This is a genomic window from Neobacillus cucumis, assembly GCF_023715505.1.
The window spans coordinates 1-57,671 of record NZ_JAMBOH010000028.1 but is presented as its reverse complement, the minus strand read 5'-3'; the positions used below and the strand labels follow the sequence as shown (position 1 = coordinate 57,671).

The 57,671-nt window shown below is 38.6% G+C and carries 51 protein-coding genes and 2 pseudogenes (1 of these 53 running past the window's edge); 45 read left to right on the top strand and 8 right to left on the bottom strand.

Translation table 11 applies throughout. The features are described 5' to 3' along the window. Positions 1 to 579, top strand: a pseudogene (locus M3226_RS25575) (cyclase family protein); it begins 192 nt to the left of the window's first position. Between the two features lie 46 nt (positions 580 to 625). Here the strand turns inward: M3226_RS25575 and M3226_RS25570 are convergent. Continuing rightward, positions 626 to 928, bottom strand: a complete 303-nt coding sequence (locus M3226_RS25570) for an EthD family reductase (protein ID WP_251571503.1) — start codon at positions 926 to 928, stop codon at positions 626 to 628. A 199-nt stretch (positions 929 to 1,127) separates the two neighbouring features. On the opposite strand from M3226_RS25570, the gene M3226_RS32350 reads away from it, so the two are divergent. From M3226_RS32350 to M3226_RS25555, 4 genes are all read left to right on the top strand, one after another. Next, positions 1,128 to 1,253 (top strand): hypothetical protein, encoded by a 126-nt coding sequence (locus tag M3226_RS32350; protein WP_285857994.1) that lies wholly within the window; start codon positions 1,128 to 1,130, stop codon positions 1,251 to 1,253. A gap of 214 nt (positions 1,254 to 1,467) precedes the next feature. Then, on the top strand, positions 1,468 to 2,229 hold the full coding sequence (locus tag M3226_RS25565) for an immune inhibitor A domain-containing protein (RefSeq protein ID WP_251571501.1): 762 nt from the start codon (positions 1,468 to 1,470) through the stop codon (positions 2,227 to 2,229). A gap of 86 nt (positions 2,230 to 2,315) precedes the next feature. After that, the gene (locus tag M3226_RS25560) at positions 2,316 to 2,786 is read left to right on the top strand and encodes a hypothetical protein (RefSeq protein WP_251571499.1); all 471 of its coding nucleotides are present in this window, start codon (positions 2,316 to 2,318) and stop codon (positions 2,784 to 2,786) included. Positions 2,787 to 2,930: 144 nt separating this feature from the next. Beyond that, positions 2,931 to 3,821, top strand: a complete 891-nt coding sequence (locus M3226_RS25555; RefSeq protein WP_251571497.1) for an NAD(P)-dependent oxidoreductase — start codon at positions 2,931 to 2,933, stop codon at positions 3,819 to 3,821. A 291-nt stretch (positions 3,822 to 4,112) separates the two neighbouring features. Here M3226_RS25555 and M3226_RS25550 read toward each other — a convergent pair whose 3' ends face one another. Beyond that, the gene (locus M3226_RS25550; RefSeq protein ID WP_251571495.1) at positions 4,113 to 4,673 is read right to left on the bottom strand and encodes a hypothetical protein; all 561 of its coding nucleotides are present in this window, start codon (positions 4,671 to 4,673) and stop codon (positions 4,113 to 4,115) included. A gap of 178 nt (positions 4,674 to 4,851) precedes the next feature. Between M3226_RS25550 and M3226_RS25545 the strand changes: the two are divergent. After that, a pseudogene (locus M3226_RS25545) lies at positions 4,852 to 5,301 on the top strand (2-dehydropantoate 2-reductase N-terminal domain-containing protein); the annotation flags it as partial. 569 nt (positions 5,302 to 5,870) lie between these two features. On the opposite strand, the gene M3226_RS25540 reads toward M3226_RS25545, so the two are convergent. Continuing rightward, positions 5,871 to 6,311: a hypothetical protein gene (locus M3226_RS25540; protein ID WP_308211989.1), complete on the bottom strand. Its 441-nt coding sequence runs from the start codon at positions 6,309 to 6,311 to the stop codon at positions 5,871 to 5,873. 354 nt (positions 6,312 to 6,665) lie between these two features. Here M3226_RS25540 and M3226_RS25535 point away from each other — a divergent pair, with 354 nt between their 5' ends. Next, positions 6,666 to 7,334: a hypothetical protein gene (locus tag M3226_RS25535; protein ID WP_251571494.1), complete on the top strand. Its 669-nt coding sequence runs from the start codon at positions 6,666 to 6,668 to the stop codon at positions 7,332 to 7,334. A 166-nt stretch (positions 7,335 to 7,500) separates the two neighbouring features. Here M3226_RS25535 and M3226_RS25530 read toward each other — a convergent pair whose 3' ends face one another. Next, on the bottom strand, positions 7,501 to 7,929 hold the full coding sequence (locus M3226_RS25530) for a hypothetical protein (RefSeq protein ID WP_251571492.1): 429 nt from the start codon (positions 7,927 to 7,929) through the stop codon (positions 7,501 to 7,503). Positions 7,930 to 8,282: 353 nt separating this feature from the next. Here M3226_RS25530 and M3226_RS25525 point away from each other — a divergent pair, with 353 nt between their 5' ends. From M3226_RS25525 to M3226_RS25450, 16 genes are all read left to right on the top strand, one after another. Next, a complete protein-coding gene (locus M3226_RS25525) occupies positions 8,283 to 9,488 on the top strand; it encodes an ROK family transcriptional regulator (protein ID WP_251571490.1) in 1,206 nt (401 codons plus the stop codon). 178 nt (positions 9,489 to 9,666) lie between these two features. Further along, positions 9,667 to 10,932, top strand: a complete 1,266-nt coding sequence (locus tag M3226_RS25520; RefSeq protein ID WP_251571488.1) for an ABC transporter substrate-binding protein — start codon at positions 9,667 to 9,669, stop codon at positions 10,930 to 10,932. Positions 10,933 to 10,998: 66 nt separating this feature from the next. After that, entirely contained in the window at positions 10,999 to 11,952 is a 954-nt protein-coding gene (locus M3226_RS25515) for a carbohydrate ABC transporter permease (RefSeq protein WP_251571486.1), read from the top strand. Positions 11,953 to 12,023: 71 nt separating this feature from the next. After that, positions 12,024 to 12,785, top strand: a complete 762-nt coding sequence (locus M3226_RS25510; RefSeq protein ID WP_251571523.1) for a carbohydrate ABC transporter permease — start codon at positions 12,024 to 12,026, stop codon at positions 12,783 to 12,785. Positions 12,786 to 12,820: 35 nt separating this feature from the next. Then, the gene (locus M3226_RS25505; RefSeq protein WP_251571484.1) at positions 12,821 to 13,798 is read left to right on the top strand and encodes an ROK family protein; all 978 of its coding nucleotides are present in this window, start codon (positions 12,821 to 12,823) and stop codon (positions 13,796 to 13,798) included. Positions 13,799 to 13,843: 45 nt separating this feature from the next. Next, on the top strand, positions 13,844 to 14,863 hold the full coding sequence (locus M3226_RS25500) for a Gfo/Idh/MocA family protein (protein WP_251571482.1): 1,020 nt from the start codon (positions 13,844 to 13,846) through the stop codon (positions 14,861 to 14,863). Next, a complete protein-coding gene (locus M3226_RS25495) occupies positions 14,860 to 15,831 on the top strand; it encodes a Gfo/Idh/MocA family protein (RefSeq protein ID WP_251571480.1) in 972 nt (323 codons plus the stop codon). Before M3226_RS25500 ends, M3226_RS25495 begins: the two co-directional genes overlap by 4 nt. A gap of 205 nt (positions 15,832 to 16,036) precedes the next feature. Beyond that, positions 16,037 to 16,879 (top strand): sugar phosphate isomerase/epimerase family protein, encoded by an 843-nt coding sequence (locus tag M3226_RS25490; RefSeq protein WP_251571477.1) that lies wholly within the window; start codon positions 16,037 to 16,039, stop codon positions 16,877 to 16,879. 11 nt (positions 16,880 to 16,890) lie between these two features. Then, entirely contained in the window at positions 16,891 to 17,883 is a 993-nt protein-coding gene (locus M3226_RS25485; protein ID WP_251571475.1) for a Gfo/Idh/MocA family protein, read from the top strand. A gap of 45 nt (positions 17,884 to 17,928) precedes the next feature. Next, positions 17,929 to 18,936, top strand: a complete 1,008-nt coding sequence (locus M3226_RS25480) for a Gfo/Idh/MocA family protein (protein WP_251571473.1) — start codon at positions 17,929 to 17,931, stop codon at positions 18,934 to 18,936. Further along, positions 18,937 to 19,920 (top strand): Gfo/Idh/MocA family protein, encoded by a 984-nt coding sequence (locus M3226_RS25475; RefSeq protein WP_251571471.1) that lies wholly within the window; start codon positions 18,937 to 18,939, stop codon positions 19,918 to 19,920. A gap of 129 nt (positions 19,921 to 20,049) precedes the next feature. After that, a complete protein-coding gene (locus tag M3226_RS25470) occupies positions 20,050 to 20,997 on the top strand; it encodes a carbohydrate ABC transporter permease (RefSeq protein WP_251571469.1) in 948 nt (315 codons plus the stop codon). An 11-nt stretch (positions 20,998 to 21,008) separates the two neighbouring features. Then, positions 21,009 to 21,890 carry a carbohydrate ABC transporter permease gene (locus M3226_RS25465; protein ID WP_251571467.1) on the top strand — a complete coding sequence of 294 codons (882 nt, stop codon included), beginning with the start codon at positions 21,009 to 21,011 and terminating at the stop codon, positions 21,888 to 21,890. Positions 21,891 to 21,949: 59 nt separating this feature from the next. Beyond that, positions 21,950 to 23,323, top strand: a complete 1,374-nt coding sequence (locus tag M3226_RS25460; protein WP_251571465.1) for an extracellular solute-binding protein — start codon at positions 21,950 to 21,952, stop codon at positions 23,321 to 23,323. A gap of 120 nt (positions 23,324 to 23,443) precedes the next feature. Continuing rightward, positions 23,444 to 24,307: a sugar phosphate isomerase/epimerase family protein gene (locus M3226_RS25455; RefSeq protein ID WP_251571463.1), complete on the top strand. Its 864-nt coding sequence runs from the start codon at positions 23,444 to 23,446 to the stop codon at positions 24,305 to 24,307. 19 nt (positions 24,308 to 24,326) lie between these two features. Further along, a complete protein-coding gene (locus M3226_RS25450) occupies positions 24,327 to 25,388 on the top strand; it encodes a Gfo/Idh/MocA family protein (protein ID WP_251571461.1) in 1,062 nt (353 codons plus the stop codon). A gap of 95 nt (positions 25,389 to 25,483) precedes the next feature. On the opposite strand, the gene M3226_RS25445 is transcribed toward M3226_RS25450, so the two are convergent. Then, positions 25,484 to 26,041 (bottom strand): NUDIX domain-containing protein, encoded by a 558-nt coding sequence (locus M3226_RS25445; protein ID WP_251571460.1) that lies wholly within the window; start codon positions 26,039 to 26,041, stop codon positions 25,484 to 25,486. A gap of 210 nt (positions 26,042 to 26,251) precedes the next feature. Here M3226_RS25445 and M3226_RS25440 point away from each other — a divergent pair, with 210 nt between their 5' ends. From M3226_RS25440 to M3226_RS25420, 5 genes are all read left to right on the top strand, one after another. After that, complete coding sequence (locus M3226_RS25440) at positions 26,252 to 27,451, top strand: MFS transporter (protein ID WP_251571458.1); 1,200 nt, start codon at positions 26,252 to 26,254, stop codon at positions 27,449 to 27,451. A gap of 78 nt (positions 27,452 to 27,529) precedes the next feature. Then, positions 27,530 to 27,697: a hypothetical protein gene (locus tag M3226_RS25435; RefSeq protein ID WP_251571456.1), complete on the top strand. Its 168-nt coding sequence runs from the start codon at positions 27,530 to 27,532 to the stop codon at positions 27,695 to 27,697. A 366-nt stretch (positions 27,698 to 28,063) separates the two neighbouring features. Then, a complete protein-coding gene (locus M3226_RS25430; protein ID WP_251571454.1) occupies positions 28,064 to 30,721 on the top strand; it encodes an SGNH/GDSL hydrolase family protein in 2,658 nt (885 codons plus the stop codon). Between the two features lie 436 nt (positions 30,722 to 31,157). Continuing rightward, positions 31,158 to 32,285 carry a lipase/acyltransferase domain-containing protein gene (locus M3226_RS25425; protein WP_251571452.1) on the top strand — a complete coding sequence of 376 codons (1,128 nt, stop codon included), beginning with the start codon at positions 31,158 to 31,160 and terminating at the stop codon, positions 32,283 to 32,285. 509 nt (positions 32,286 to 32,794) lie between these two features. Further along, positions 32,795 to 33,664, top strand: a complete 870-nt coding sequence (locus M3226_RS25420; RefSeq protein ID WP_251571449.1) for a 50S ribosomal protein L11 methyltransferase — start codon at positions 32,795 to 32,797, stop codon at positions 33,662 to 33,664. 104 nt (positions 33,665 to 33,768) lie between these two features. On the opposite strand, the gene M3226_RS25415 is transcribed toward M3226_RS25420, so the two are convergent. Next, entirely contained in the window at positions 33,769 to 34,638 is an 870-nt protein-coding gene (locus M3226_RS25415) for an SPOR domain-containing protein (protein ID WP_251571447.1), read from the bottom strand. A gap of 298 nt (positions 34,639 to 34,936) precedes the next feature. Between M3226_RS25415 and M3226_RS25410 the strand changes: the two genes are divergently transcribed. From M3226_RS25410 to M3226_RS25385, 6 genes are all read left to right on the top strand, one after another. After that, complete coding sequence (locus tag M3226_RS25410; RefSeq protein ID WP_251571445.1) at positions 34,937 to 35,881, top strand: ABC transporter ATP-binding protein; 945 nt, start codon at positions 34,937 to 34,939, stop codon at positions 35,879 to 35,881. Beyond that, positions 35,878 to 36,822 carry an ABC transporter permease gene (locus tag M3226_RS25405; RefSeq protein ID WP_251571443.1) on the top strand — a complete coding sequence of 315 codons (945 nt, stop codon included), beginning with the start codon at positions 35,878 to 35,880 and terminating at the stop codon, positions 36,820 to 36,822. Before M3226_RS25410 ends, M3226_RS25405 begins: the two co-directional genes overlap by 4 nt. A gap of 251 nt (positions 36,823 to 37,073) precedes the next feature. Continuing rightward, the gene (locus M3226_RS25400) at positions 37,074 to 37,958 is read left to right on the top strand and encodes an AAA domain-containing protein (RefSeq protein WP_251571441.1); all 885 of its coding nucleotides are present in this window, start codon (positions 37,074 to 37,076) and stop codon (positions 37,956 to 37,958) included. 293 nt (positions 37,959 to 38,251) lie between these two features. Beyond that, complete coding sequence (locus M3226_RS25395) at positions 38,252 to 39,859, top strand: AAA domain-containing protein (protein WP_251571440.1); 1,608 nt, start codon at positions 38,252 to 38,254, stop codon at positions 39,857 to 39,859. Between the two features lie 173 nt (positions 39,860 to 40,032). Next, entirely contained in the window at positions 40,033 to 40,773 is a 741-nt protein-coding gene (locus tag M3226_RS25390; RefSeq protein WP_251571438.1) for a DUF2161 domain-containing phosphodiesterase, read from the top strand. A gap of 91 nt (positions 40,774 to 40,864) precedes the next feature. Then, positions 40,865 to 41,071 (top strand): PfkB family carbohydrate kinase, encoded by a 207-nt coding sequence (locus M3226_RS25385; RefSeq protein ID WP_251571436.1) that lies wholly within the window; start codon positions 40,865 to 40,867, stop codon positions 41,069 to 41,071. Between the two features lie 180 nt (positions 41,072 to 41,251). On the opposite strand, the gene M3226_RS25380 is transcribed toward M3226_RS25385, so the two are convergent. Continuing rightward, positions 41,252 to 41,563 carry a hypothetical protein gene (locus tag M3226_RS25380; protein ID WP_251571434.1) on the bottom strand — a complete coding sequence of 104 codons (312 nt, stop codon included), beginning with the start codon at positions 41,561 to 41,563 and terminating at the stop codon, positions 41,252 to 41,254. A 150-nt stretch (positions 41,564 to 41,713) separates the two neighbouring features. On the opposite strand from M3226_RS25380, the gene fdhF reads away from it, so the two are divergent. The 10 genes from fdhF to M3226_RS25330 all read left to right on the top strand — a co-directional run bounded on the left by fdhF (position 41,714) and on the right by M3226_RS25330 (position 56,302). After that, on the top strand, positions 41,714 to 44,632 hold the full coding sequence (gene fdhF, locus M3226_RS25375) for a formate dehydrogenase subunit alpha (protein WP_251571520.1): 2,919 nt from the start codon (positions 41,714 to 41,716) through the stop codon (positions 44,630 to 44,632). After that, a complete protein-coding gene (locus M3226_RS25370) occupies positions 44,625 to 45,167 on the top strand; it encodes a DUF1641 domain-containing protein (RefSeq protein ID WP_251571432.1) in 543 nt (180 codons plus the stop codon). The genes fdhF and M3226_RS25370 overlap by 8 nt, the downstream gene beginning before the upstream one ends. Positions 45,168 to 45,283: 116 nt before the next feature. Continuing rightward, entirely contained in the window at positions 45,284 to 46,078 is a 795-nt protein-coding gene (gene fdhD, locus M3226_RS25365; protein ID WP_251571430.1) for a formate dehydrogenase accessory sulfurtransferase FdhD, read from the top strand. 810 nt (positions 46,079 to 46,888) lie between these two features. Continuing rightward, the gene (locus M3226_RS25360; protein WP_251571428.1) at positions 46,889 to 49,642 is read left to right on the top strand and encodes a response regulator; all 2,754 of its coding nucleotides are present in this window, start codon (positions 46,889 to 46,891) and stop codon (positions 49,640 to 49,642) included. A gap of 38 nt (positions 49,643 to 49,680) precedes the next feature. Next, entirely contained in the window at positions 49,681 to 50,481 is an 801-nt protein-coding gene (locus M3226_RS25355; RefSeq protein ID WP_251571426.1) for a CheR family methyltransferase, read from the top strand. 13 nt (positions 50,482 to 50,494) lie between these two features. Next, positions 50,495 to 52,519: a PAS domain S-box protein gene (locus M3226_RS25350; RefSeq protein WP_445165003.1), complete on the top strand. Its 2,025-nt coding sequence runs from the start codon at positions 50,495 to 50,497 to the stop codon at positions 52,517 to 52,519. After that, positions 52,516 to 53,460: a sugar ABC transporter substrate-binding protein gene (locus M3226_RS25345; RefSeq protein WP_251571423.1), complete on the top strand. Its 945-nt coding sequence runs from the start codon at positions 52,516 to 52,518 to the stop codon at positions 53,458 to 53,460. The genes M3226_RS25350 and M3226_RS25345 overlap by 4 nt, the downstream gene beginning before the upstream one ends. A 164-nt stretch (positions 53,461 to 53,624) precedes the next feature. Next, positions 53,625 to 54,164 (top strand): CBO0543 family protein, encoded by a 540-nt coding sequence (locus M3226_RS25340; RefSeq protein WP_251571421.1) that lies wholly within the window; start codon positions 53,625 to 53,627, stop codon positions 54,162 to 54,164. Between the two features lie 324 nt (positions 54,165 to 54,488). Beyond that, complete coding sequence (locus tag M3226_RS25335; protein WP_251571419.1) at positions 54,489 to 54,863, top strand: FixH family protein; 375 nt, start codon at positions 54,489 to 54,491, stop codon at positions 54,861 to 54,863. Between the two features lie 200 nt (positions 54,864 to 55,063). Then, on the top strand, positions 55,064 to 56,302 hold the full coding sequence (locus M3226_RS25330) for a Bcr/CflA family multidrug efflux MFS transporter (protein ID WP_374110690.1): 1,239 nt from the start codon (positions 55,064 to 55,066) through the stop codon (positions 56,300 to 56,302). 128 nt (positions 56,303 to 56,430) lie between these two features. Here the strand turns inward: M3226_RS25330 and M3226_RS25325 are convergent, their stop codons facing one another. Next, the gene (locus M3226_RS25325) at positions 56,431 to 56,604 is read right to left on the bottom strand and encodes a hypothetical protein (RefSeq protein ID WP_251571416.1); all 174 of its coding nucleotides are present in this window, start codon (positions 56,602 to 56,604) and stop codon (positions 56,431 to 56,433) included. Positions 56,605 to 56,852: 248 nt separating this feature from the next. Here M3226_RS25325 and M3226_RS25320 point away from each other — a divergent pair, with 248 nt between their 5' ends. Then, positions 56,853 to 57,506, top strand: coding sequence for a vWA domain-containing protein (locus tag M3226_RS25320; protein ID WP_251571415.1), 654 nt, complete (start codon positions 56,853 to 56,855; stop codon positions 57,504 to 57,506). Positions 57,507 to 57,671 lie beyond the last annotated feature (165 nt).

Below are 57,671 nucleotides of genomic sequence, written 5' to 3'. Positions count from 1 at the left end.
ACTCATACCGGAACGCATGTAGACGCACCTTGGCACTATGCGGCACATACAGCGGGACAACCTTCCAGAACCATTGATGAACTCCCTCTAGAATGGTTCTATGGTCATGGAGTGCTATTTGATTTTAGCGATAAGCCCTCCGGATATGAGATTGAGGTAGAAGACTTTTAAAAACAACTAGAGGAAATGGAGTATCAACTACAGCCATTTGGTATTATCCTGGTAAGAACAGATGCTGATAAAAAGTATTATCAGGACAATTATGCGGCTGTTCATGCAGGTGTTTCGGCGGAAGCGACAAGATGGCTGATTCACAAGGGAATTAAGGTGATGGGAACGGACGGCTGGGGATGGGATATTCCCTTGTATAAACAAGCAGAGGATTATAAAAGGAACCCACGAGAAGGTGTTCTTTGGGCCGCGCATTATGTTGGAAAAGAATCGGAGTATTGTCAAATTGAAAAACTAGCAAACTTAGAATTGCTTCCAAAAAGAACTGGTTTTACTGTTGCGGTTTTTCCTATTAAAATCAAAGGTGCCAGTGCTGGTTGGGCTAGGCCTGTGGCGATTTTTGTGTAAAGAGGAAAGGCGGGGAAAATCCCTGCCTTTTCATTTACTATGATGTTCAATCCGTAATCACAATAACAGGCGGTTTCGGCAGAAACTCTGACAAGTTTTGAACGTCGCCTCGAACTTTACATCCAATATCGGAAGCCAGAGATTCTTGAAGAAGCTCTATATTTTCGTATTCAAGTTCAGTAACTATATATAAGTTTTCCATGGTGTAATTAGTTCCCACCACTTTTTGAATTGATAATTTTTTCAGGTGAGGAAGTTTTTCACCCATTGGAATATGTACCCCAAAATAATATTTGTCAAATTCTTCTTGATTACTAGGCGTGCTGATGATCGCATGAACCTTCGCCAAAAAGACCCACTCCTTCCGTCAGGATGTTTCTATTCAACTTATGCGGCGAACTATGGTATCATCAACTTTTTGTTTCGACAGAACTTCTTTTCATTCCTCAAAACCTCTCATTTTTTTTCAAAGGGAAATTTAGCTTCCCTAAGGAATTAATAGTACGTATTTCATTTTTTTAGCGGGGAGTTGGCAGGGTGAAAAAGAGATGGAAAATGAGCTTAATGGGCGGAATGGCTTAGCATTAATATTATCTGCTGCTGCAACTAATTCCGTTCCAAACGTTCAAGCCAAAAAGGAGAATGCGTCTATTCAATTTAATACGGCTTATTAGGGTGTTAAGCTGCCAGAAGAAGTGATTGCGGCCGCAAAAAAGAAGGGGATTGATGTAACCACACATCTTCCTGCACACTTGGTGAAGGGACCTCATGCACTTAATCCAAAAACGTCAGTAGGGACTCAATCGATATCTCCTGAACAAAAAGTCATTGCCCTTTCTTTAAAGTCCTGATGAAGTGCCGTCAAAAGTATCCTATGAGCACATGCCCTTGGCTCAGTTAAACAATTTGTTGTTTGGAACGGAGTATAACCCTTATGAAATGAAACAATTTGAAAAATACGCCACATACAATGGCGTATCTGCACCAACGAATCGTACCCTGAAAAATTACTCTCAAGAAGCCTCATATGGAAAAGTTAATGTTTCAGGGGAAGTTATCGAAGTTCAAATGCCACATCCATACAGCTATTATAAAATTGGTCAGGAAGTCGGGGTGGTTTCAAACGATTATGGCGACTACACAATGGCATTATTGGTGAATGATGCAGTTAAGGCAGCAGACGCCCAAGTAGATTTCTCACAATTTGCTGTAAATGGGGAAGTGCCAAATATTTTCCTCATTCACCCTGGAACCGGGGCGGAATGTAATTTAGACCCGAGCCGCGATGCCGCCTATTATAACGAATATGCGAACACGGGTATGGAACCTGCTAATTGGGATTACGAAGCACATAAAATTACCGTTGATGGAGTGAAAGTCAACAGCTACACCATTGAGCCGGAGGTCGGTGGAGACTTAACAGGTTATTTAGGAGCGGTAAGCGGACCATATCCTCCACAAGTTGGAGTGTACGCACATGAATTTGGTCATGTTCTTGGTCTCCCAGATCTGTATGATTATGGCTATGATTCCGAAGCGATGGGTGCCTACACGATTATGGCTTCCGGCAGTTGGACCCGTTATCCAAACGCGGCACCATATTCCGGTAATTCAAGGTTCATTTTGATGCCTGGTCAAAAGTTTTTCTAGGTATAGAGGGGGTTGATACTCTAACCACGGGACAAAAAACTTACACATTAAACCCTACTTCGAGTGCAAAAGGGACAGTAAAACTTGTGGTGCCAGGTTCGAAGGGAAGTGAATATTTCTTACTTGAGAATCGCCAGCAGCAACCAGGTACGTTTGATTTAGTGCTTTCTCGTTATGGAAGTCATGGATTAGCCATTTATCATGTCGATGAAAACGTATTGTCACGAAATTTCTGGAGTCCAAATGAAGCTCAAAACTGGTTCCAATCCCGCAAACAGCAGGTTATTCCGGATCCTTCGACAGGTGAAACTCATTATGGGGTTGCCGTTATTCAAGCCGATAACCAATGGGATTTGGAAAGAAATCGCAACAGTGGGGACCCTGGTGATTTATTCACGACAGGTAAAGTATTCACCCCAACCTCCACATCAAACTCTGGATCCTATTATTTTTCGAACGGTACAGGTGCAGCCACCAATTACACAGGCATTTTTGTGAAAAATATAAAAGAATATGCGGATGGATCTATTACTTTTACAGCTGGATTTGAGAAATAAGAGTGGTTTGAATGATAAACCGGAAGTCTAATTTGGCTTCTGGTTATTTATTGTGAAAGAAATTTAACTTTCCTAAAGGATATTATGATGTGTCAGTTGAACTTTAAAGGGGACTTATTTATTTACTAAAGGAGTGTCAGATTAATGAAAATTGGTTTTATCGGTTTAGGAACGATGGGGCTTCCAATGGCAAAGAATTTGCTGAAAAATGGTTATGAACTAACGGTTTATAATCGTACCAAAGAGAAAATGGATCTTCTCAAAGAAGAAGGGGCCATCCTTGCTGCTTCTCCTAAGGAAGTTGCCTTAAAAAGTGATATTGTATTCACGATGCTTACGGCCGATGCGGCCGTAGAGGAAGTAGTACTTGGTGAAAATGGTATCGTTTACGGTGCCCATCCAGGATTGATTGTGATCGATTCCAGTACTATCTCACCATCAACAAGCAAAAAATTGGCCAAGGAACTTCGAGAGCGTGAAGTGGAAATGCTTGATGCTCCGGTTACAGGTAGTGAACCGCAAGCCATTGAGGGAATTCTTACCTTTATGGTAGGCGGCAATAAGGAGATTTTTGAAAAATGTATGCCTTTGTTTTTAGCGACAGGACAAGGTGCTTATTATATGGGTGAAAATGGGAAGGGATCCTATACGAAGTTAGCTAATAATATCATGTCTGCCATTAATCTAATCTCGTTCACAGAAGCGGTTACAATGGCAACAAAAGCTGGCATTGACCCGGAAATCTTTGTTAAGGTCGTCAATGGCGGAGGAGCTAGAAGCGGCCAAGTCGACAACAAGGCACCCAAGATTTTAAACCGCGATTTTACACCACACTTTATGACGAAATTAATACATAAAGACCTTGGTTTAGCAGCGGATGTAGCAAAAGAGTTAGAAGTTTCAGCTCCTGTCCTCGCCATAGTTAAAGAAATCTTTCAAATGGCTAAAGCAAAAGGATATGGTTCAGAAGATATGAGTGCCGTCATTAAATGCTATGAAGAGTGGGCAGGGGTTACAGTTGAAAAAGTAAAATAAATTTTCGTATCCCAGGCGATCAAGGATTGCTTGGGATTTTTAAAATTAGTGCTGGACAAAAAACTGACTTGTGGTCTTTGTTTATTTTTGGTAATACTAGTTTTCTCCTGTTCATTCTCTTGCCTTTGTTATAATGAGTAGTGCCTCCAAGATTCCGTTATGAGGTGCAAAATGATTTATAGAACCGTAAATAACACATCAAATAGGAATTAAATAGGATAACAAAACGGCAGCGAAATCGCTGCCGTTTTAACATTTTTTAGTAAGAACCGATAAAGTACCAATTCTTGCCTATCTTATCAATTTCTTTAAAGTCTCCATCAAACCCTTTTTAGAAGGTTTTCGGTCATTCGCCGTATATACGAACCCAGAAAAATTATCTAATATCCCACGGTAGGTAAAGAAAAGGATATTGTAATTCTTGCCCGATTTTTCAACCACAATATCCCCACCACCACTGGAAAGATGGGTGTACTCCTTAGGCAGATGAATTAGCGAAGAATTGTATGAAACATTAGGTTTTAGTTCTCCATTCTTAACCATGTTAGCTACTTGTTCTCTTTCAGATTTGTTCCATTTAAAATTTAAATTCAGTATGATTTGATTGAATGGAATGAAAATTAGTAATAGGATTGTGAACACTTGGATGACTAATGGCTTCCAATTCTTATTTTTAAACAAAGTTATGATTGCTCGAATTGTAATGAAAATAAAAAATCCAAACACTATTAAGAGAACAGGCAACATCAGAAATTCTGTTATCATATCAATTATTTTCCACTGAAAAAACATATACAGAATGACAATAACACTGCTGATAATAGCTAATTGTAACAATTTGATACTTTTCATTTCTTCACCAACTCCTGCTTAAGCTCATCTTCTTTGATTATATCTTGCGGTTGATACAATGGATAGACCGCTTTAAAAGCATGGCTATCAAACGTAAAGTTTATTACTCTTAAAAGAAGTAAGTGTTTGACAAATAAAGATTCAAATTATTAAGTTGAATAAGTAGTAAAGTATCATAATTGTTTTATTTAGAAAGGGAGAGTTCTATACGCGTATTTTAGTACTAGGGGCTGGAGGAGTCGGCGGTTATTTTGGCGACCGTTTGGTAGAGAATGGAAAGGACGTTAGCTTTCTCGTATGTAGTAGACGGAAACAACAGCTTGAGAAAAAAGGATTAGTCATCCGTAGCGTAAACGGAGATTTCTCTTTTACACTTAAACTAATAACAAAAACGGATGCTGCAACTCCATTTGATGTCGTCTTATTTTCAACAAAAGCTTATCACTTAGAAGAAGCAATAAACGATTTGAAACCATTTATAGGCGAGAAAACGGTTATTATACCACTATTAAATGGTATAGTTCATCTATCTTCATTAAAACAGGCATTTGGTAATGATAAGGTTATAGGAGGTTTGTGCTTTATTGAAACAACCTTAAATGGGGATGGAGATATTGTTCAATGGTCGCTTATCCTAAATCATTGTGGATGAGACTGGTGCCAGGAATTGCTTGAGAAAATGAAAAAATTCATGTATCCTATACGCTCTTAAAAAGGATCAAACGTTTGCAACATCATCAAAGACATTAAATTTTTATTTGAAACGTCCCAAAAAGCTTTAAAGTTACTATTTCGACCTTAGCAGGCTTTCTGCCCAGTTTATCTGATTGGAAGTAATATCTTGCTCATATAAGCCAGTCACGTCTTCAGCTAATTCAAAATGAATAACGCGATCTCCGGCCAGAACCTTTAGTTGAGGTTCTTTTGATTAGTAGATTTGATGATTTGCATGGGAGAACATAGTTCATTTAACAAAGCGGTCGTGATTATTTTGGTTCTGACCCTAAATGGGTCAGCTTTTTGCAGTATAAAGGTACTGACGTATTAGAGGGAATACCATGGTATGACAGTGTTACGTCCTTTAGAATTCTAAGACATTTTGAATGACCAAGAGAAATTTGGAGAGTATTTAAGTGTTTTAAATTTAAAAGTAATGGGAGTCAGACCCCCATTACTTTTTTCATGTTTTACATTTATTTAATAGTTTTTTTGTAGCATTTTATCTAATTCACGGACTTTATCATAGGAATTTACTAATTTTTCTGGTACCAAGGTTCTGCCATAATCCCAGGCATTGGATTCTATTTTAGCTAGAAGCTGTGCTTTTTTTTCATCTCCGAAATACTTTAAGACCCTTAAATCATGTTTGTTGTTCTTAAAAGCTAAATAATATCCGAGCTGATGATAGAGAATAAGTTTTACACAGTCTTCATCTGTCTCTTTAATCTTAAAGTTAATATTAGCTATGTATCCATTAATTTGTAAATAGTTAAACTTAATCGTAGTATTTGATACGTTAAAACTCATAGGTGCGGGTAGGTTATTGTTAAATTCATAATCAACAATTAATTTGTGTTCTTGCAATGTATTTTCAATTATTTTCTCAATATCTCTTATATAAAGCATCTTATCGATCACGACCTTTCAAAATCTTCTCCTTTTTATTTTTTAGAAATGATAGTGGAAAGTAAATCCTACTATTTTCCTTCATACTTTTGTTCCTAGTGCGTATGAGCTGATAAACTAAAACATTAGAGAGTCTACAGGAAATTGTAGGCTTTTTGTACTCTCTGGAACTTCGAAAGTTAAAGGGACAGTCCACAGCAAACCAAATAAGATTTATGGGATTTGTTATTATTAGACTAATAACATGATTGGGGTTGGCTAATTTTTATCGTCAACTGATGGAAATAAGCATAAAATAAATCTAATTAATCAAAGACTGTTGCTATATTTTTACGATCATTTTACATAAAGTAGGGGGAAGTCACTATGTCAACCTTAACAGGGTTTCTGCCAAGTTTATCCGCTTTTAAATTTGGAAACAGCTTTCCACATGTTCCATTAAAGAAAATAAAAGTTTTGGGTCAGCAGATTCCAATCGGTGATGCATCCTATGGTCTTTGTGGCGGAATGATTTATGCGGTCATGGATTACTTTGAAGCAAAGATGCCAATCCCGTCCAATCCAACAGCCCCTTCCTCTGGTCCACTTTTCGAGTATATTGTTAATCGGCAGATTGAAAGCTTTCATTGGCCCTTAGGTCTTATGAAATATATGGTTTTGATGAATCCTTTCCTCCAGGATCATGAGCCGAATGGAAGGGCGTGGAGAATGATCAAAGAGGAATGGCCAAGAATAAAAAATGATCTTGATAACGGAAAGCTTTCACCGCTTGGTTTAGTCAGAGTGAAATCTCTTAATCCTTTTGAGATAAGAAGAAATCATCAAGTTCTTGCCTATGGCTATGATCTGAATGAGAACGATCTTTCCATTCATATTTATGATCCTAATTTTCCAAACGACGATCATGTATCTATATCCTTAAATATTGGAAAGCCTGAGTCCACAACAAGCGTTTTTCATTCAAAATCATCTGAACCGATTTATAGTTTCTTTAGAACGGATTACAAGTTTAAAAGGCCGATAGTTTTGAACTAGATGTCAAGAGGTACGCTTATTTCTGTGGATTATGGAGCCTGCTGCAGATTAATTAGGCCATACACACGAAGGTAAGTAAAGAAACTTAGCGATGCTTATCTAAGCATCGCTAAGTTTCTTTTATTAATACTGCATTTGTGGAATTTTTACCTAGTTTTACATTTGTTTAATAGTTTTTTTGTAGCATTTTATCTAATTCACGGACTTTATCATAGGAATTTACTAATTTTTCTGGTACCAAGGTTCTGCCATAATCCCACGCATTGGATTCTATTTTAGCTAGAAGCTGTGCTTTTTTTTCATCCCCGAAATACTTTAAAACCCTTAAATCATGTTTGTTGTTCTTAAAAGCTAAATAATACCCGAGCTGATGATAGAGAATAAGTTTTACACAGTCTTCATCTGTCTCTTTAATCTTAAAGTTAATATTAGCTATGTATCCATTAATTTGTAAATAGTTAAACTTAATCGTAGTATTTGATACGTTAAAACTCATAGGTGCGGGTAGGTTATTGTTAAATTCATAATCAACAGTTAATTTGTGTTCTTGCAATGTAACTTCAATTATTTTCTCAATATCTCTTATATAAAGCATCTTATCGAACACGACCTTTCAAAAATCTTCTCCTTTTTATTTTTTAGAAATGATAATGGAAAGTAAATCCTACTATTTTCCTTTATACTTTTTTCCTAGCGCGTATGAGCTGATTAACTTAAATAACTGAAAAAGGTTTACTATTATTTTTTTTAGTGATTTTCTATCTGAATCCACTATATCTTTTATTGGCAGGACTATAGAATGATTTTGCAGAATATGATTTTTTACCTATTTTTAAAATATTTAATATTTTCAGAAATGTAAGTGTTTACAATTTATGAAATGCCGTTTATTATACTTAATAAAGACACTGGAAAAAGTAAGTCTAGGAGAGTCAGAGGTGTAGGGGAATGCGCAGAACAGGTGATTTGAAACTGATGCAAGAACTGAATAGGTCAATCATATTGGACACGATTCGAAAACATGGACCTATTTCGAGAAGTGATATAGCAAAGCTAATTAACATAAGTCCAACCACCGTAACTTCCGCCGTGAACGAACTTATTAATGAAGGGGTTGTGCGTGAAGATGGGATTGGTATTTCCAATGGAGGAAGGAAGCCGGTATTACTTCGGTTCGATCCGAATACCAGATATGTCATTGGCGTGTCGATTTCGAATTCTTTTATTAAAATTTCTGAGATGAATTTGGAAGGCAGCATTATACGAAAGGAAATCCATTCTACCAATTATCAACAAGGGGAAGAAATCATTAGCCTGACCTTACAAATTATTGAACACTTTCTCCAGTCAAAGGAAAATCTCGAGGGGTGTGAAGGAGTCTCCATCATCACACCGGGAATTGTGGATGCTGGAAAGGGAATTGTCTCTTACAATACCAAACTAAAACTCTACGATGTTCCTTTAAAGGAAATGGTTGAACAACAATTTGGTCTGCCGACCTATTTAGACAATGATACCAATGCCTTTGTATTGGCAGAAAATTACTTTGGCTCCTTCGGTCAGTATAAAGATTTGGTTTATATCACGATTGGTGATGGCGTCGGATCGGGAATCATGGTGAATGGAAAAATTATCCGTGGATATAAAGGCAGTTCAGGAGAGCTTGGTCATACCACAATTGTAAAGGGAGGCCTAAAATGTGAATGCGGAAATGAAGGATGTTTAGAGAATTATGTGAATTGGCCGGCCATTTACTCCAAAATTGTGACTGCTCTGATGAGCCGAGGGAAGGAAACGATCATCAGGGATCTTGTTGGAGACGATCTGAGTCGGATTACGCCGGCGGTATTTGTCCAAGCAATAAATGAAGGAGACTCTTTATGTTTGCAAATTATGGAGGAAATCGCCTCTCATCTTTCAACAGGTATTATTAATACCATTCACTTATTAAACCCTGAGGTCATTATCCTCAGCGGTGAAATCGTCCAGGAAAATGATTTATTTGTAAACTTGCTCAAAAGCCATGTATCCAAGCAGGTCATCCCGATTCTGAAAGAAGAGGTCAATATACAGCCAACCTCCCTTGGGGCTGATTTTGAAATGCTTGGGGCAGCAGCTGTTCTCTTACAAGAAAAATATCAATTTACCATTTAATGGCCTACATAAAGGCTGCATTTTAGGAGGTGATGAAAGATATAAAAAAACTCTCTACATATGTCCCTATATGTAGTTGATACATAACAACATGAAACCACTAACAATTTTTATAGACTTCTAAGATTTACAATCTTTAATAGTTTCATATGAACCAAATGATACGAGGGGGAGAAAAATGAAAAAGATGAGGTTTCTGGTTCACATGTTGTTAATTATTGTCGTTGTTGCTATGTCTGCTTGCTCCAACACACAGAGCAGCGGGAAAGAAAAGAAAACACTTGAAGTGGCATTATGGGATAAAAATGTCAGTCCTGCAGTGGATAAATCAATCGAAGCATTTAAGAAACAACATCCTGATATCAAGGTCAATGTCACCTACACACCTTGGGAAGATTATTGGACCAAGCTGAAAACAAGTATTGGAGGCGGTAAAGGTCCGGATGTTTTCTGGATGAACGGACCGAACTTCTACCAATATGCTACTTCAGGATTTATCAAGGATCTAGAACCTTATATTCAAAAAGATAGTGAATATAAAAAGGATAACTATTTCCCAGCCGTTGTGGATTTATATACGTATCAAGATAAGCTTTATGCGGCTCCTTATTTTATCGACTCTGTCGGACTGTATTACAACAAAAAGCTTTTCGATGATGCAGGGGTTCCATACCCAGATGAAAACTGGACCTGGGATGATATTGAAAAGGTTGGAAAGAAGCTATCGAATAAGGAAAAGGGTATTTATGGGTATTCCGCAGATATCAAGACAAGCCAATCCGTTTATTACGATCTTATGCACCAAGCAGGAGGATACATTATCAGCGAGGATAAAAAGAAGTCTGGATTTGACTCTCCGGAATCAAAAGAAGCCTTTCATTTTATTAAGAAATTAATTGACGAAGGAATTTCGCCTTCTGCGAAAACGGTTATGGAGACAGAAGGAAAGCAGCTGTTCCTATCGGGAAAAGTGGCGATGATTCCTGCGATTTCAGTCAGTGCGGGCGAATTTAAAGGCGTACTCGGAGATAAATTAGGTGTCGCCCCACTTCCTAAAGGCAAACAAAAGGCTTCCATTGTTCACGGTATTGGTTGGGCGATGAATGCCAAAACCCAAAATGATAAAGCGGCTTGGGATTTAATCAAAGCCTTATCTGGTAAAGAAGGGGAAAAAGTGATTGCCGAATCAGGATTCTCCATTCCTGCAGATAAAAGTATCAGTGATATCTGGCTAAAGTCGATTCCTTCCTTAGATTTAAAAGTGTTCCTTGACGCTCAGGAATATGGGGTTCCATATCCAGTCTCCAAAAATACTGCAGAGTGGCAGGATGTTGAGACGAAAGAAATTCAAAGCGCCTTTTTGGGACAAAAGCCGATCGATGAAGCATTGGATACGATTGCGAAAAAGATGAATGACATTCTTGCCAAAGAGAATTCGAAGTAAACCAGATTGCCTAAATGAATAGTTAAACAGACTGTGTGGCAGTCTGTTTGACTATTGAAAGGAGAGATGATGTTGACCAACTTTTCTTCGACTATTGAAAAGAACAAAACCCAAATTGTTGCTGTTAAGCAGAAAAAGAAAAGGTTGAATAAGGAAGCTATTTTCGCTCTTTTGTTCATAGCACCTACTTTTTTAGGACTTCTTATCTTCTATATGCTGCCTGCCGTTGCATCCTTTGCCTTATCCTTTTCAAGCTGGGATGGCATTACAGCACCGGTATATGTTGGCCTTGAAAATATTCGGACTTTATTTGTGGATCCAACCTTTCAGAGGTCCATCATCAATACGATCGTCTTTACAGCTGTGTCGGTCCCTTTATCCGTGGTGATTGCCACCTTTGTGTCCCTTATGCTGAACCAAAAAATCAAGGGAATGGTGCTTTACAGGACTTTATACTTTTTACCGGTTGTTACCATGCCAGTCGCAGTGGGAATGGTTTGGAAATGGCTTTATAACACGGATTACGGCTTAATTAATTATCTTCTAGGTGTGTTCCATCTTCCTCAGCCATCATGGCTATTCGACCCAAATATTGCTTTGTTTTCAGTGATTCTTGTCTATGTATGGATGACGATCGGCAATAATGTCATTCTATTGCTTGCAGGACTTCAAGGAGTTTCAAATTCCTATTATGAAGCAGCCCAGATTGACGGTGCTTCGAAGTTTAGGCAATTCTTAAACATTACATTGCCATTGATTACGCCAACCCTGTTCTTCGTATTTATCACTTCTATGATTAGTTCTCTGCAGATGTTTGATTTGATTTTTGTCATGATTGGCGACAACAACGCGTTATTAGATCCACTCCGAACCATTGTATTTGGAGTCTATGAATCTGGATTCAAATACTCACAAATGGGAATTGCTTCAGCCCAGGCATTTCTCTTATTCTTAGCCATTTTAGCGATTACGATCATCCAATTCGTCTTCCAAAAGAAATGGGTTCATTATGATTCCTAGTGAGGGGGTGTAAGGAATTGAAAGAAAAGAAGCTTTTAAGTCATATTTTGCTGATCATTGGTGCCTTGATTATGATGATGCCATTTTTGTGGATGATCTCTACATCTTTGAAATCCTACGGTGAGTCCATGAAGGTACCGCCATCGATTATCCCGAAGGAATGGCATTTTGATAATTTCGTTAAGGTTTTCGAAGACGTTGATTTCCTAAACTACTACATTAACACAATGATTGTAACCGTTGGCCGGACTCTTGCTCAGTTATTTCTTTGTTCGATGGCAGCATTCGCCTTCGCACGCATGAAATTTCCGTTTAAAAATGTCATTTTCATTGTCATTCTGTCTGTTTTAATGGTTCCTCCACAAGTTATTTTAATCCCGAATTATGCTATTATGACGAAGCTGGGGTGGATCGATACGTTTTATGCCTTAATCGTTCCAGGAATATTCAGTGCATTTGGAGTCTTCTTGCTTCGGCAGTTCTTTATGGGGATCCCGAAAGAATTGGATGAGGCAGCGATTATCGATGGCTGTTCCTGGTGGGGCATTTATTGGAGGGTGCTGCTGCCGAATGCTACACCTGCCCTGATTGCTCTCGGTATTTTTACGGCGCTTGCAACATGGAACGATTTTCTGTGGCCGTTAATTATGACAAACTCTGAGAATATGAGAGTACTGTCTATTGGGATTGCTTCTTTCCAAGGTCAGTATTCTACCAATTATCCTTTGCTCATGGCAGGTGCCCTGTTATCTACGATTCCGATGATTGTTATGTTTATCTTTTTACAGAAACACCTGATTGCCGGTATTTCGTTAAGCGGGGTCCGAAAGTAGATGATTGTTTCGAATAATAGCGGGGAGGGACATTATTGAAAGCAACTGAAGAATTTGCTATCGGTTTAGATATTGGAGGAACAAAAATCCTTTCCGCACTAGTTTCCGAGAACGGAGAAGTCGTTTCGGAAGTTCAGTGTGACACAACGGGGGGAGGGGAAAATTTCAGTCATCAAATCATCTCTGCGATTGAATCCCTCATTAAAAAAGAAGACATCGAGATGAATCGAATTAAAGGCATTGGCATCGCCACAGCCGGGGTGATCGATTCAAAAAAGAAAGAAATTCTTTATGCAAACAATTTGAATTTGGAGAATTTTCCAATCGGGAAAGTACTAGAAAAGAAGTTTGGTCTTCCTGTTCAGCTATATAACGATGCTAATGCGGCAGCAGTAGGTGAATGGCTGTGGGGCAGTGGCAAAGGAAAACACAATCTCATCTACATAACGGTCAGTACTGGGATTGGGGCAGGAATTATCAGCAACGACAGTCTTTTAAAAGGAAGTCATGATAGCGCCGGAGAATTTGGGCACATCTCTATTAATCTAAATGGTCCCCTTTGTCCTTGTGGAAATAAAGGCTGTTTAGAGAACTACGCATCAGGAACTGCGATTGCCGCTATTGCCCGGGAACGGCTTGAAACTGGTGAAGTCAATCCTTACCTTTCCGCTAAAATTGATAAGTTAACCGCCGTTGATATTTGTACGGCAGCCAAAATGGGCGATTCCTTTTCGATTGAATTGCTGGAGGAAGTTGGGGAATATCTTGGGTTAGGAATTATTAATCTGATCCATCTTTTTAATACAGAAGCGGTGATTTTGGGTGGGGGCGTGATGAACGAATCAGAATTAATCCTCCCATCGATCCGAAGTACCGTGCATAAGCATGGCATTCAAAGTATGGTTGAACAGGTGAAAATCGAGAAATCAAGTCTTGGCAGCTACGCATGTGTAGTGGGGGCAACTGGTTTGTTTTATTGCAAGGTCGATGAACTAACTGCCCTGCCTAATTAGATTTTTGGATGTTTCCAATCTTATAAAACTAAGGGAGAGATGACATTGTTACATGTTCTATTAATTGGGGCTGGCACGATGGGAAATGTGCATGGTGAAGCTTTCGCAAAAATGGAAAATGCTGTTCTTACTGGAATCGTCGATAAAAATTTGGATAAAGCCAAGGAGCTGGCCGAAAAATTACAAACAACGGCGTTCCAAACATTCGAAGAAGCCATCCAAACATTGAAAAAAGTCGATGTCGTTTCGATTTGTTTGCCCACTCCTTTCCATAAACCTTTTTTGAAGAAGGCTGCCGATCAAGGGCTGCATGTCATTTGTGAAAAGCCGCTCTCTAGGAACCTGGATGATGCCAGAGAAATGATTGAGTATTGCAAGGAAAAAGACGTAAAGCTATTTGTTGGTCATGTCGTGCGATTCTTTCCTGAGTATGTACGTGCCAAAAAGATTATTGAGGAAGGAATAATCGGAAACACAGCCGTTGTCCGTACCTATAGAGGGGGAGGATTTCCGCACGGATCAGATGACTGGTATGCGGACTATGAAAAGAGCGGCGGATTGGTGTTGGATATGATTATCCATGACTTTGACTTCCTTAGATGGTGTTATGGGGAAGTGGAACGTGTCTATGCCAAAAGCATCAAAGATGGGAGTCTGAAGCGAATTGATTATTCGTTGGTGACTCTTCGCTTTAAAAACGGCGTGATCGCTCATGTTGAAGGATCCTGGGCGCATCAATCATTCACAACCCGGTTTGAATTTGCGGGACAAGACGGAATTATTGACCATGACAGCTCCAAGTCTGTTCCTGTTTTGTTTGAAGGAAGAAAGAAGAGTACCGCAGGCGGTGGTGTAGCCGTTCCGGAAAGTCCGTTAAAGCACAACCCTTATTTCGTTGAACTAAACCATTTTATTAATTGCATTGAAACCAGCAAGGCCCCGATTGTCACAGCAGAAGATGCCTATAAAGCGATGGAAATAGCCCTTTCAGCACTAAAATCGATTGAAACTGGCAGAGAGGTTGTTATAAATGAAGACCAAAAAGAGGAGGCACAAATCCGATGAAGGTGGGAATTATCAGTTTTGCTCATGGTCATGCCAATAGTTACGCAGATGCATTAACCAAAATACATGGAGTTCAATTGGTGGGAATTGCAGATGAAGATGAAAATCGCGGTACAAACGCAGCCCTGAGATATCAAACTCAATATTTCAGCCGATACCAAGAATTACTGAAACAGGATATAGATGCAGTGATCATCACATCTGAGAATAGCAAACACCGCGAACATGTCGTTGCAGCAGCAAAGGCTGGTAAACATATTTTGTGTGAAAAACCTATTGCGTCGAAACTGGAAGATGCCAAAGAGATGATCGACGTATGCAGGCAGAATCAGGTCATTTTGCAAACAGCCTTCCCGGTACGATTTAACTCAGCGATTCTTCGGGCCAAAAAGATGATTGATAATGGGGAACTTGGGAAAATTCTTGCCATAAAAGGCACAAATCGCGGGACCAATCCTGGCGGATGGTTTGTCGATTCTTCTTTATCAGGCGGAGGAGCTGTTATTGACCATACCGTCCATGTTGTGGACATCATGAGGTGGTTCATGGGTTCCGAGCCGAGGGAAGTATATGCAGAAATTGACAATTCCATTTCATCTCATACAATCGACGATTGTGGCGTCCTCACCATTGAGTTCGATAATGATGTATTTTCCACTTTGGATTGCAGTTGGTCACGTAACGAATCCTATCCAACCTGGGGGGACGTAACGTTAGAAATTATCGGCAGCGAAGGAACCCTTAAGGTCGATGCGTTTGCTCAAAAGTTAGATGTTTATAACAAGAGTGGTGCTAATTGGAATTATTGGGGAGATGACATGGATTTTGGATTGATAAGTGACTTTTTGAATAGTGTTTCAACTGGAAAAGAACCTTCCATCACAGGGTCTGATGGATTGAAGGCACTTGAGGTTGCAATAGCTGCCTATGAATCTGCCGAAAAACGGCAGCCTGTAAAGCTGAAGTAAAATTTAGTTGGGAAAATCGGAAAGATGTGGGGACTAATGTTAAAAGGAATCAATCAATGGTGCTATCCAGAAAATACATCCCTGGAGAACGTTTTGTCAAAAAGAAACTTGAATTGGCTAGTGTGATGGGAATGGATGTTGAAAAAGTCTGGAGCTCTCTTAGCAACACATTAGACTTGGTTAAAAACTGAAGGAGATGATTGCAATGTTAAAAGGTATTAATCAATGGTGCTATCCAGAAGGTACTTCTTTGAAAGATGTATTCGAATTCAGTAAAGAAGCCGGCTTTGAAGCGGTTGAATTGAACCTGTACAATTCTGGCGGAATAGGTTTAACAATGGACACTACAGCAGGTGAAGCAGAAGCAATTGTAACCCTAGCCTCGTCTTATGGATTACAGTTAAGAAGCATTTCCACCGGGTTATTATGGCAAAGTCCCTTATCATCTCCTGACTCTAATGTAAGAGAACAGGGCAGAAAAGTCATCTTAAAGCAAATAGAATTAGCTAGTGTGATGGGGATTGATACAGTGTTGGTAGTTCCTGGTTCAGTCTCAACGGATGTGTCTTATGATGATTGTTACAACAGAAGTCAAGAAGAACTTAAAAAAATACTAGTTGAAGCAGAAAAACGCCAGGTTGCCATTGGAATAGAGAACGTCTGGAATAAATTCCTATTGTCACCGCTTGAAATGGCGCGATATATAGATGAGTTAGATTCTGATTATGCAACAGCTTATTTTGATGTAGGGAATGTCCTCCAGTTTGGATTTCCAGAACAATGGATTCGGATTCTTGGAAAACGAATCAGTAAAGTCCATGTAAAGGATTTTAGTACAGCAGTTGGGAACATCACTGGATTTGTCCCTCTATTAGCTGGTGATGTCAATTGGCCTGCCGTTGTCGATGCATTAGAAGAAATTGGCTATAGCGATACCATTACAGCTGAGCTAAGCCCTTATGCCATCAATCCAAAACAGCTGCCGAATGATACAGCGCGTCATATGGATGTCATATTAGCTAGTAGTTCAAAAGTGAGAAACTTTTAGGAGGAAACAAGATGAGTAAAGTAAAAGTTGGATTTGTAGGTGTAGGTGGAATTGCCGGAGTACATTTGGAGAATGTGTCAAAAATCAATCATGCAGAAATTGTGGCTGTATGTGACATCGTTGAAGAAAACGCCAAGAAAAAAGGATTGGAATTTAACGCTGCTGCCTACACCGATCTCGATGCGATGCTTGAAAATGAAGCATTAGATGCTGTCTTTGTCTGTGTTCCTCCATTTGCACACGGGGATATTGAAGAAAAGATCGTCAAGCGCGGTATTCATCTATTAGTAGAAAAGCCGTTAGGCCTCGATTTAGAAACGGTACAAAAGAAGGCGAAAGCAATCAAAGAATCAGGGGTTATCTGTGGGGTAGGCTATTGTTTACGCTATCTGGATACAGTTGCGAAGGCAAAAGACTATTTAAAGGATAAGACTATCGCAATGGTAAGGGGACATTACATAACATCATTTGTTCCAACCCCTTGGTATCGTGAAATCAATAAATCCGGCGGACAACTTGTAGAACAGTCCACCCATACATTAGATTTAATGAGATATTTAGCGGGTGATATTGATCGAGTTTATGCCAATATGAGGTTACAGGTTTTATCTGACATTCCTAATATTGATATTCCAGATGTCACATCGGTGAATGTTACATTTGAATCTGGTGCTGTAGGACATCTTGATTCTTCAATTATTCAGTTTGACCATCGTTCTGGCATTGAAATTTTAGGTAAGGATTTCCGTGTGGTGATTGATGGAACAAATCTCACAATTGCTGAAAAAGATTCTTCGAATAGCTATCAATCGAAGGTAGATTTTTATCTGGAGCAGGATAGACGATTTATTGAGGCGGTCATGAAGGGCGACGCTCAACTTCTCTTATCAAGTTATGAAGACGGAGTAAAAACTCTTGCTGCTACATTAGCGGCAAACAAGTCGAATGAAGTGGGTCTCCCAATCAAGCTGTCAGCCATAGCAGGAGAAAAAATTACGTTATAAAACTAGCGCACAATCGAACCGGAATGAAGTGAGAGGTGTAATAAAGTGAAAATTGCGGTAATTGGTACAGGAACAATGGGTAAGTTACATCTGGAGACATGGTCGAAAATGAATAATGTTAGCATTGTAGGAATCTTAGGCCGTAAAAAGGATGCCGTGGATCAATTGTCTGAAACCTATAAGTGCAGCTCATTTACCGATTTTGATGAATTACTGAATACCGATGTGGATGTAATCGATATTTGTTTACCCACCTATTTGCACAAGGAGTACTTGGCAAAAGCTGCCCAAAAAGGAAAACATATTATTTGTGAGAAACCTCTTGCTTTAGACCAGGTTGAGTGCAAAGAAGTTCTTGAAATCTGTCAGAAGTGTAATGTCCAACTATTCGTTGGGCATACACTTCGCTTTTTCCCGGAATATAAACAAGCACATGACCAAATAACAAGAGGGTTGATTGGTCAACCGGGTGTAGTTCGTTTATCAAGAGGCGGTCCATATCCGCAAGGCAGAAATTCTTGGTATCACGATGAAGATAAGAGTGGAGGAATCCTTTTAGACCTCGGGATTCATGACTTTGATTGGGTAAGGTGGACATTTGGTGAAGTAGAAAGGGTTTTTGCGAAACAGGTTCATAGAAAGTGGCAAGATGGAAATGCGATCGCGTATGCGTTAGTAACCTTACGAATGCAAAGTGGAACCATTGTTCATCTAGAATTATCTTGGGCAAAAAAAGAATTTGAATCGTCCTATGAGATTGCTGGAAGCAAAGGCATGATTGTTTATAATCATCAGGATAGTAAGCCAATTAAACTGAACTTAGTAAATGCTGGAGCAAAAAACAAAGTAGATGTTGCAGTACCTGAAACGATCGCAGCGAAAACACCATTACAGCTTCAACTTGAACACTTTATGAACTGTTTAGAAAACGACGAACAACCGCTAGTTTCTGCTGAAGATGCGATGAAAGCAGTAGAAATTGCCGTTGCTGCCGTTGAATCCATAAGGTCGGGGCAGCCCGTTTCGCTTCTAACAAAGAAGGAGGTGTATTAAATGAAGATTGGAATGATAAGTTTTGCTCATATGCATGCCTTTAGTTATGCCAAACATCTATTAGAGTTCCCTGAGGTTGAAATTTCCGCCATTTGGGATGAGGATCGAGAAATAGGAACAGAAATGGCAAACACCTTTAACTGTCTATATATTTCCGATTTAGATCAATTACTAGATTCAGATGTTGATGCAGTGGTGGTGTGTTCCGAAAACAGTAAGCATAAAGACCATGTAATTGCTGCGGCACGCGCAGGAAAACATATTTTATGCGAAAAACCAATTGCTACAGAAGTAGAAGATGCGAAAGCAATGATTGATGCCTGTGAAGAGTTCGGTGTGATTTTACAGGTTGCCTATCCGGTAAGATTTGCACCAGCGATTCAAAGGGTACGAGAATACATTCGCTCAGGGACAATTGGGGAAGTTGTTGCCATTAATGGGACAAACCATGGGCAAATGCCAGGAGGCTGGTATATCGAAAAAGAATTATCGGGAGGCGGGGCGGCAACCGATCACATTGTTCACGTAATGGATCTTATTCGGTGGATTCTAAATGATGAAGTTAAAAATGTTTATGCTGAGCTTGACACGAGATTCTACCCGATTGATGTAGAGGATTGCGGAATGGTGACATTAGAATTTGAATCAGGTGTCATCGTATCCATCGACCCGAGCTGGTCCTGTCCCAAAGCATTTCCTAGCTGGGGTGATGTCCTTTTAGAGTTTGTTGGTACGAAAGGAACGCTATCAGTAGATACCTTTAAACAGCATTCCACCTACTACAATGATGTGGAAGGGAAAGTCCAGCATTTATCCACGGCTGATGACATGGATAAGGGGCTGATAGAAGATTTCCTTCAAAGTATCAAAGAAAAAAGGCCGCCATCCATTACGGGAGAAGATGGCTTAAGAACGTTGGAAGTTGTAAAAGCAGCCTATGAATCAGACAAACAGAAAAAAGTTGTTACCTTAAATAGAATCTAACCTTTTTATTACTAGAGTCAGTCATGTGGAAATGAATCTGCTGTCCTCAGATTCCTTTAATCCTCTTTTTCGGAATTTTTCGTCTTATTTTCATGCGTATTTGCAAATCAATACGGAAGGAGTGAGGTTATGTCCGTTGAAATAAAGTCGTCTATCAATCCCCAAACGTATCCGAGCACGCTGAGTCGAAAGAAGTTTTTTACACGCCGAGATTTGGCAGGTTATTTATTTTCAGCTCCCTTATTAATTGGAATTGCCGTATTTTCCATTTATCCTATGATTGGTGCCTTTATTCTCAGTTTTAAGAAATCATCCAAATCATTTGAGGGAAATTGGACAGGTTTAAGTAACTATAAATATGTATTAACAGACTCTTTATTTTGGAAGTCCATTTATAACACATTTTATATGGGGATTTTATCTGTTTTCTTTGGTGTTACCTTCTCTTTCATTTTAGCAAGCTTAATCCACAATATCAGTAAGTCAAAATGGAGAAATTTCTTTAAAGGAGTTTATTTTTTACCTAATGTCGTTTCGCTAGTTGCAACTAGTATCCTCTTCACGTTTCTATTTAATCCAGGAGAGGAAGGATTATTAAATTATGTTTTAGGCTTAGTCGGAATTGAACCAATCGGCTGGTTTACCGATCCAAAATATGCAAGATTCAGTATTGTACTTATGACACTTTGGGGAATGTTGGGATATAACACGATTATATTTATTGCAGCATTGACAAGTGTACCAAAAGATTTATATGAAGCTGCTGAGGTCGATGGCGCCAATTGGTTGAAAAAATGGTTCTATATCACGGTTCCGTATTTAAGACCTATTATTATATTCATGGTGATTATTGGAACAATTAATGCCATGAAACGATTTACAGATGTTTGGTTAATCGGGGGAACGGCTGGGAATCCTGCAGGCTCATTAATGACGGCTGTTCTATATATCTATCGTAATGGGTTTCTATCTTCACAAATGGGAATAGCAACTGCCGCTTCTTATATCTTATTTTTCTTTATTCTTGTTCTGACAATTGTCCTAATGTTCACGAATAAAAAAAGTAATCTCGACTAAGGGGGGAAACAATGAAAATCACAACGATTAATAGAAACAAACCTATTAGAAAACATTCTTTGTTTCGTCCTAAAGCAGTTGCTGATGGGGTACTAATAGCTGTTTTACTAATAGGATCCTTAATTATGATCATACCTTTCATTTGGATGGTTATAACCAGTTTTGATTGGGGTGCAAGACTTAAAATTCCATTCCCACCAAGATTTTGGCCTGAAGAGTTTTCGATTAAAACCTATCAAATGGCTTTCACAAATATCCCAATGCTAAAATATATGATTAACTCTCTTATCGTGTCATTAGGAGTCATTATAGTAAGTCTTATGTCGGCGTTATTTTCAGGGTATGCCATATCAAAGTTGAAATTTAAAGGATCCAATATTGTCCTTTTACTCGCTTTAAGTACCATGATGATCCCCTTTGAAATGACGATGATTCCGCAATATTTAATGTTTGCTAAGTTTAAGCTTTTAGATACTTATTGGTCTTTCTTTTTACCCGCATTAAATTATGCATTTGGAACCTTTTTGGCAAAATCATTTATCGATCAACTTCCAGGGAGCTTGCGAGAAGCAGCGATCATTGATGGTGCTAACGAATTTATCGTATTTTTAAAGATTTATTTACCTCTATGTATTCCCGTCTTAGCCACCATGGTCATTTTACAATTTTTAGCTGTTTGGAATGATTTACTCTGGCCTTTATTAGCTTTGAAAACACCTGATAAATATACCATTCAATTGGGAATAGCGATGTTTTCGTACAACAAAGATTTGCCCTTACCTTCCGTCATAATGGCCGCAACGACAGCGAGTCTCATACCGGTAATTGTTCTTTATCTATTCCTGCAACGCTATATCGTTGAAAGCATTGCGTTGTCAGGAATCAAACAATAATCTGCTTTTTTAAGATAAGTGAGAACAACTTATCAATCTATTTTAAGGGGGAAGGTACCATGGTTAAAAAACTTTATCTTATCTTTATTGCATTACTTATGTTAACCACAGCTGCATGTTCTTCTACAAGCAGCACAAAGGAAGAAGTGAGTGATGCTAAAGTTGTTTCGAAAATTAAGGGCACCGTTCGTGTTTCTCTGGCAGGCTGGCAGTTAGAAAGTGGTATTGATCCTATTACTGGTATCGAGAATGTGGGATTAAAAGATTTTCTTAAGAAAGAATTTGAACCAAGATACCCAAATATTAAATTAGAATTATACCAAGTACCTTGGGAAAATGCTCAAGCAAAACAAACGGCGATGTTAAAATCTGGAGATGTTGACATTCTTTATACGGGTGGGGCATTTGCTTCCCAGTGGCAGAAACAAGGGCTGTTAAAAGGATTAGATCCATTGATTGAAAAAGATTCGTCCTTTGATCCTAATATGTATTTAAAAGGTGTTTGGGAAAATTCCTATAGTACAAAATCTTTTGACAAAAAAGTTCATTTTGGAATTCCAGCTGTGCTCGGAAAACGTATTATTATCTATGATAAAAAGCTTTTTGATGAATGGGGAGTAGATTACTTATCAAACAATCCAACTCCTGAAGAAATATTAGAAACAGCAAAGAAAATGACTGGGAAAAATCCTAAAACCGGAAAAAAGAACTATGGTATTTGGTTTGATGGAAAAGCTTTAAATGCATCCACTTTTGTAGCTTTAAGTTATGCGTATGGAGCAAATGGAGGAGAAGGGACATTAAACGATCTAAAAAATATCAAATGGAATTTGAATTCACCAGAAATGGTTAAAGCCTTTGAATGGTTAAAAGAGGCAGCAAAATATGCACCGCCAGGCATTTTGAATACCCAAGGAAATGAAAACTTTGGCTTGGAGAATAACGATATCGCTATTCATTTAGATGCAAATGGTGCAAGCACGATGGGCGAAGTCATGGCCAATAAAAATACCAAATTGCTTGATCGTTTTGAATCAACCTTAAATCTAGGTCCTAATGGTGAAGGATGGGTTGCTGTAGACCCTTTTGTAATGGCAAAAGATGCTAAAAACGTTGAAGCATCCTGGGAGGTTTTAAAATTCCTAACAGGTCCAATTACCCAAAAATATACCTATGATAATTTCAAATTTACTCCAACCCTTACAGATGCTAGTTTCGTATCAAAAGAAGATAAATATATGAAAACTGCAATGGAAATCGCCCAAGTTTCTAAATCGACTCTCTTAGATGAAGCAGATCCGTTTTTCGGAAGTGAAATTGTACCTGCCATCAACGGCTTTATTAGTAAGGCGCGTAACGGAAATGCTCCAGATATTCAGTCCTATTTGGATGACTTACAAAAACGTGCTGAAAAGTGGTCTGCTAATCAATAGTACAATCGTTCATGCAGGGGAGTATCAAAAACTCCTCTGGTTTATATGATAATTTTTTCCCGTTGGTTAAAGGTATCATAATATGGATTGCACTTATGTTTAAATAATTGGAGGTAGAAAATGAAACTAGGTTTAAGTTCTTATAGTTTATATTCAGCCCTTAAGTCAAAGGAATTAAATATCCTTGAAGCAATCGAATGGACTGCCGAGCAAGGCGGAGAACATATTGAAATCGTACCAATGGGGTTTTCATTGGACGAAAATCCTGATTTAGCAGATGCGATACGCCAAAAAGCAGAAAATGTCGGTATTGAGATTTCTAATTATGCAATTGGAGCAAACTTTATTACAGAGGATGAAGAGCAATTTGAACAAGAAGTAGAAAGAGTATTTAAACAAGTGGATATTGCAAATAGGCTAGGGGTAAAGCTTATGCGTCATGATGTGGCTTGGAGACCGATCGGAGAGACTTCTTTTCAACAATTTGAACAAGATTTACCAAGAATCACTGATGCCTGTAAAAGAATTGCCGATTATGCAGCCGAATATGGTATTACAACTAGTGTTGAAAACCATGGATATTTTATTCAAGCAAGTGACCGTGTCCAAGCTCTGCTACATCGTGTAAATAAGGTTAATTTCAAAACCACATTAGATACCGGAAATTTTCTTTGTGTAGATGAAAATCCTATCAAAGCAGTGAAGAAAAATATTCAACATGCTTCAATGATTCATATTAAAGATTTTTATTACCGGCCTGAAAAGTATAACCCTGGAGAGGGATGGTTTCAAACAACTTGTGGGAATTATTTAAGAGGCTCCATTATTGGCCACGGGGACATTGATATATATGAAATCATTAAAGTGATTAAGCACTCAAATTATGACGGCTATATCTCCATAGAATTTGAAGGTATGGAGGATTGTAAGAAGGGTTCAAAGATTAGCTTAGACAATGTTCGGAGAATTTGGGAACAAGTTTAATAGAAGGGGAGAATGAGTAATGGGGAAACTTAAAATAGGTGTTATCGGTGCTGGGTCCATCTCAGATATGCATCTGCAGTCCTATCAAAAAAATGAAAGAGCCGAGTTATATGCCATTTGTGATAAGAATACAGTAAGAGCAGAAGAGAAGGCAAATAAATATGGTGCTGCCAGAGTTTATGGAGATTATCGGTCATTACTAGCTGATCAAGATATTGATGCGGTCAGTATCTGTACATGGAATCACTCCCATGCGGAAATCGCCATTGCCGCATTAAAAGCAGGGAAACACGTTCTAGTAGAAAAGCCATTAAGTACCACTGTAGCTGAGGCAAAGCAAATTGAAGAAACCGTAAAACAAACCGGGAAAATCCTTCAGGTTGGTTTTGTAAGAAGATATGCCTCCAATACAGCGATATTAAAGGATTTTATTGATGCGGATGAGATCGGTGAGATTTATTATGCCAAAGCTTCCTGCATAAGAAAACTCGGAAATCCAGGCGGTTGGTTTTCAGATATCGAAAGATCAGGTGGAGGACCCTTAATTGATCTTGGCGTACACGTAATTGATATTTGCTGGTATTTAATGGGGAAACCGAGAGTAAAGTCGATTAGCGGGAATACCTACTCTAAGCTCGGGAACAGATCTAATATTAAAAATCTATCATTCTATAAAGCTGCAGATTATAATCCGGAAATTAATACCGTTGAAGACATGGCAAATGCGTTGATCCGATTTGAAAACGGTGCTTCTTTAATGGTAGACGTCAGTTTTACTCTCCATGCAAAACAGAATGAAATCTCAATCAAACTCTATGGAGAAAAAGGAGGACTCGAAGTTGAACCAGAATTATCACTCATTACTGAAAAGTACAATACGATATTGAACATGACTCCTCAGGTAGATTCGTTAACATTTGACTTCGAACAAGGCTTTCAAAATGAAATGGATCACTTCGTATTAGCCTGCCTAGGTGAAACCGAGACCTTAAGTCCAGTGGAAGACGGATTAGAAATGATGAAAATTTTATGTGGCATCTATGAATCCAGTGAAAAAGGAATGGAAATTTCGTTTGATTAACATTGATTCAGGAAAAAAGAGATCATGACAGTTTTATCATGGTCTCTTTTTGGTAAAGAGAGTTTAGTCGTGTTGTGACAGAGTAGTGATTTTTATCAAACTTTAAAGAGAATACTATCATGGATAGGTACTACTGGATCATTATCCTTTATTAAGCCTTTACTTTCTCCATGATAAGCAACTTGTATCAGCCATCTCGTGAAGGGAGCTACATTCATCGACTCGATTTCTTCTAAACTGTAAAACCCTGCTTCATCAGACTCCACACCATCCGGTCTTGGAATTCCACACATATATTCCATTGCAAAAGCAACATAAAGATTATGAATGTTACGTGGGAGATCTCGAATCGCAACAATTCCTTTTACTTTTGCTTTAATTCCTGATTCTTCCTCAACCTCTCGTATAATCGTATCTTCAATCGATTCCAATTGTTCGATATATCCGCCTGGATTAGTCCAGTATCCTTTTCCAGGATTATGTGCTCGTTTCACTAGAAGGAACTTTTCATCCTTAATGACTAATGCTCCAACGCCAACACTATAGTCACCCCAGAATATAAAATCACAACGGGGGCATGCCTTTCGCTTTGTTCCGTCAATATCACGAAATTCCAGGCCAGTACCACATTTTAAACAGAAATTTGCTGACAAATTCGCCCATCCTTTCTTCTTCAAAAAACATCGTGTAATAATCAATTTCGACGTAATTAATATATATCCTTTACAATAGTCATGTCTTAAAGCAAACAAAGTGATTTAATAGTTGGTGAGTTTTTTAATACATAATTATTCAGGTGTTTATAAGTCGAAAATCCAATTAATATAGTAGAAATTTCATTTTACAGGGCAGGTGCTGAAAAAGTGACAGTAATCACCGATTTTAAATTATTTTTGAAAATCAATGGAGCTTGGATTCTACTAATTGGTATGTTTTTCTACGGCATTGGAACGGGGATTTTGGCACCTATGAACGCGGTCTATATGCGTGATGGAATTGGTTTATCTAAAATCGAAATCGTTTCAATTTTTTCTATTTCTTTATTACTGAATATGGTAACGACCATGGTGGTCGGTATAATAAGCGATAAAATCAAGCGAAAGAAGCGACTGCCCATCTTTGCCTGTATTGTTTGTATGGCCGGTTTGCTAATTTATATGAATGCGTCAACCTATGTGGTAACACTGATTGGCATGGTTTTTGCTGTCGCACCTTCTGGGCTTATTATGGGGCAGTTTTTTACCATGGCACGAAATCATTTTATGACCCTAGCCCCCGACATTTATGAAATGGCGCAAATCTGGCTTCGAGCAACGCTTAGTGTCGGTTTTTTTACTGGATTGCTAGTAGGAGCGAATTTATATATTATTGGCGATTTCAAAAGTGTCCTGTGGGGGAACTTTCTGGGATATGCAGCTTTGTTCGTGGTACTTATCATCTACAAAGAGTATGAGGCTCAAAGCTACATATCAAATATAAAAGGTGAACCTTTCTCCCTCGGCATGCTTTTTGCTCTTCTTTTGCTCGCCTGTGCTGACGCATTAAGAGGACTCTATTTACCGCTTGTGGTCGTTCAATTGTTTAAAGCACCCCAGATCATGTCTTACTTATGGAGTGTTCAGGCAGTTTTTGAATTACTGTTTATGACAGTTGCAGGATATTGGGCCAATAAGTTCGGCAGTAAACCTGTTATCATAATTGGAAGCATAAGTGCGTTAATCACTTATTTATTGTACTCTTTACAACCGCCAATATGGGTGTTTTTTCTTGTCCAGCCACTATACTCTTTCTTCGTCTCTGTTTTATATGGGGTAGCAATGGGGTATGTCCAGCGTATGTTTCATACCCGCATTGGATTTGGATCCAGTTTATATGTATTCTTATCTCAAACAGCTTCTTTGATTGGTTATTTTCTGCCTTTTTTCATACCTGGTTACCAGCCACGAATCTTTATCATTCCAGGCATATTGGTTTGCGGGTCCATTATTTTAATGGTTGGACTTGTATTCATTCATCGGGTTAGGGCAAAGAAAGATTCTCATTCAGTTGGAATAACAGGATAAAATGTAGTTTATCACCTTGAAAGGGTTCCTTTTACATACCGGAATTTGTGAAGTAATTAATGGAAGAGGATTGGAAATATGAATAATCCCAAAACGTTTGCGGGTATTGCCGGTAAAACAATAATGGACTTGGATACAACATCTGTCATTGTCATATATAATGACGAGGTAATTACAGATTCGATTCTGATCAATAAGCCCAATTATGTTCGAAAAACAAAAATAGGCACATTCCGGCTTTTTTAAATCCATTGTGATGGTAAAGATTGACCAAAGAGATAATAAAAATACTTATCCCCGATGATTTACGAAGAATTATAGAGTTTACGAATGACTAAATGAAAACTAGAAAAAAGGAGAATGAGGCAGTATCACTACCCATTCTCCTTTTTTTGCTAGCAAGAACCTAAATTCGACCAATTTTTAGCCCTTTTCAGTTGTGTAATTATAGTTATGACTTTATTACCAAAATATGGGTCTATTGTGATAGCTTCTGCAATATATTTTTTATCGGGTTATTTCAAGTCCTACCTAACCATTATCTTATCAGCAGTAAGTTATGGGTTGTTGGATGATAAATGCCTACACTTTGTTATTCTCAGGAGGAATCACATGACTTTTACTCTAGGAACACAATTTATCCCAATTGCAAAACAATCTATTACTATGAGCCCTAACACGATCACTTCACTGACAAGTTCAAGCCAGGACAGATTGCAGTATCACAAAGCCGTTCTTGAATCGGTGGGAATTACGTCTCTTTCATCCCTTGGAACACTCAATTTATCAGGAAATTTAATTCCCCAAGCAGGGCTAACAAGGCCTGATCCGAACTTAGCGGCCAGTCAAGTCTACTTCCAGTCAGCGTATAAATTAACGAATACGGCAGCCACACCAGTCCTTCAACCTACTGGAGGCCAGGCTACCATTCTGAAAGCCATTCCTTTACCATCGAAAACAGTAAGTGCTGCTTCTGTATCGAGTCTTACGACACAGATTAATGTGGATACCGCTTATTGGGTCGCAACTGAAATCAATTTACAGGACAATACGACAATCGTTCTAAAACAACCACAGCATTATCTTATTTTAATTGCTGAAAAAATAACCGTTGGGCAAAATGTTACGTTTACATGGGAAAGGCCAAGTAAATATAGCCCAGCTAAACCTATCAAACCACCAACCCCTCCTCAAGCCCCAACTTCCACTACGCTAGTAGGCATTACAGGGACAAATGGGATACATGGAGTCAAAGGGGGCAGAGGACCAGATGGAACTAGTGCGCCTGAATTAGAAGTATGGGTTCTTGATATGATTGGACGTCCTGCTTTTGATTTAAGAGGTCAGGATGGAATAATCGGTGGTGCTGGGCAGGATGGCGGGAATGGCGGCCAAGGAGGAAAAGGAAAACCTGCGCAATTGGACTGGGCAGGATTCTGCAAGTCTGGCTCCGGCGCTGGCGGCAACGGAGGAGCTGGGGGAAATGCAGGTTTAGGCGGAGATGGAGGGAATGGAGGATATGGCGGAAAGCTTTCCCTATATGCCCCGCAGAAGGTGATCAATCAATACCTTCAAGGTTTTTACATAACCGTCGATGGTGGACGCGGAGGAGCAGGAGGTCTGCCTGGTGAAAGGGGTTCTGGTGGAGCAGGAGGACCTGTGGGAGATTCTCTTAAAGCAAACTTTGGAGCCGTTTGCGGACCTGGAACCAGAACGGCCGGATCCAGAGGGCCTGATGGAGCATCTGTAGCCCAAGGTTCCCCAGGCTACGAGGGGGGAAAACTGCCAGAGCCAATCAGTATGCGTGCCATCGATCCAGAAGATTTCTTGAGAAAACTACTTGAACCCGTTATTTTTGAAGCCACTCCTGGCTATGCTTTTGCAGGGGAAAGCATCACATTAACAGGTAAGCGTTATACGAAAACGGATATTGTGCTCATTGATGGTTCACCTGTACCAACTAACGTTTACAGTGATACTTCCCTGCAATTTTCAGCCCCTTTTATCAGAGGAGGGCAGCACACCATTCAGGTAAAACAGTCGGATGGAACATTATCCAACAAAGCTTCTCTGTATATTAAGCCCAAGGTCGACTCTGCCCAGCAGGATCAAAAGGAAAATGAACATATGCGAGTGACTCCAGGGCGAAAAGTGACGTTAATTGGCAGTGGATTTTCCGAAAATGCGATTATTCGGATCAATGATCAGGATATGAGGGATGTAACTTTATTAAGCCCAACCCAACTTGAGTTCACCTTGATCAGACCTTCCACCGTTGAACAAAATCCATCAGGAGAGCATGTGACAGCACGTGTGATTCTATCAGATGGAACTCCATCTAACACCCTTAATTTAGTGTTGGATACCTTTCATATGCTCGTTATTGGTGATTCTGTATCTTGGGGTCAAGGGTTATTTGAACATGAAAAGCACTATTCGCTGGTCGGCAATGCGGTTAAAGCCCGGAATGGAAATATCGGATTCTATACCCAGGTACTTGCGCATTCTGGGGCAACGATTGGAGTAGATGATCATACAAACACGCCAGCAGTAGATGGAGAGGTGCCCGTTTCCTATCCGACCATTCTTCAACAGTGTGATCTATTTGTTGGGGATCCAACTCAGGTAGATCTGATTATTATGGATGGCGGAATCAATGATGTGAATCTTCGAGTTGTCCTGAATCCTTTTAATCAAGATGATTTAAGTGAGCTTAATCGGACTCAATTCCTTGATAATAGTAAAAAATTATTTTACAAAGTGGCCACTACCTTTCCAAATGCAAAAGTCATTGTAACGGGATACTATCCTCCTGTTTCTGAGCACAGCGATCTTAGCGCTGTAGAAGTATTACTTGTCGCATTAGGAATTGTGATAGAGGGAATACCTGGCGGTGTGGCCGCTGGATTTTTGACAGAACATCACCTGCAGATCATACATGAAAGAAGCTTGCAGCTTGCGAACGAGTCCAAATTGTTTCTCCAACAGGCTGTGGATGAAACCAATGCTACTCCGGAGGGCGGAAACCGGTTTTTCTTCGCGGATCCCAATATTGGTGTAGAACATTCTGCCCTTACCAAGGATCCTTATTTATTCGGGATTAATTTGGATATGTCCCCACAGGATTTTATCGTAGCTGATCGGTTGATCTCCTGCACAAAAGCTGGTTGTACGGGAATAGACTTTGAGATTTGCAAACGAGCTTCAATGGGCCATCCTAATAATAAAGGGGCAATTGCTTACGCTAATGCGATCTACCCATTCTTATAAGTAAGTTGAAGACCAATCCACAATGGTTTTAATAGAAAAATAAAGAACAAAACCTAATCAACCTTCATTTGCTTGATTAGGTTTTTGTTTTTTTATAAAGTTAAATCAAGTGGTTTTGATATATTTTAAAGTCCAGAAATTGACGACGAGATTAGATGTCCATAGTTTGACGAATTTCATGTTCAAACCTTATTTGAAAAAAGGGAGAACCATGACAATCCTCCCATTTAACTTATTAAACTAATAGGTGGGGGTAAGCTGTTTATTAAACTTGTAAATGCCTTAAAGCGGCACGTGTTGTTTATACGAAATAAGACACAAAGTGAAAATGAACGTTAGGGTTAGTAGTAGTCCTGCATCATAATAGGTACCCAATTACATACAAATAGAATAGAATCAGTATGTTTCATTTTTGAAAAAAATGGAGGAATTATCTATGTCGATACCTACAATTTTAATACCAGGTATTCAAGGTACCAAGCTTCTCAATACAAACACACTTGATTCAGATACCATTTGGTCATTGGTCCAAAGTAAGTATGAAACAATCTATGACCTCCTTTTAAAGCAGGACTGCCGTTTTGAGGTCAATCCTAAATCGATCATCGAACGGGGGGATGTTGAGGATATAGCCTATCGGGAAATCGTTCACGTCATTGAACGAAAAACCAAGCAGCCAGTTTATATTTTTGGGTATGATTGGAGGCAATCCTCACTTGATACAGCCAAACGATTAGCTAATTTCGTTGAATATCTTAAGGAGAAACTTTCTGTAAAAAAGTTTAACTTTATCGCCCATAGCATGGGGGGAATGGTGCTAAGCAGCTTTTTGAAGACGCTTAAAGGAAATTATGATTCAATTGAACATGTCATATTTGCTGCAACTCCTTTTAGAGGTACAACCCAGGCACTTATCTCTTTAACGATGGGTGAGGGTGGAATTCGCTATCCGATGTTTAATTCGAGTGATGAGTTCCGAAAAATTGCCCGTACCTTCCCTTCCGTTTTTGAGTTGTGTCCTACCTATCAAAAAGCGGTCATATTTGAAGATGGGGCTCATTTTGATATTTTTAACCCCGTTCATTGGCAATCCAACATCGGAGATGACGACTGGGGGATGTTCTTGAATCGAATCAGTCACATGAAAGCCTTTTGGGACCGTCAAAATCCAGCCATGTTGGATTTAAGGGACCTTCCACTTGAGGTGAGGAAAAGGTTCCTTATTCTAATGGGAATGGGAGTAAAAACAAAGAATAAAGTCATTGTTCAACCGAAAAGTCCTGATGGAAGGGTGAAGAATTTTTTTAACTTTGATTCATTAGATTCCGAAGGTGATGGCGAAGGGGTTGTTCCGTTTGAAAGTGCCTCTATTTATAAAAATGACATTTTGACACTTGGTATTAAGAAGAAATGGACTGATATTTCTTTTCACGCACTTTTCTTGAATGATGGAAGAGTTCAAACAACCATTACCCGATTTTTATTAAATCAAACGTCCGATTATTCCAATGGTTCACCATGGTGGACAGTCATTGATGACTCAGTCACTAAAGCTTCCAATTGAATAATAAGCAGGTGGCTGTGGAACTTGAAATGATATACTTGTAATGCAACAGAATAGGATTTCTCAAGGGTGGTGGGCACACACCCAAACTTTAAATAAAGGTGTTATTTGTACGAACAGTTAATTTTAGGTTAACTGTTCTTTTATTCTTTTTGGGGAAAACAATAATCCATCTATCTCTGAACAATTTCCCATTGTTAATTAGAAAAGGTCCAGAAGAAGATAATAGGTCGTACAGAAAATTTAGAAAGAGGACAAGAAGTAATAATATCGGGACAACAGGAGCTGAAAGATATTATTAAACACTCGTTACACTCATGACTGTAAATTTCAGAAAGATCAGAAGAGACATGAAAGCATTAGCATTTTTTGATTCACCTCTCAATGATCAACTTTTTTGTCATAAAAGCCGTTTTCATAACAGTTTAACTGGCCATAATGATAAAAAGTTTGATTGATGTTGGCTCTGCCGCATGATGTAGAAGGCCAACAACTAGGAGAAAAAAACAATGTTTGAAATAACCGTAAGACTTCCAACTAAAAAAATTGACAGAATCATTACTCATTTATACCAAAAAGGCTACCACCAAACCTTTTATGAGGTTCCATTAGATGTGGTGACCGATGCCAACGGCTATGCCTTTGTTGAGAAGCGAAATGAAACAACAGAACTTAATATCTATATAAATAATTATTTCGAAGCAAAGGAACGACGTAAGTTGGTAGAACTATTAGCCATTGACGAGTCCAGTCTGGTGGTTAAGGAAGTGAATGAACGGAATTACCAGCTAACGTTTGATGATATTTTCCTTGAGAATGGCTGGGTCATCACGACACCGGATAGAAGGAATGATTACCACAAAGAAAAGCGGATTGTACTTGACTCCCAAGGGAATTTTGGTACAGGCTATCATGAAACGACAAAAGATTGTTTGTACTTCATATTAAAACATGATTTTACAGGATTAGGTGTTGCCGATATCGGAGCCGGTTCTGGAGTCTTAAGTGTTGCTGCAGCCATTAAGGGAGCAGAGTTGATCGATACATATGACATCCAACTGGTAGAGCGAGAAATTCTGTATCAGTGTGAATTAAATAGTGTCAAGCCGGTGAATGTGTTTCAAAGTGATCTAATCAAGAATAAAAATCGAATCAACAAAAAATATGATTTTATTTTTCTTAATATCGGAACGCAGGAAAATATGGATATCCTTATTGCCCAAAGACTCTTAGATTGCAAAGACACAACGTTTATATTGTCAGGTATGCTTGAATGGAATTACAATCGGGTAGAGACTTTATTTAAAGATGTAGGATTTCTTTTGGTGAAGAAGAAACAAAGTAACGAATGGGTGACATGCGTTTTTAAGGCACAATAAATGGGCCATTTAAGGGAAAATCTTAATCTATAAAGCAAGAAAGGATCCAGTATGTTTTACTGAATCCTTTATTAATGTATGAACACAGTTACCATTCATTTTTATTATTTCGATTTTCGTAAATCCAAATATTGTACTGTCTTTCCATCACGATCAATCTGTACAATTAATTTGTCGTTGTTAAATTTGTAAATGATTTGTTCACATTTGGCACTTTCATAGCAGGTAACCATCTTCACTTCATTGGGGTTTCCATACAGCTTGAGTATTTGGCTTTTCTCAGTGGGAACGGAAGCTGTTTTCAAAAATTCCGGGTACACTTGAAACTGTTCAATGGAATCATTTGCTGCATTGAATGTTACACGAACACCAGCACCGTCATTTCTATAATAAAGAGACCTGGTATTCTTATCGTCCTCCGTTTTTGATGGTTGCCCGAATTTTTGAACAAGCTGTATGTAGGAAGATCCTACAGTGATTCCATTAATATGAAGTTTCTCAGTTAAAAGGAAAGCATCTTTTATCCCGTTAGTCTTTAGCTTCTTTTTCATTTTCTCTGCTTTCGATTTACTCGAAAAAGCACCGGCTTGAACACGATATAAGCTTTTACCATTGATGACTTTCTTTACAACGACCGCTTCAATTCCTTTCTTTTTCAAAAAAGTGACACGCTTATCTGCATTTGCTTTCTTGCTAAAAGAACCAGCGACGACAACATACAATGGTTTGGTTTGTTCAAAATCTGGAATCATCAACTCTTGACCCGCAATAATCTTATTACTTGTTAACTGGTTGTATGTCTTTAAATCTTCAATGGAAATATTGTATTTTTTCGAAATGCTATATAATGTATCTCCTTTCTTTATCGTAATATAAATATCCTCAGCAGCTGCCTTCCCATTGCCGAAATAAAATACCGACCCCATTAAAACAGTGCTCATGACAACCTGTAGGAACCGTTTAAATCTATTCATTTAATATCACCTCATATATTTTGACGAAGTAATTACAAATTCGATTCTGATAAATAAGCCCATTTTTGTTAGGAAAAGAAAAATAGGCCTTTTTAAAATGGAATCAAAGATATAGCGGTGGTATTTTTGATGCAGTTTGTCATTTGACCATGTTTTTTTCTTAACCTTAAGTTAGAGTGATTAAAAATATAAAATTAATGTAAATTTGGAACTTTTTGGTTCATTATTCGTATATAATGTTAGGTATGTATTTAAAGGTTCTATAAAGAATCATTTTTTAAGGAAAGAGGAGGAACGTATGGCGGTAAATACGTTAGAAGTACGATCGTTAACGAAGGTCATAGGCAAGAAGAAAATTGTAGATGATGTAAGCTTTAGTGTAAAAAAAGGGGAAATCTTTGGCCTTTTGGGTCCTAACGGAGCAGGGAAAACAACCATTATCCGAATGATTGTCAGCTTGATCAAACGGACCGATGGAGAGGTTCGTGTAAATGGCCATAACCTCGATGGACAATTTAAGGAGACAATGAGTGAAATTGGCGCGATTGTTGAAAATCCGGAATTTTACAAGTATATGAGCGGTTATAAGAATTTAAAGCATTATGCGAACATGGCCATTAAAGAAGTGTCAGATGAGCGGATTATGGAAGTTACTAGATTGGTAAAATTAGAAGATGCCATTTACCAAAAGGTGAAGACCTATTCACTTGGAATGAGGCAAAGACTTGGAGTAGCCCAGGCGTTATTACATAACCCGTCACTGCTTATACTCGATGAGCCTACAAATGGATTGGACCCTCAAGGAATTAGAGAATTTAGAGATTACTTACATGCCCTTGCACAGGAAGGAATTTCAGTTCTGGTATCCTCCCATCTTCTAGCTGAAATGCAGCTGATGTGTGATCGTTTTGCCATTATTGAAAAAGGAAAACTAATACATATTTCTTCCATGAAAGAAACGATGGAAGAAGACGAAAAGACGGAAGTCATTTTTGAGGTAAGCAGCAGCCAAAAAGCTGTTGGTGTGCTGAAAGGACAATTTGAAGATATCGATTTTCAGGTTCTTGCAGACGACCAATTCTCAGTCCATGTAGAAAAAGCTACTATTAGTACCATTAATAAGCTATTAATCTCAAAGGATATAGATGTCTATGGCATCAGCAAGGTAACCGTTTCGCTCGAAGACCGCTTTTTGGAAATAACGAACAAAGAGGTAAAGGAGCATGGAGGTGTAATGCAATGATTGCCTTAATTCGAAATGAACTGATGAAATTGTTTCAAAAAAAATCGAGCTGGATCTATCTAATCATCCTCCTACTCGCAGTCATTGTGGCGGGGATCATCTACAATAAAGTATCAGGTGAACAGGTTCCGAACTGGCAGGATGGTATGAAGGCTCAAATTGTTGAGTTGCAGCAGAATGCAAAAACCGCATCTGATCAAGAAAAACAGTTTATTATGAATGAAATCGAACAAAAGCAAAAATATTTGGATGAAAACATTAATCCAAATGCTATTAGTAACTGGCATTTTATGAATAATGTTGTATTCAGCATGACGACTTTGGTGACTTTATTGGCGGTGATTGTATGCAGTGCCAGTGTGTCCTCTGAATTTGCAGACGGAACGATTAAACAGCTGTTAATCAGACCGCATCAGAGATGGGCGATCCTCCTGTCCAAATATCTATCATTAATGATCTATTCACTTATTCTTGTAGCGACACTTATTACTGCTGGATATCTTGTCGGTTTGATTACATTTGGTAATGGGGACTTTACAGCGAAAATCTTTGAGATGGCGATAGACGGGCAGAAGGAAGCAGAAGTCGGCCCGCAGTTCTTCCTTAAGATTGCCTACTACCTTCCGAGTTTGTTGGTTATAACGGCCATTGCCTTTATGCTTTCTACTTTATTTAAAAGTCAGGCATTGGCGGTGGGAATTGGAATCTTTGTCCTGTTTATCTCTTCCACCTTGGGCGGATTAATTGTGCTTCTTGCAGAAAAATACGAATGGGCAAAGTTTTTAATTTTTCCGCATCTCGATTTAACTATTTATGCGTTGCAGGATAAGATTTTGGGTGACATTACACTACCGATATCACTGGCAATCCTTGCCGTGTATTATGCGATTTTTATGATCCTGACTTTCGTGTTTTTCCAGAGGCGGGATATTAGTATATAAGGGTAAAAAAAGTATTATAGTAAAACTTTCATCTCCCAAAATGCAGAAAAAAACTGATAGTGGAATTTATCCACGTCAGTTTTTTTGTTTAACTACCATTCATGCTATTTTACTAGAGTATTTTTAGGATAATAGACCTAATTGTTGTATAATGTAGAAAAATGTAAAATTTGTTGGCTTGTATGATACCGAAATCATACCCGTAAAATTATAGATTTTATTAGGTTAAGGGCTAAGAGGTGCAGGCAACTTTGAATGAGAATAAATTTCTTATCCTAATTAAAGACAAGGATAAAACAGAAGAAATTAATTTATGTAAATACGAAAATGGCAAATATTTAGTTAGATTCCATAACAATAGCAAGGTTTATACATACAATTATTTAAACTTAACTTGGTTTAAAGAACCCAAAGAGATTGATCATAGAACATGTGATATTTTCGAAAATAACCTCCCAGTAACGGGCGGAATTAAGATACTTGATTTTGGTGGCCATGTAAAAGTATGGTTTAAGACGGGTTATAAGAAGGTGTATAAACGGTCAAGCATCACCATTGAAGAAACAAGTTTAACCAATCCTTTCGTACATAAGACCTTTGAATATTTAAAAACGATCGCTAATAATGTGAGTGAAAAATTGGAGGATGATAGCAGCTTTTTAAGTAAGCAATACCATCATCTGAAAATGATTAGTCCAAGCAGTGTCCTATCAGCTTATTTAGAAGGAAAACCATTAATCAAACATAAAAATCCAGTTCAAGCCATTTATCCCTTTGGTTTTAATACAAGCCAAAAGATGGCGACAGAGAAAGCTTTAGCAAATCAGCTTAGTGTAATAGAAGGACCTCCTGGTACCGGAAAGACCCAAACTATACTAAACATCATTGCAAATGCGATTCTAAACAATCAAACCGTTGCTGTTGTATCGAATAATAACTCAGCAACCGCAAATGTACTTGAAAAATTGGCAAAATATGAAGTGGATTTTATCGCTGCATACTTAGGGAATAAGGAAAATAAAACAAAATTTTTTGCTGAACAAAAAGGAAACTATCCTAACCTGAGTGAGTGGGCTATACCACCTTCTGAATTTCATTCCATTAATAATGACTTAAAAGCATCTCAGAAAAATTAGATGAAATGCTGACTTATCAGAATCAACGAGCAGTTTTAAAGCAGGAACTCTCAAATTTTCAAACGGAATTTGAGTATTTTAATCAATATTATACTGAAACAAATAGTCAGACCCTCCGTCTCCGGTCTTTTTCCAAGCTTCGATCCGAGAAGGTTTTAAACATACTGCTGGAATATAAACGAAGTATTTTTAAAGGAAAAATTTCATTTAGAGAAAAAGTATACAATTTATTTCATTACGGCATCTATGACTTGAAGATTTATAAGTATCCTCCAGATCAAGTGGTTTCATTTTTGCAAAAAATCTACTATGAGAAAAAAATGAATGAGATCGCAAAGGAAATAGATAGTTTATCGAATAAACTAGAAAACTATAACTTTGATCTTGAAATGAAAAACTATAGCCGAAAGTCTATGGATTTATTGAAGGCAAAATTGGCTAATAAGTATCGAGCGAATGAACAAAGGACACTTTTTACAGAAGATGCACTTTGGAAAGACTTTGATCATTTTATAAAAGAATATCCAGTGATCTTAAGTACCACACATTCATTAAGAAACAGTGCCAAGCAAAATTATTTATTTGATTACGTTATCGTGGATGAGGCCTCACAGGTTGATGTTGTAACAGGTGCCTTGGCATTATCTTGTGCTAAAAATGCGGTCATTGTAGGAGATATAAAACAGCTTCCAAATGTTGTTTCGAATGAAACAGAGATTATCACAAGGAAAATATTTGAATCATTTGAGGTAGATCAGGCCTACCATTATGCGGATCATAGCTTGTTGTCTTCCATACTTGATTTATACAAAAATATCCCCAAAACACTTTTAAAAGAGCATTACCGCTGCCACCCTAAAATTATTGGTTTTTGTAATCAAAAATTCTATAATAATGAACTCATTGTTTTAACAAATGAAGAGGAAAAGGATAAACCACTAGTCCTCTACAAAACAGCAAAAGGAAACCATGCAAGAGGAAAAGTAAATCAGAGGCAAATTGATGTTGTCTTTCATGAAATTATTCCTGAGCAGAAAAGGATGAATGACAACCAATCCATCGGTGTCATTTCACCTTATCGATTGCAGGCTAATGAACTGCAAAAGGCCATAGGAGAAACAGATATAGAAGCGGATACCGTTCATAAATATCAAGGTCGTGAAAGAGATGTAATCATCCTTACTACTGTTGCCAATGATGTAGCTGTAAACAATTTTGTCGATGATCCCAATCTCATAAATGTGGCTGTTTCACGAGCCGTAAATCAATTGATTGTGGTGGTTTCCGAGGGCAGTGAGGAATGGAAAGGGACCAATATCGGCGATTTAGCAAGGTATATTCAATATAACAATTTTGAAATCATCGAAAGCCAAATCTATTCTGTATTTGATCTGCTGTATAGCAATTATTCTAATAAGTTGTTAGAAACGAAGAAGAGAAGTAAGAAAGTGTCGGAATATCAATCAGAAAATCTTATGAATGCAGTGATTGAGAAAGTATTAAGCCAACCAGAATTCCAAAGTCTTGATTGGGTGCTTCATCAGCCTTTAAGAATGCTGATTCGAAGTACGGACAAGCTTACCGATGATGAGAGAAAGTATGCCATGAATATATTAACTCATACAGATTTTGTTATTTTTAACAAACTAGATAAAATGCCGGTATTGGTAGTTGAAGTGGATGGACATGCCTACCATGCAAATAATCCAACTCAGTTAAAACGTGATCAATTAAAAGATGAAATTTTAAGAAAGTACGAGATTCCAATTATTCGAATGAAAACAACGGATAGTAGAGAGGAAGAAAGGCTTCAAAATAAACTAGTAGAGGTATTAAATCTAGACTCAATGGATGCAAGCAGTCACAACTTATCTTTATATAATTTGGATATAAGGTTGTAACTCTATTGAGATATAAAAGTCAGGACTCGGGATTAGATTATTTACCGGGTCTTTTTCTCGGTTATTAGATGAACATCCTTTCCCAAGAACAAATTATAGGTTACATTTAATTTAATGAAACTTGTTTTATAGGTTCTTACAGTATTTCGGTTTGAATTGGATGGTGAAGGCATATGAACGAAACAAAAAAGCTGCAAGAAATGGATTTATATAAACCAATTCAGACTTTTTTTGTAAAGGAAGGCTATGAGGTATACGGTGAAGTAAAAGATTGTGATATCGTTGCAGTTAAAGATGAGGAGCTAGTTGTCATTGAATTGAAGCTTACCTTAAGTGTTGATTTGCTCATACAGGCAGCCAAACGACAGCGTATAACGGATCAAGTATATATTGCCATCCCAAAACCTAAGTATCGTTTAAATTCAAGACGATGGGCTGAAAAATGCCAGTTAATTAGACGCCTGGAGTTGGGATTAATTGTCGTTTCGAATCCATTGAAACGGGCAAAGACAGAAGTCGTCTTCCATCCATCATCGTTTGATCGTCGTAAAAGCAGGGGGCAAAGCAAGTTAAAGAGAGAATCTGTTTTGAAGGAAATCAATGGCCGCAGTGCGGATTTTAATGTTGGCGGAAGCAATCGGACCAAAATCATGACAGCTTATAAGGAAAATTGTATTCAAATTGCTTGTTACATGAGCCATTTTGGGCCGTTATCCCCGAAAAAATTAATTCAGTTGGGAACCGGAGACAAAACTTCTTCCATTCTCGTTAAAAACTATTATGGCTGGTTTGAAAGAATCAAGCGAGGCACCTATTGTTTAACCGAGAAGGGCAAAGAAGAAATAAAGGAATTTCCTGATCTCTTGAATTTTTACTTAAAAAATGTAAGGATGCAGGAAGGCAATCCCGATTGAGGATATTGTTTTTTATATGGTTGTAGTTTTTGCCGTTGCATTCATATAGATGACGACGGCTAAATAGGGACGGGAGAAAAAAGATTTTCGATTGTCTGCAAGAAGATACATATTTATTGAAAAAAGTATAAAAATTGTTACGACCTCGGCTCGGGATACATTTATTGGTGCATTTGTTGTAGAAAGTAGTTTGAGTCATTCCATCCAAGATGGTCTTCGATATGCTGCAACGGCTGCAGCTTTGTCTGTTATCGTGAAAGGTGCTCAAAGTTCAAGCCCCACTCGCAAAAGATTCTAGCATTTTTAAAATCAATGGAAAATTAGCCAGGCAAGAGATTAAAATCTGAAATATCAAAAATCCAGATCAAAAAAAGTTGGTGTTGGGGAACACGATTCGCTCGTTTCCCCAGATTAATAGCTTCTTAAGAAAGAATTACAAGTTTACAGATTTTGTTTAAACGAGGCTCAAGCATTCGATTTAGGGCAATCCTTTCCCTGGTTCCCAATACTTGATCATACTATAGGGAACACCATCTAATGGGTGGATATTACTACTATTTATATTCATATTCTGGCTGTCAGGAATGATTATGTATGTTTCTCCGTTCTTATTGTTCACCTCTCTTCTAATTTTCCTATAAAAGAGAGCACTCGCCATCTCCAAGGATGAAGCTTCGATATTCCCAACTATATTGTACCTATATTTCCCAATATGACTCTTACCTTTCAAAATCATATATTTCATAAAGGTTTTGTCCTTTCCTTTTTGATTCTTTACCCTGTTTTCCACTATTAAACACCTATCACACTTTATTTTTCTTAGAACTCAGAAGATTTGGTTTTTATTTTTCGAGAGATGGGGTACTAAACAAATAAATAAAGTTGAAAGGGTGATGCCATTTTGGTAAGAAACCTACGAGTTACGATCAATGGAGTAAAAATGGAGGCAGCAGAAGGCCAGACGGTCTTGCAATTCCTGAACGATTGCTCAATTGAAGTTCCACAGGTGTGCTATCATCCCAGCCTTGGACCGATTGAAACGTGTGACACTTGTATCGTTGATGTAAATCAGGAACTTGTCAGGTCCTGTTCAACCGTTTTAAAGGATGGGGATGTCATCAGTACGACGAGCCCGCTTGTGAAAAAATCACAGACAACAGCGATGGATAAGATTCTTCACAACCATGAATTATATTGTACCGTTTGTGATTACAACAACGGCGGCTGCGAAATACATAACACCGTTAAGGAGATGCGGATCAACCATCAGAGTATTCCGTGGGAGCAGAAACCGTATGAGGAGGATTTGTCGAATCCCTTCTACCGCTATGATCCTGATCAGTGTATCTTGTGTGGGCGCTGTGTCGAGGCCTGTCAGGATGTCCAAGTGACGGAAACGCTGAGAATCGATTGGGATCGAGAGCACCCACGGGTCATCTGGGATAACGATGTTCCGATTAACGAATCCTCCTGTGTATCGTGCGGCCATTGTTCAACCGTATGTCCGTGTAATGCGATGATGGAAAAAGGTATGCTCGGGGAGGCCGGTTATCTGACAGGTGTTGAAAAAGGAACACTCCGTTCGATGATTGAGTTGACCAAAGGGGTGGAGACCGGTTACGGGTCGATCCTTACTGTTTCCGATATGGAATCAGCGATGCGTGAAGCAAGAGTGAAACGTACCAAAACCGTCTGTACGTTCTGTGGTGTCGGCTGCAGTTTTGATGTCTGGACAAAAGGACGCGAGATTCTAAAGGTTGAACCAAATGTAGAGGCACCAGCGAATGGAATTTCCACTTGTGTGAAAGGGAAATTTGGCTGGGATTTTGTCAACAGTAAAGAACGGTTAACGAAGCCACTGATCCGGGAAGGTGATAGCTTCCGCGAAGCGCAATGGGATGAGGCCCTCGATTTAATCGCGAAACGGTTCCTTGAGATTCGCAGCCAATATGGACCGCAATCAATGGGCTTTATTACTTCCTCAAAATGTACAAATGAAGAATCCTATTTAATGCAAAAATTGGCCAGGCAGGTGATTGGCACAAACAATGTGGATAACTGTTCCCGTTATTGTCAGACACCGGCAACGGTTGGACTGCACCGAACGGTTGGTTACGGCGGTGATGCTGGTTCCATTAAGGACATCGCCAAAGCAGGACTGGTAATCATTATCGGTTCCAATACAGCGGAAGCGCACCCTGTATTAGCTACAAGGGTCAAGCGTGCCCATAAACTACATGGGCAAAAATTAATTGTCGCAGACCTCCGGGAACATGAAATGGCAGCCCGTGCAGATCTATTTATTCACCCAAACGCAGGATCTGATTTGGTTTGGCTCTCTGCTGTGACCAAATACATGATTGATATGGGCTGGGCGGATGAAGAGTTTATCAAAAAGAATGTAACTGGTTTCGAGGAATACAGACATAGTCTTGCTATTTATACATTAGGCTATGCCGAAGAGAACACGGGTCTTTCCAAAGAGACAATCATTCAGATTGCGGAAATGATTCGTGATGCGGATGGCACGGCTATTCTTTGGGCGATGGGTGTTACCCAGCATCTAGGCGGCAGTGACACTAGTACAGCCATTTCTAACCTATTGCTGATAACGGGTAACTACGGACGTCCAGGTGCCGGAGCGTACCCGCTCCGCGGGCATAATAACGTTCAAGGTGCAGGCGACATGGGCAGTGCACCGGAGAACTTTCCAGGATATCAGCGAGTGGACGACCCAAAAGTGCTGGAAAAATTTGAACAAGCCTGGGCTGTCAAGCTTTCCTCGGAAGTAGGAATGAATAATCACGATATGATTGAAGGAATCCATCGAGGTACGGTCAAGGCGATGTATGTAAAAGGAGAGGAAATGGGATTAGTGGATTCAAACATCAACCATGTTCATAAGGCCTTTGAAAAACTTGAATTTTTTGTCGTTGAGGATATCTTTTTTTCCCGGACTGCCCAGTATGCGGATGTCGTTCTGCCGGCAAGCCCAAGCCTTGAAAAAGAAGGAACTTTTACAAACACGGAACGCCGTATTCAAAGGCTGTATCAAGTCTTTGAACCTCTAGGCGACTCTAAGCCTGACTGGGAAATCATACAGCTAGTCGCAAACCGGCTTGGTGCCAACTGGAATTACAAGCATCCAAGTGAAATTATGGAGGAAGCTGCCAGGCTGATGCCGATTTATGCAGGTGTTACGTATGAAAGACTAGAAGGTTATAAGAGTTTGCAATGGCCGGTAAAACCGGATGGGACAGATACGCCGCTGCTGTACAGAGATGGTTTCCCTTTCCCGGATCGAAAAGCTCGGGCTTATCCTGTGCAATGGACAAAGCCCCTTGATTTTGAGAAGCAATTTGATCTTCATTTGAACAATGGACGTTTATTAGAGCATTTTCATGAAGGGAATCTCACATACAAATCAAAAGGAATTTCAGAAAAAACGCCAGAGGTTTTCCTTGAAGTTTCACCGGAGCTAGCAGCAGAACGCGGCCTAAATGACGGAACGTATGTCCGCCTGACGTCACCGTTTGGTAACGTGAAGGTGAAATGTATTATCACTGCCCGGGTTAAGGGGAATGAATTGTATTTGCCCATGAATGATTCAGGAGACGGAGCGGTCAACTACCTGACAAGCAGTGCAGCCGATAAGGATACCGACACCCCTGCTTACAAGGATACGCGTGTTAAAATGGAGATTTTACAGGAAGAGGGGATTAATCCTCTGCCAAAAATAAATTTCAGATATGGGAATCCACAGCCGCAAATAGGTGTCCAAGTCCAAAAGAAATGGGCCCGAAAGGATTACGTCTTCCCGGGTGATCTTGTGAAGGAAAGGGAGCGGTCGAATGGCTAAAGCAATTAAGAAAATCGAGCGAATCGAGCTATCTGAGGAGGAGAAGCGTAAAAAAGATTTACGGCAAATAGAGGATTCCCTAATAAAAAATAAGCAAGCGTTACTTGATACACTTGATTTGGTGAAGCACATGCACGATCGAGGGGTCATTTCTCTATTGAGCGGATTATTTGCCGAGGGCGACAAAGTCCTGCAAATCCTTATTAAAAAGGCCGACTCAAAAGAAACAGCCAATACGTTAAAAAATCTGCTGTTGATGGCTGGCGTTCTAGGTACACTAAATGTTAAACAGCTTGAACCCATTCTCCTTAAATTAAATGCAGGAATCGCCAGAGTGTCAGAAAGCAAAGATGATGATGGCGAGATCGGTTACTTCGATATCGTCAGGTCCTTGAAGGATCCTGAAATTAACCGTTCGATTGCCTTCTTTTTTGAATTTTTGAAAGGGATGGGTAGCGAAACAAGCCATTTGGAACGGACAACCCAGCTGCCGGAGCACCAGGCACAACATGCCAATCCCGACCACCATCTGTAAATCTATTCATACGGGTCTTAGCCGAGGCTAAGCTGAGACCCGTTTATGTTTGATCGTGATCTTACCCAGCTAGACCTTTAGACAGACGGTAAAAAAGCGAGGAGAGGGGGGAGACTGTGTTAAACGAAATCACTACTTGCCAACACATTGTTAAATATAATGGTTATTCCTTTATCGAACAAGAAGATGACATCGCCGTGGAATCAGCATTAACGATTATTATTGATGGAGAAGAGTTTGCCACCATGGTGTGTTCCCCATCTGAGATAAAAGAATTGGTGGTCGGCTTCTTAGCTTCCGAGGGGATCATTCGCGTTTTTCAAGATATTGAATCGATTCAGGTAGATGAAGAAATGGGATTCGCGTACGTGGATCTCGTAAATAAAGAATCTCTTTTAAAAGAGTTCCATTCGAAGAGATTCATTGGTTCCTGTTGCGGGAAAGGGCGGCAATTTTATTTTTATAATGATGTGAAGACAGCAAAGACAATACTGACAAAGTTGACGATTACGCCACACCAATGCCATGTCTTAATGAAACAGCTGCAGGAAAGTTCTGCTCATTTTCGGAAAACGGGTGGTGTCCATAATGCCGCCTTATGTACAACGGACGGAATCGTTATAACAAGGACGGATATTGGCCGGCATAATGCGCTGGATAAACTTTTTGGTTACTGCCTAATCCATGGAATCCCATTGAAGGATAAAATCATTGCTTTTAGCGGAAGAATTTCCTCAGAAGTCCTCCTCAAAGCAGCTAAGATTGGCGTAGCCATTATCCTATCAAAATCTGCACCTACTAATCTCGCCTTAGATTTAGCAGAGGAGCTTGGAATTACGGCGATTGGTTTTATTAGGGGAGGAGTCTTTAATGTCTATACCCATCAGCACCGGATTCTGGGACTAGCCTAGCCATAGTCCTTCATCCAACCGAATTAAAGAAATATAGATTAATTAGCGTTTAAAGGATGTCAGTCGTGATAAACTTGCAAAAAGGAGACGATCTTATAGAAGAACCAAAATGAGGTAAAATATGATTTTCTGTATTAGTAGAAATGGAAAATGAAGCCCCAATCCCTGAAGTACTGTCATTTAAACAAAAATAATCCACCCTTGAGTTAGTGGCTCAGGTGGATTATTTCATCTAACTAGCCGACTCCCTTAGAGGGACCGTCTATTGCTGGACCGGACATGTTGCTGCATGTCCGGTCTTTTTTATATTATGATATTCTTAATTATATTATAACTCATGAAACAAAAAAGAAACAATGAAAATTCAATACATTTTTAATTGTGGATTTTTTGAATCGTAAACCACCTGTTCTAATTCTTTTAGGTCAGAACAAATTGAATAGAAAATCCAGGATTATCCAATGATCTTCTTTTTTAAAAGAACTTTTCTAGATATAGCGATTATGATAAACTAACTAAGTCTATACTCACTTTTGTTATAAATATAATAATATTTTTTGAATCCAAAACACCAAAGTAGTACTTAAATTTCTTTCTATAATAGATTTCATTTTTACAAGAGTAACTCAATCTGGCTTATACATATAGTAAAGACCAATCAATTGGTCAATTATTTTTTGAATTTTTAAATTTTTCTAATCTTCATTTTTTTGTCCGTTAATACTATAATGTTCTTTCATTATTCATTTTATTAAATAAACTATATCCAAATCAAAATACAATTATAGAAACCAGGAGAATGAAGTCTATATGAAATTTAGAACAAAGCTTTATGGTGGATTAGTCCTTATCTTACTTTGTAACATTATTTTTCTAGTCATTTTATTTAAGATGATCAATCAACAGACGGTTACGATGAATTCACTAGTTTCAGAGTTAGACGAGAGGAAGTTGATGGCTTCCACGATTGAGTTCGAGGTAGGGAACATGGGCAGAGAGCTTAGTGAGATTGCCTCCATTCCACCTGATGATGTCCTTTCTCAAGTAGTAAACGAATGGGAACAATCAAGGAACAACATTCTCTCCTCGATGAAAAAAATTGAAAAGATGGACAACCGTAAAGAAACACAGGCCTTAATTTCGAAATTTAACACCATCTACAAAACATATGAAGAAGTCGGAAACCAAATTATTATTTTACAAAAAACCGATCGGAACGCTGATTTCGACAAGCTGATTTGGGGAGATATCAAGCGCGATCGGGCCCGGCTCCAACAGATTACTGATTTGTTATATACCCTGCAGGAACAGGAAATGAAAGATCAACTTCTAAGGACAAGGCAAGCCTATAACCTTGAATTACGTATGATTTATATCGTTATTGCGATTGGTTTCCTAATAGGATTATTTGTCGCGATTTGGATCATTCGGGGGTTAACCAAAAATTTACAGCGGGTTTCTTCTGTCATGAGCAATGTTGCCCTTTATCATGGAACGCAGTTTCCCCGAATTGGAGTGATGACCAAAGACGAAATCGGGAAGATCTCTAGTGCCTATAATCGAATGGCCCAAGCATTAGAAGAAAAAGCGTTGCAGGAAAAAGCATTAATCGAAAAGGCCGAGGAACACAGCTGGCTTAAATCAAAAGTGGCTCAGATTGCTTCCATGTATACGGCTGTCGAGGATTTTAAAACTTTGTCCCGTTTATTTATCCAAAATATCACCCCGATGGTAGATGCTCACTATGGCGTTTTTTATATTAAAGAATGCAACAACGGTGAACAACGTCTGATAAATATGGCTTCTTATGCCTTTAATCATGATCCGGTTACATCAAGAAGTTTCCATCTCGGTGAGGGACTTGTAGGAGAAGTTGCGGCAGAAAAGAAACCGATGATACTTTCGGAAGTTCCCGACAATTATGTAAAAATTGCTTCTGGAATTGGGGAAGCAGCGCCCAAACATCTAATGATTCTACCGGCTGAATTTGAAGGAGAGGTCTTGGCTGTTCTTGAGGTTGCTTCTTTTAAACCATTTAATGCCGTTCAACAAGCCCTTCTCCAGGAAGTCATGGCCCATATCGGCATAACCATCAACAGTATCGGAAATCGAATGCAGGTTAAAAAATTATTACAAGATTCTCAAGCATTGACAGAAGAGCTGCAAAGCCAATCTGAAGAGCTTCAACAGCAGCAAGAGGAACTAAGAATCATGAACGAAGAACTCGAGGTACAGTATCAAAATTCTGAGCATAAAAAAGAGGAATTGGAGAAATTTAGTAACGCCCTTGAAGAGAAAGCACAGGAACTTGCTCTTACCTCCCAATATAAATCCGAATTTCTTGCGAATATGTCGCATGAGCTTCGTACCCCTTTGAACAGTTTATTAATTCTTGCTCAAATGCTAATAGAAAAAAAGAATGATAATTTAACCGAAAAACAATTGGAATACATCCAAACCATTTATTCATCTGGAAATGATTTGCTTCATTTGATTAATGAGATTTTAGATTTAGCAAAAGTTGAAGCTGGAAAAATGGAGGTTATTCACGGAGAAGTTGCTTTGGAGAAAATTACTACCTTTGCAGAAAGATATTTTTCGCCTTTAGCTCGTCAAAAGGATTTGGAGTTTAGTATTTTCTTAGATGATGATTTACCGGATAGTATATACACCGATGAGCATCGACTCAATCAAATTTTGAGAAACCTTTTATCAAATGCCTTTAAATTCACCGAAAAAGGGTGTATTTCCTTCCTCATCAAGAAGGTTGGTCCAAATGAATTAGAAAAGCACGATTTTGCTGGTCAGAATGAACCAATGATCAGTTTTACCATTGCTGATACGGGAATTGGTATTTCAAAGGATAAGCAGCAATTAATTTTTAATGCGTTTATGCAAGCGGATGGTACAACTAGCAGGAAATATGGGGGGACAGGCTTAGGTTTATCGATTAGCCGCGAGTTTGCCCACTTGCTTGGGGGCCATATAGATTTAAAAAGTGAAGAAGGGGCTGGAAGTTCCTTTACTCTGTACTTGCCCATTCATCATTTGCACGAAAATGAAAATCACTTTCCATTCCTTTTGGAAACGGCGGCTGCACTTCAAGAAGAGGAAAGCCATTCCATTGGCAGTAGTGAGTTTCAATCGGATGGAAACGTAATCGACGAAGATACACCGGAATATTCGTTAATGAATGGGAAGAAAATTTTGATTGTAGATGATGATATGCGAAATATTTATGCCTTATCATCTGCTCTTGAGGAATATGAAATCGAAGTTCTTTTCGCTGAAAACGGCAGAGAAGGGATCGAGGTGTTACAAGAAAATCCAGCTATTGATCTCGTTTTGATGGATATTATGATGCCGGAAATGGATGGGTTTGAGGCTATGCGCAACATTCGTACGAAACCGGAATTTCAAGGGTTACCAATTATTGCTTTAACGGCCAAAGCGATGAAACATAACCGTGAAGAATGTATCCAGGCTGGTGCGTCTGATTACATTAGCAAACCGATTGATTTAGATCAGCTATACTCCCTGATCCAGGTTTGGCTATATAGATAGGTGGGATAATCATTACCAATATCGATCAACTGCAGAAAATGGAGATTGAGTTATTACTAGAAGCGATTTATCGACATTATGGATATGATTTTCGGAACTATGCCGCTCCCTTCATTCAAAGAAGAACGTTGAATCGAATGACTGCGGAAAAGCTAAGGACCGTATCCGGATTACAGGAAAAAGTTTTACACGAACCCCTTGTGATGGATCGGTTGTTTTATGATTTTTCTATTAACGTAACAGAGATGTTTCGGGATCCCTCTTTTTTTAAGGTGCTTCGAGAAAAGGTCATTCCGATTGTAAGAGAATATCCTGCGATTCGAATCTGGCATGTCGGCTGTGGTTCTGGAGAAGAAGTTTATTCGATGGCTATTTTGTTGCATGAAGAAGGCGTATTGGAAAGAACCAAGATTTATGCTACTGACATCAATCAATACAATTTAGAAAAGGCGAAACAAGGTTCTTTTCCCTTAGAAAAAATGAAACTTTATACAACCAACTACATTCAATCTGGGGGAGAGAAGGCTTTTTCAGAGTATTATTCGGTAAAAAATGAACAAGCGGCGTTTCATTCTTTCTTGAAAAAGAATATTGACTTTTTTCAGCACAATTTGGTTACCGATCAATCATTTAACGAGTTTCATATCATTATTTGTCGGAATGTGATGATTTATTTTAATAAAAAATTACAAAATCATGTACATCGCTTATTTTACGAAAGTCTATTTTATTCAGGTTTTTTAGGGCTTGGAAAAAGAGAGGAGATCCGTTTTACCGATTATGCAAAATACTATGAAGTACTCCATTCAGCAGAAAGACTTTACCGAAAAAACAAATAAATCAGACACAGAAATGATTAATATATTAATGGTGGACGATCTAAAGGAAAATTTAATCGCATTGGAAGCTGTTCTCTCTTCACCCAGCTATCGTTTGGTTACGGCAAGGTCCGGGGAAGAAGCGTTAAAATGTATTTTAAAACAAGATTTTGCAGTCATTTTGCTGGATGTTCAAATGCCTGGACTTAATGGCTTTGAAACGGCAAAGCTTATTAAAGCCAGAAAAAAGTCGAAAAATATTCCGATTATCTTTATTACTGCCATCAGTCAAGATATGGAACACGTTCTCCATGGGTATTCTGTTGGAGCCATTGATTACATATTTAAACCGTTTAATCCCGAGACCTTAAAACAAAAAGTAGAACAGTTTGTTAAAATCTATAAAAGTCATTCGGAAAGTTTAAAACAAACTGAGTTAAAAAAATCAATTGAGCTTGAAGAAATTAATCATAAATTGAATCGAACAACCGTTGATTTATATAAAACGGAGACTCTATCAAAGGTGATGGGGGAAACATTGATGGACACGATTGTCACCTTTGATGAATCTGGGGTGATTTTATCGATCAATCCAATGGTAGGGGAAATGTTTGGTTATAGCCGTGAGGAATTAATCGGGAAGCATGTAGCTACTATACTCCCAGTGGTAAAGCAAGAGGGAGAGCGGATGGCTGTCTTATCCATGCCCGCACTTACAGAGTCTACAATAGGGAAAATAATAGAAGGAGTTGCCTTACGGAAAGATAAAAATCGATTTCCTGTCGATATTCAAATAGGAAAAGCAACCATCGAAGACATGCCTCTTTTTGTTTGCACGATTCGTGATGTGACCGAACGGAAAGAAATAGAGAAAATAAAAAACCAACAATTCAATCTTCTAAAAAAAGTAGTGGAAGAGCGTACGTTAGATTTGTTGTCAACGAATGAGAAGCTTAAAGCGGAAATTCAGGAGCGAAGAAAGATAGCGGATGACCTTTCTGTTTCCCATGAACGATTTAAGAAAATATTTGAAGCAAGTCCTTGCTTAATGGCGATACGATGCATCGGAAATGGAAGATTTATCGATGTTAACAAAGCATGGCTCCATTTTACAGGCTATGATTATGAAACAGTAAAGAATCAAGTTTTTGACTGGGCTCTTTTTACTTGTGTGGACGGGGATAAAGTCGATTTGGTTGATCTCGAACGGAATAAGACTTGGAGCAATCTAAAAGTGACATACCAATCTAAAAACGGGGAAAGACGTTCCGGATTGTTATCCACGGAAATCATTGAGATACAAGGAGAAGCATGCGTTCTCATCGTGGTAAATGATATTACTGAAAGAGAAAATCTAGAAAAAGAAATGTTACGTTTAGATCGATTAAATCTCATTGGCGAAATGGCGGCTGGAATTGCGCATGAAATCCGAAACCCCATGACGACTGTACATGGATTTTTGCAAATGTGGAAAAGCAACAACCAACCGCTGGCACCTGAATTCATTGATATAATGCTGGATGAACTAAACAGAGCAAATAGCATCATTAAAGAGTTTTTAACACTGGCAAAAAATAAAGCAAGTAATAAAACAAAACAATCTTTAAGTAGAATCATAGAAGCGATCCTTCCCTTAATCAATGCAGAAGCAGCCCTTGCAGGGAAAAGTGTCCAGTATCAGTCGGAGCCATGTCCTGAACTTTTCTTAGATGAAAAAGAAATTCGGCAGCTTTTCTTGAATCTTGCCTTAAATGGACTGGAGGCAATGGATATGGGCGGGACTCTTCACGTTAGAACCTACAGTGAAGAAGAAGAGGTTATTTTAGAGGTGAAGGATAGTGGAATAGGAATAAATCCAGACAATCTAGACAAAATTGGCACTCCATTTTTTACCACAAAAGACCAGGGAACCGGAATGGGGCTAGCTGTATGTTATAGTATCGCCGACCGGCATCAGGCAAAAATCAAGGTTCATACAGGGCATGAAGGAACAAGTTTTTCTATTTGTTTTAATCGTTTCTTAGATGAAAGTCTTTACTTGAATGGTGAGAAACAGTGAAGAAAAAGAGTTTGATCCTAGTTATTTCTGCGGTTTTTATCTGTGGTTTATTGGGTTATTTTTACAAAGCCTTTGCGGCAGAAAAGCCGACCGTTGCTGTGGTGTTGAAAGATACAAAGTCGGAATATTGGTCGATCATTGTCTCAGGAATTCAAAAGGGAATGACCAATTTTGGAGTAAAGGGAAAAATTTATGCTCCCAGTCAAAATAATGAAGATCAACTCACCATTTTGTACAAGGTATTAAAGGAAAAACCGGACGCACTCATATTCTCTCCGCTAAATCCTGCAGAATCTGTACCGGTATTAGAGGAATTTAAAAAGAAACATATTCCGGTCCTGCTTGTGGATACGGGGGTTGATTGGTCTGGTCAAACTTCCTTTATTGGAACCGATAACCCTTCATTAGGTGAAAAAGCCGGAGAGGTATTATCTTCAATGCTGCAGCCGGGATACAAGGTCGCCCTTATTGGCAAGATTTCAAAAGATAACGTAAGTGAGGACCGGATTCAAGGGGCGAAAGAGGCTTTGCATACAGTTGGAATTGATACGGTCGAAGGGTATATACTCGTAGATGATGACGATGCCAAGGTTAAGCCAGTCATCGATGAATTAATGAAGAGTAATTCTGATATCAAGGGTGTTTTTGCCTCTGATGACGGGATGGCATTAGAAGTCATCAAGTATCTTAACCAAAAAGGATTAAACCTTCCAGTCGTAGGCGCAGACGGAATAATCGAAATGCTCAAATATGTTGAAAAAGGAACGTTGAAAGGCTCAGTTGCGCAGAATCCATATGATATGGGCTATATCAGTGTGGAAAATGCCTTAAAAGCGATAAAAGGGCAACGAGTAGAAAAAAGTATTAACAGTGACGTCGATATTATTACATCTGATAATGCTAAAAGCAAAATAGAGTTTTTAGAAGGATTAAAAAACTAGACGATTAAACAATCATCTTGTCACATTGAAAAAGTGCCAAATAGTCCCCACTCTTATTCTGAGGGGGGATTATTTGGCGTACAATTCTTTATAACTTTAAGAATTTAAAAGGGTGGAATGGATAACTTAAGGAAGTACGGGTTATAAAATTTGGAGTGAATACCATGAAACATCCGACTTTTGAAGATATTAAAAACGCAAGAGAAACTCTTAGGGACATTTCGATTCAGAATTGGTACCAGGACGACCTATTTACTTGGGAGTGGTGGTTGTTGCTCGGTGCAGCCGTCATTCCTTGGCTTATTTGGATGAAGTATCATGATAAGAAAAGAACATTCGAAATCATGTGTTACGGGTTAATTTGGGCAATGTTAGCATCCATTACAGATGTCATTGGGGCTGACATGATTTTATGGGGGTATCCAGACAAGTTGTTGCCAACGGTGCCTCCTTTATTTCCTGCTGATGCCACCGTCATTCCCGTTTCTTTTATGTTTATTTATCAGTACTCAAAAACGTTTAAAACATTCTTGTTGCTCTCCTTAATACTATCTGCAATCTTCGCGTATATCATAGAATTCCTATTTATTAAAATGGGGATGTTTGTTTTGCATAAGTGGACACATACCTACTCATTTATTGGTTTTTTTATTCTATCTCTAGTGGTATATACATTAATAAAAAAACTTGCGCCTAAAGGATAAAATAAAAGAATAGTAAAAGTAAAAAGCTAAGCCACTAATCAGCTCGGGTCTGTAGTGGCTTAGCTTTTCTTCTTGCTATTATTTTTATATTAAATGATGACAGAGGATATTACCAGTAACTTCAGACATTAAGTTAAAATGTTTGTATCTGTCATCAGTTTAGTGATAATTTTGTAAGTAGGCCTAAATTTGCCATTGCGTATGAACCTTTCTGGCAAAAGGTCAGTCGGCTTCTTGATGTATAGGGAAGAGTGTACAATAAATGTTTAAGTTGTAATGATTCAGATAGTTCTATAAGAAAAATTTTAGAAAGGATGAGGTGTAATGAAAAAAATTACTAGTCTAATCATTGGCCTATTATTTGTTTTTATGGCAGGCTGCAGTTCAAATAACTTTGATCTAAAGCTAACTACACCCAAATCATTTACACCAGGCCAATTAACTCCCATTCAATTAAAAATCTTAGACCGTGAGGGTAAACCGATAAAAGGTGCTAAGGTTAGTGCAAAATTGGACATGCAAGGAATGAGTCATGGAGATACTTCATTGAAGTTGCAGGAAACAGGGAATGGCGTGTATGCTGGGAATGCTAACCTTGAGATGGAAGGGGATTATACTGCAACCATTCAAATAGATTACAACGGAGAAAAATCGCTGAGTGAAAAAAGATTTTCGATTGTTTATAACAAGGCACAATGAGTGTTAGAAAGTGCATTTTATTATAAATAATGCAGGGGGGGCGGGGCAGAAGAACCGTCCCCTGCTTCTTTGTTCAAAAAACTCGAAAAGTGAAAACGGTACCATCGATTTTAATTGTTTACCATTGAGCATGGTTCAGGTTATAATAAAGTTTATTAATTTAGGATATCGAAATATTTTTAGAAAGGCGATGGACATTGATTAAACCTAGTGGAAAAAAACGAATACAGCTGGCTATACTCTTAGGATCACTTGGACTGTTAGGGCCTTTTACAATCGATACGTATTTACCATCTTTTCCAACGATTGTGAATGATTTCCATACTACAGCTTCACTGGTACAAATTAGTTTAACATCCTGTTTATTAGGTCTTGGATTGGGGCAATTGTTCATTGGTCCTTTGAGTGATGTCAAAGGCCGAAGGCAACCCTTGCTAATCTTTATCACCTTATATTTACTGGCTTCAATAACATGCGCGTTGGCGCCCAATATCTATTTCCTGATCATCGCTCGATTAGTCCAGGGCTTTGCTGCTGCTGGCGGACTTGTTATTTCAAGAGCAATTGTTCGAGATCTTTTTAGTGGAAGGGAACTGACCAAGTTCTTTACGATGATGGTGTTAGTGGGGAACCTTGGACCAATCGTTGCACCGATTGCTGGAGGGGGAATTCTTGCTTTTACCAATTGGCATGGGGTTTTCCTTGCTTTGGCTATAATAGGTGCTGTGTTGCTCATTATTGTTGCTTTAAAATTAGAAGAAACGCTTTCAGAAGAAAAACGTGTTCCAAGCAATTTACCACAAATCATGAACAACTTTGGTTCTTTATTCAAAGATCGCACGTTCATGGGGTACGCACTAACGCAAGGTTTTACAACTGCAGGAATTTTTGCCTATGTATCTGGGATTCCGTTTGTCTATCAAAATATTTACCAAGTCACACCGCAGCAATTTAGTTTATTATTCGGGACAAATGGATTAGCATTAATTATTGGAAGTCAGTTGGTCGGCCGCTTGGCAGATATCATTTCGGAGCGGACTTTCTTAAAGATAGGATTAGCCATCTCTACCATAGCAGGCTTATGGTTACTCATTGCTCTGTTATTAAAAGCTCCGCTTTTCGCTGTCGCCATTCCAATCTTCTTTTTTGTAGGTTCCATCAGTATAATTGGAACCACGTCCTTTGCTTTAGCCATTGAAACCCAAGGACATATCGCAGGCAGTGCCTCTGCCTTACTAGGTTTATTGCCCTTTGTACTAGGCTCATTAACCGCTCCACTGGTGGGAATAGCAGGGGCGTATACAGGCGTTCCTATGGGCGTCATTATCTTTTGCTCCAGTTTTCTCGCTTTCCTCTCCTATTTTATATTGGTTCGGAAAGCTTCGCTAAGGATAAAAATATCTAATGATCAGTGTTCAGTAAAGAAACCAAGTATCTAAAAATATAAATTTAAAGGAGAACACATTTCGTTAAACCTGCGAATGTGTTCTCCTTTATTTATTTACTATTAATCTTAATAAGAACATATAGTTTAGGATTTTTCCTTTCAATATATTTTTATCTAAGGTTAATCCGTATATCTAACACCCTTTAAGATCAAATTGACCTTTAATTTAGTATCTTGGACAATGTTTTTTCGAAATTCTTTTGCCTTTTTGAAGGCATCCATCATTCCTGATGCTAAAATCTTTATTTCTTTAGTACCAACGGGTTCTTCTAATAGAAAAATGTATTCTTTCATGCTGTTTCACCTCTCAAGTTGTAATTTTAATATAATTATATACGATGTTGAAAGCGATTACCACTATTATTTGTGAACGTTTGCAAAACATTTAATAGGATGAGGTATAACGAATTACTGGCAGCAGTGTGAATTGATGACGAAGCAGAAGAACCGTCCCCCTGCTTCTGAAATGTCGCTTTCAAAGCGACCATTTCCTATCTGATGAGTGTTATCCTTTGTTTATCAAAGGACGGAGGATGATGAATATGAAAAAAAATCTAACAGAATTAGTGTTTATTTTGGATAAAAGCGGCTCTATGGCAGGGCTTGAGGCAGATACCATCGGCGGTTTTAATGCTATGCTCAAGAAACAGCAAAAAGCGGCAGGAGAAGCCTTTGTAACAACGGTATTGTTCGATCACCGATATGAATTGTTACATGACCGAATCGATGTAAAAGGCATTTCACCTCTTACTGAAAAAGATTATGAAGTAGGAGGTACTACTGCATTATTAGATGCGATTGGATTCACCATTCAAAAGATTGGAAATGTACAAAAGAGGACCAGTGAGAAAGAACGGGCAGAAAAAGTATTGTTCATAATTACAACAGATGGAATGGAAAATGCCAGCAAGGAATTTAGAGCGGACAAAATTAAAAATATGGTTCAACACCAAAAAAAGAAATATGAGTGGGAATTTCTGTTCCTTGGAGCCAATATCGATGCGATCTCAACAGCGGCACGATTTGGAATTGATGAAGAGCACGCGGTCAATTACCATGCCGACGAAATTGGTACGGAATTAAATTATGAAGCGGTAAATGAAGCTGTTAGCAGCCTGCGAAGCGGCAAAAAGATTGACCGAAACTGGAAAAAGGGAATTGAGAGAGATTACAATCAACGTTTGAGGAATGAATAATATACTCGTTAACCATCCATGAAGCGCAAAAATCGGCGCTTCACCACAAAGAATGAAAATATATTGAATCCGGCGATAATGTTCCTAAGGCTGGGAGAGGAAGGTCGATAAACTATGGTGCCTTAGAGCCCATCCGTTAGTCTGACTCCAACGACCACGGTGCAC

Coding starts and splice junctions, on each gene's coding strand:
- M3226_RS32350 (WP_285857994.1), top strand. CDS start 1,128: ATGGAAAATGAGCTTAATGGGCGGAATGGCTTAGCATTAATATTATCT.
- M3226_RS25555 (WP_251571497.1), top strand. CDS start 2,931: ATGAAAATTGGTTTTATCGGTTTAGGAACGATGGGGCTTCCAATGGCA.
- M3226_RS25550 (WP_251571495.1), bottom strand. CDS start 4,673: ATGAAAAGTATCAAATTGTTACAATTAGCTATTATCAGCAGTGTTATT.
- M3226_RS25535 (WP_251571494.1), top strand. CDS start 6,666: ATGTCAACCTTAACAGGGTTTCTGCCAAGTTTATCCGCTTTTAAATTT.
- M3226_RS25530 (WP_251571492.1), bottom strand. CDS start 7,929: ATGCTTTATATAAGAGATATTGAGAAAATAATTGAAGTTACATTGCAA.
- M3226_RS25525 (WP_251571490.1), top strand. CDS start 8,283: ATGCGCAGAACAGGTGATTTGAAACTGATGCAAGAACTGAATAGGTCA.
- M3226_RS25520 (WP_251571488.1), top strand. CDS start 9,667: ATGAAAAAGATGAGGTTTCTGGTTCACATGTTGTTAATTATTGTCGTT.
- M3226_RS25515 (WP_251571486.1), top strand. CDS start 10,999: ATGATGTTGACCAACTTTTCTTCGACTATTGAAAAGAACAAAACCCAA.
- M3226_RS25510 (WP_251571523.1), top strand. CDS start 12,024: ATGATGATGCCATTTTTGTGGATGATCTCTACATCTTTGAAATCCTAC.
- M3226_RS25495 (WP_251571480.1), top strand. CDS start 14,860: ATGAAGGTGGGAATTATCAGTTTTGCTCATGGTCATGCCAATAGTTAC.
- M3226_RS25490 (WP_251571477.1), top strand. CDS start 16,037: ATGTTAAAAGGTATTAATCAATGGTGCTATCCAGAAGGTACTTCTTTG.
- M3226_RS25485 (WP_251571475.1), top strand. CDS start 16,891: ATGAGTAAAGTAAAAGTTGGATTTGTAGGTGTAGGTGGAATTGCCGGA.
- M3226_RS25475 (WP_251571471.1), top strand. CDS start 18,937: ATGAAGATTGGAATGATAAGTTTTGCTCATATGCATGCCTTTAGTTAT.
- M3226_RS25470 (WP_251571469.1), top strand. CDS start 20,050: ATGTCCGTTGAAATAAAGTCGTCTATCAATCCCCAAACGTATCCGAGC.
- M3226_RS25465 (WP_251571467.1), top strand. CDS start 21,009: ATGAAAATCACAACGATTAATAGAAACAAACCTATTAGAAAACATTCT.
- M3226_RS25460 (WP_251571465.1), top strand. CDS start 21,950: ATGGTTAAAAAACTTTATCTTATCTTTATTGCATTACTTATGTTAACC.
- M3226_RS25455 (WP_251571463.1), top strand. CDS start 23,444: ATGAAACTAGGTTTAAGTTCTTATAGTTTATATTCAGCCCTTAAGTCA.
- M3226_RS25450 (WP_251571461.1), top strand. CDS start 24,327: ATGGGGAAACTTAAAATAGGTGTTATCGGTGCTGGGTCCATCTCAGAT.
- M3226_RS25435 (WP_251571456.1), top strand. CDS start 27,530: ATGAATAATCCCAAAACGTTTGCGGGTATTGCCGGTAAAACAATAATG.
- M3226_RS25430 (WP_251571454.1), top strand. CDS start 28,064: ATGACTTTTACTCTAGGAACACAATTTATCCCAATTGCAAAACAATCT.
- M3226_RS25425 (WP_251571452.1), top strand. CDS start 31,158: ATGTCGATACCTACAATTTTAATACCAGGTATTCAAGGTACCAAGCTT.
- M3226_RS25420 (WP_251571449.1), top strand. CDS start 32,795: ATGTTTGAAATAACCGTAAGACTTCCAACTAAAAAAATTGACAGAATC.
- M3226_RS25415 (WP_251571447.1), bottom strand. CDS start 34,638: ATGAATAGATTTAAACGGTTCCTACAGGTTGTCATGAGCACTGTTTTA.
- M3226_RS25410 (WP_251571445.1), top strand. CDS start 34,937: ATGGCGGTAAATACGTTAGAAGTACGATCGTTAACGAAGGTCATAGGC.
- M3226_RS25405 (WP_251571443.1), top strand. CDS start 35,878: ATGATTGCCTTAATTCGAAATGAACTGATGAAATTGTTTCAAAAAAAA.
- M3226_RS25390 (WP_251571438.1), top strand. CDS start 40,033: ATGAACGAAACAAAAAAGCTGCAAGAAATGGATTTATATAAACCAATT.
- fdhF (WP_251571520.1), top strand. CDS start 41,714: ATGGAGGCAGCAGAAGGCCAGACGGTCTTGCAATTCCTGAACGATTGC.
- M3226_RS25370 (WP_251571432.1), top strand. CDS start 44,625: ATGGCTAAAGCAATTAAGAAAATCGAGCGAATCGAGCTATCTGAGGAG.
- M3226_RS25360 (WP_251571428.1), top strand. CDS start 46,889: ATGAAATTTAGAACAAAGCTTTATGGTGGATTAGTCCTTATCTTACTT.
- M3226_RS25355 (WP_251571426.1), top strand. CDS start 49,681: ATGGAGATTGAGTTATTACTAGAAGCGATTTATCGACATTATGGATAT.
- M3226_RS25350 (WP_445165003.1), top strand. CDS start 50,495: ATGATTAATATATTAATGGTGGACGATCTAAAGGAAAATTTAATCGCA.
- M3226_RS25340 (WP_251571421.1), top strand. CDS start 53,625: ATGAAACATCCGACTTTTGAAGATATTAAAAACGCAAGAGAAACTCTT.
- M3226_RS25335 (WP_251571419.1), top strand. CDS start 54,489: ATGAAAAAAATTACTAGTCTAATCATTGGCCTATTATTTGTTTTTATG.
- M3226_RS25325 (WP_251571416.1), bottom strand. CDS start 56,604: ATGAAAGAATACATTTTTCTATTAGAAGAACCCGTTGGTACTAAAGAA.
- M3226_RS25320 (WP_251571415.1), top strand. CDS start 56,853: ATGAAAAAAAATCTAACAGAATTAGTGTTTATTTTGGATAAAAGCGGC.